Annotated in this window: 33 protein-coding genes, 1 tRNA gene and 1 riboswitch (1 of these 35 running past the window's edge); of the genes, 19 read left to right on the top strand and 15 right to left on the bottom strand. The window is 34.5% G+C overall.

Annotated elements, in window-relative coordinates:
* The first annotated feature begins 380 nt into the window (after positions 1-380).
* Complete coding sequence (locus FYJ58_RS08830; RefSeq protein ID WP_154519371.1) at positions 381-2,324, top strand: fructose-1,6-bisphosphatase; 1,944 nt, start codon at positions 381-383, stop codon at positions 2,322-2,324.
* A 64-nt stretch (positions 2,325-2,388) separates the two neighbouring features.
* Here FYJ58_RS08830 and FYJ58_RS08825 read toward each other — a convergent pair whose 3' ends face one another.
* The gene (locus tag FYJ58_RS08825) at positions 2,389-3,387 is read right to left on the bottom strand and encodes a P1 family peptidase (protein WP_154519370.1); all 999 of its coding nucleotides are present in this window, start codon (positions 3,385-3,387) and stop codon (positions 2,389-2,391) included.
* A 19-nt stretch (positions 3,388-3,406) separates the two neighbouring features.
* Positions 3,407-4,015 (bottom strand): ECF transporter S component, encoded by a 609-nt coding sequence (locus FYJ58_RS08820; RefSeq protein ID WP_154519369.1) that lies wholly within the window; start codon positions 4,013-4,015, stop codon positions 3,407-3,409.
* A 71-nt stretch (positions 4,016-4,086) separates the two neighbouring features.
* Here FYJ58_RS08820 and FYJ58_RS08815 point away from each other — a divergent pair, with 71 nt between their 5' ends.
* The 9 genes from FYJ58_RS08815 (at position 4,087) to mgtE (ending at position 13,821) form a co-directional block, all read left to right on the top strand.
* The gene (locus tag FYJ58_RS08815; RefSeq protein WP_154519368.1) at positions 4,087-4,239 is read left to right on the top strand and encodes a hypothetical protein; all 153 of its coding nucleotides are present in this window, start codon (positions 4,087-4,089) and stop codon (positions 4,237-4,239) included.
* A gap of 103 nt (positions 4,240-4,342) precedes the next feature.
* Entirely contained in the window at positions 4,343-6,361 is a 2,019-nt protein-coding gene (locus FYJ58_RS08810) for a methyl-accepting chemotaxis protein (protein ID WP_154519367.1), read from the top strand.
* Between the two features lie 76 nt (positions 6,362-6,437).
* Positions 6,438-6,508: transfer RNA gene (locus tag FYJ58_RS08805), tRNA-Cys, on the top strand.
* Between the two features lie 249 nt (positions 6,509-6,757).
* Positions 6,758-7,426 (top strand): response regulator transcription factor, encoded by a 669-nt coding sequence (locus FYJ58_RS08800; protein WP_154519366.1) that lies wholly within the window; start codon positions 6,758-6,760, stop codon positions 7,424-7,426.
* Positions 7,427-7,447: 21 nt separating this feature from the next.
* A complete protein-coding gene (locus tag FYJ58_RS08795) occupies positions 7,448-8,926 on the top strand; it encodes a sensor histidine kinase (protein ID WP_154519365.1) in 1,479 nt (492 codons plus the stop codon).
* Positions 8,927-9,011: 85 nt separating this feature from the next.
* The gene (locus FYJ58_RS08790; protein WP_154519364.1) at positions 9,012-10,403 is read left to right on the top strand and encodes a polysaccharide pyruvyl transferase family protein; all 1,392 of its coding nucleotides are present in this window, start codon (positions 9,012-9,014) and stop codon (positions 10,401-10,403) included.
* A gap of 192 nt (positions 10,404-10,595) precedes the next feature.
* Complete coding sequence (locus FYJ58_RS08785; protein ID WP_154519363.1) at positions 10,596-11,618, top strand: asparaginase; 1,023 nt, start codon at positions 10,596-10,598, stop codon at positions 11,616-11,618.
* A gap of 18 nt (positions 11,619-11,636) precedes the next feature.
* Positions 11,637-12,464 carry an HAD family hydrolase gene (locus FYJ58_RS08780; protein WP_205839210.1) on the top strand — a complete coding sequence of 276 codons (828 nt, stop codon included), beginning with the start codon at positions 11,637-11,639 and terminating at the stop codon, positions 12,462-12,464.
* A 25-nt stretch (positions 12,465-12,489) separates the two neighbouring features.
* Complete coding sequence (mgtE, locus tag FYJ58_RS08775) at positions 12,490-13,821, top strand: magnesium transporter (RefSeq protein ID WP_154519361.1); 1,332 nt, start codon at positions 12,490-12,492, stop codon at positions 13,819-13,821.
* 41 nt (positions 13,822-13,862) lie between these two features.
* On the opposite strand, the gene FYJ58_RS08770 is transcribed toward mgtE, so the two are convergent.
* Genes FYJ58_RS08770 through FYJ58_RS08760 form a run of 3 tightly spaced genes read right to left on the bottom strand, consistent with a single transcriptional unit; the run spans position 13,863 to position 15,798 of the window.
* Positions 13,863-14,519 carry an ABC-2 transporter permease gene (locus tag FYJ58_RS08770; protein WP_154519360.1) on the bottom strand — a complete coding sequence of 219 codons (657 nt, stop codon included), beginning with the start codon at positions 14,517-14,519 and terminating at the stop codon, positions 13,863-13,865.
* Positions 14,516-15,382 carry an ABC transporter ATP-binding protein gene (locus FYJ58_RS08765; protein ID WP_154519359.1) on the bottom strand — a complete coding sequence of 289 codons (867 nt, stop codon included), beginning with the start codon at positions 15,380-15,382 and terminating at the stop codon, positions 14,516-14,518. Before FYJ58_RS08765 ends, FYJ58_RS08770 begins: the two co-directional genes overlap by 4 nt.
* Before the next feature lie 38 nt (positions 15,383-15,420).
* The gene (locus FYJ58_RS08760) at positions 15,421-15,798 is read right to left on the bottom strand and encodes a GntR family transcriptional regulator (protein WP_154519358.1); all 378 of its coding nucleotides are present in this window, start codon (positions 15,796-15,798) and stop codon (positions 15,421-15,423) included.
* A 236-nt stretch (positions 15,799-16,034) separates the two neighbouring features.
* Between FYJ58_RS08760 and clpB the strand changes: the two genes are divergently transcribed.
* Positions 16,035-18,620, top strand: a complete 2,586-nt coding sequence (gene clpB, locus FYJ58_RS08755) for an ATP-dependent chaperone ClpB (protein WP_154519357.1) — start codon at positions 16,035-16,037, stop codon at positions 18,618-18,620.
* 87 nt (positions 18,621-18,707) lie between these two features.
* Here clpB and FYJ58_RS08750 read toward each other — a convergent pair whose 3' ends face one another.
* From FYJ58_RS08750 to murC, 8 genes are all read right to left on the bottom strand, one after another.
* Positions 18,708-19,697: a DHH family phosphoesterase gene (locus tag FYJ58_RS08750; RefSeq protein ID WP_205839209.1), complete on the bottom strand. Its 990-nt coding sequence runs from the start codon at positions 19,695-19,697 to the stop codon at positions 18,708-18,710.
* 655 nt (positions 19,698-20,352) lie between these two features.
* Complete coding sequence (locus FYJ58_RS08745) at positions 20,353-20,895, bottom strand: NADH peroxidase (protein WP_154519355.1); 543 nt, start codon at positions 20,893-20,895, stop codon at positions 20,353-20,355.
* Between the two features lie 132 nt (positions 20,896-21,027).
* On the bottom strand, positions 21,028-21,420 hold the full coding sequence (locus FYJ58_RS08740; protein ID WP_154519354.1) for a Fur family transcriptional regulator: 393 nt from the start codon (positions 21,418-21,420) through the stop codon (positions 21,028-21,030).
* Between the two features lie 160 nt (positions 21,421-21,580).
* The gene (locus FYJ58_RS08735) at positions 21,581-23,617 is read right to left on the bottom strand and encodes a methyl-accepting chemotaxis protein (protein WP_205839208.1); all 2,037 of its coding nucleotides are present in this window, start codon (positions 23,615-23,617) and stop codon (positions 21,581-21,583) included.
* A gap of 383 nt (positions 23,618-24,000) precedes the next feature.
* Positions 24,001-25,173 (bottom strand): ribose-phosphate pyrophosphokinase, encoded by a 1,173-nt coding sequence (locus tag FYJ58_RS08730; protein ID WP_154519352.1) that lies wholly within the window; start codon positions 25,171-25,173, stop codon positions 24,001-24,003.
* Between the two features lie 82 nt (positions 25,174-25,255).
* Positions 25,256-26,251, bottom strand: coding sequence for an ATP-binding protein (locus FYJ58_RS08725; RefSeq protein WP_154519351.1), 996 nt, complete (start codon positions 26,249-26,251; stop codon positions 25,256-25,258).
* 14 nt (positions 26,252-26,265) lie between these two features.
* Positions 26,266-27,378 carry a DnaD domain protein gene (locus FYJ58_RS08720; RefSeq protein ID WP_154519350.1) on the bottom strand — a complete coding sequence of 371 codons (1,113 nt, stop codon included), beginning with the start codon at positions 27,376-27,378 and terminating at the stop codon, positions 26,266-26,268.
* Positions 27,379-27,622: 244 nt separating this feature from the next.
* A complete protein-coding gene (gene murC / locus FYJ58_RS08715; protein ID WP_154519349.1) occupies positions 27,623-29,005 on the bottom strand; it encodes a UDP-N-acetylmuramate--L-alanine ligase in 1,383 nt (460 codons plus the stop codon).
* Positions 29,006-29,295: 290 nt separating this feature from the next.
* On the opposite strand from murC, the gene FYJ58_RS08710 reads away from it, so the two are divergent.
* The 3 genes from FYJ58_RS08710 to spoVG all read left to right on the top strand — a co-directional run bounded on the left by FYJ58_RS08710 (position 29,296) and on the right by spoVG (position 32,039).
* Positions 29,296-30,570: a glucose-1-phosphate adenylyltransferase gene (locus FYJ58_RS08710; protein WP_154519348.1), complete on the top strand. Its 1,275-nt coding sequence runs from the start codon at positions 29,296-29,298 to the stop codon at positions 30,568-30,570.
* Positions 30,567-31,688, top strand: coding sequence for a glucose-1-phosphate adenylyltransferase subunit GlgD (glgD, locus tag FYJ58_RS08705; protein WP_154519347.1), 1,122 nt, complete (start codon positions 30,567-30,569; stop codon positions 31,686-31,688). Before FYJ58_RS08710 ends, glgD begins: the two co-directional genes overlap by 4 nt.
* 72 nt (positions 31,689-31,760) lie before the next feature.
* On the top strand, positions 31,761-32,039 hold the full coding sequence (gene spoVG, locus FYJ58_RS08700) for a septation regulator SpoVG (RefSeq protein ID WP_154519346.1): 279 nt from the start codon (positions 31,761-31,763) through the stop codon (positions 32,037-32,039).
* A gap of 96 nt (positions 32,040-32,135) precedes the next feature.
* On the opposite strand, the gene FYJ58_RS08695 is transcribed toward spoVG, so the two are convergent.
* Positions 32,136-33,764, bottom strand: a complete 1,629-nt coding sequence (locus tag FYJ58_RS08695) for a putative polysaccharide biosynthesis protein (RefSeq protein WP_154519345.1) — start codon at positions 33,762-33,764, stop codon at positions 32,136-32,138.
* Positions 33,765-33,942: 178 nt separating this feature from the next.
* On the opposite strand from FYJ58_RS08695, the gene pth reads away from it, so the two are divergent.
* From pth to FYJ58_RS08680, 3 genes are all read left to right on the top strand, one after another.
* Positions 33,943-34,524, top strand: coding sequence for an aminoacyl-tRNA hydrolase (pth, locus tag FYJ58_RS08690; RefSeq protein ID WP_154519344.1), 582 nt, complete (start codon positions 33,943-33,945; stop codon positions 34,522-34,524).
* A gap of 15 nt (positions 34,525-34,539) precedes the next feature.
* The gene (gene mfd, locus FYJ58_RS08685) at positions 34,540-38,076 is read left to right on the top strand and encodes a transcription-repair coupling factor (RefSeq protein WP_154519343.1); all 3,537 of its coding nucleotides are present in this window, start codon (positions 34,540-34,542) and stop codon (positions 38,074-38,076) included.
* 147 nt (positions 38,077-38,223) lie between these two features.
* Positions 38,224-39,237: a peptidylprolyl isomerase gene (locus tag FYJ58_RS08680; protein WP_154519342.1), complete on the top strand. Its 1,014-nt coding sequence runs from the start codon at positions 38,224-38,226 to the stop codon at positions 39,235-39,237.
* Between the two features lie 80 nt (positions 39,238-39,317).
* Here the strand turns inward: FYJ58_RS08680 and asnS are convergent, their stop codons facing one another.
* The gene (gene asnS / locus FYJ58_RS08675; RefSeq protein ID WP_154519341.1) at positions 39,318-40,712 is read right to left on the bottom strand and encodes an asparagine--tRNA ligase; all 1,395 of its coding nucleotides are present in this window, start codon (positions 40,710-40,712) and stop codon (positions 39,318-39,320) included.
* Positions 40,713-41,098: 386 nt separating this feature from the next.
* Here asnS and fsa point away from each other — a divergent pair, with 386 nt between their 5' ends.
* The gene (gene fsa, locus FYJ58_RS08670; protein WP_154519340.1) at positions 41,099-41,752 is read left to right on the top strand and encodes a fructose-6-phosphate aldolase; all 654 of its coding nucleotides are present in this window, start codon (positions 41,099-41,101) and stop codon (positions 41,750-41,752) included.
* A gap of 119 nt (positions 41,753-41,871) precedes the next feature.
* Positions 41,872-41,947: riboswitch (Fluoride riboswitch) on the top strand.
* A 44-nt stretch (positions 41,948-41,991) separates the two neighbouring features.
* On the top strand, positions 41,992-42,970 hold the 5' portion of the coding sequence (locus FYJ58_RS08665) for a cation:proton antiporter (protein ID WP_154519339.1). Its footprint extends 206 nt past the window's final position; 979 of the gene's 1,185 nt are visible here — the first part of the coding sequence; the start codon lies at positions 41,992-41,994; the stop codon falls past the right edge of the window.

The raw sequence follows: 42,970 nt of genomic DNA, 5'->3' as shown, positions 1-42,970 counted from the left end.
TGGAATTTTGGTCGAGGACATTATATCAAAAATGGGAGGTAAATGCTCTTTTTATTTGCAAACCTCCAATAAATTAAGGTTTTAAAAGAATTTTTAAAATAAAATACGGGTAGTTTTTGACACTACCCAATGAATACTGGGAGCAAAAGATATGTGAAATTGAGCAAATTTTTCAAAATAGGAATAAACCTTATAAAAATTACTTTTTTCATGAACAAATAAAAAAATAATCAAAGAATAATTTGTCTAAAAAATGACATTTATTGCTCAAATCAGGTTATGATGGTATTCTTATTATTAGATGGTTAAACAATATTGAAAAAAAAATATGAAAAGCAAATCATCTAATATAATGAAAGAAGGTAAACCTGAGGGAAGTTATGGAAAAAAGATATCTTGAATTATTAGCGAAGGAATATCCCAATATTGAATCGGCAGCAACTGAAATTATAAATTTAAATGCAATACAGTGTCTGCCAAAGGGGACAGAATATTTTTTCAGTGACTTACATGGGGAATATGAAGCATTTATTCATTTATTGAAAAGTGCCTCTGGGGTAATACGAACAAAAATTGACGATTTGTTCGGTAAAACGATTTCAAAAAAAGATAGAATTCAATTGGCTGAGTTAATCTATTATCCGGAAAGACAGTTGAGAGAAATTACACTAGAAGGAGAAGCATTGGAGGACTGGCAGCGTATTACGATTTATCGTTTGGTTCAAGTGTGCAAAAAAGCTTCTTCCAAGTATACAAGGTCGAAAGTTCGAAAAAAAATGCCGGCGGAGTATGCTTATATTTTAGATGAACTGCTTCACGCAGATGAAAGTGTAGATAAAGAATATTATTATCAGTCAATTATTCAATCAATTGTTGATATGGGTAGTACCGATACTTTTATTACTGCGATTTGTACATTGATTCAGGAGTTATGCATTGACCGGCTTCATATTATTGGAGATATCTATGACAGAGGACCCAGACCGGATATTATCATGAATGAGTTGGAATCTTTTCATGACGTGGATATTCAGTGGGGAAACCATGACATATCGTGGATGGGTGCAGCCAGTGGCAATCGTGCGTTAATTGCAAATGTTGTCCGTATGGCAATTCATTATAACAATTTTGACTTAATAGAAGATGGGTATGGAATTAGTTTGAGGGCGCTTGCGACATTTGCTTCGGAGGTTTATCGAAAAGATGTGTGTGCGTTATTTGTGCCTTATGTCTGGGATGAGAATAAGTATGCCCCGGTCAGCTTAGAACTTGCTGCTAAAATGCACAAAGCGATTACAATTATCCAGTTTAAACTGGAAGGACAGTTGATAGAAAAGCATCCGGAGTATCAGATGGATGACAGAGCATTATTAGGGAAGATTGATTATAAAAAGGGTGTTCTTTGTTTAGACGGAAAAGAATATGAGCTAAAAGATACAAAATTTCCAACGGTTAATCCAAAAAAGCCATTTGAACTGACGAAAGAAGAAGAACAGCTAATTGAAGTATTAGAAGGAGCATTTAAACATAGTAAAATACTTCATAAACATATTCATTTCTTATATTCTCATGGTGCGATGTATAAATGTGTTAATAATAATCTTTTGTACCACGGATGTATCCCTATGACAAAAGATGGTACATTAGAAGAGGTTGAGTTTTATGGAGAAAAATATAAGGGAAAAGATTTGCTTGACTATTTGAATGATAAAGTAAATGAGGCTTATTTTGGAGAAGAAGGAAGCAGGGAAAAAGAAGATGCCAGTGATTTTATGTGGTATCTGTGGTGTGGAAGCAAGTCACCTGTATTTGGAAAGAGTAAGCTGGCTTGTTTTGAGCAGTATTTTTTGATGGAAGAAGAGGCAAAAAAAGAGCGTTATAATCCATATTATATGCTTAGCAGTAAAGAAGAAATTTGTAATTTGATTTTTGATGATTTTGGTATGGATAAGAAATCTGCACATATAATCAATGGGCATGTTCCAGTAAAAATGAAAGACGGGGAAAGTCCGATAAAAGCGAATGGAAAATTGTTTGTTATTGATGGAGGCATTTCAAAAGCATATCAGTCTAAAACAGGAATTGCGGGATATACATTAATCTACAATTCCAGAACATTAAATCTGGCAGAGCATAAGCCATTTGTGTCGAATCCTAAGGAAGAACTACATAAGCAAACACCAAAGGTAAGCATTATTGAACGGATGAGTCCTAGAGTTACAGTTGCAAACACGGATATTGGAAAGGAACTTAGTAAGCAGGTAGAAGACCTCCAGGAGTTGATTAAGGCATATAAAGAAGGTGCTATTAAAGAAGTGTTTTGATAGATATCTCTAAAGTAGATGTGGGAAATAACCAGAATCTACTTTAGAGGTATTTTTTCTTATTTTATTTTTTCTGCATCTGAGAAGCTGTTTTTAAACCATAAGCAGGTGTTGCAGTTAATACAGCACGTTTAACCGCTTCTGCCATGACGGTTGAAGATAGCGTACCAACTAAATTGAGATCAGCATTTATCTTACCGGTAGACATTGCATAGATGCTATCACCATCGGCGGTCGTGTGGATGGGGCGAATACTTCTCGCATATCCATTTTGTGCCATTTGAGCAATTTTTGTCATTTCTGTTTTGGTGAAAGAAGCATTTGTTATGATAGCACCAATTGTTGTGTTTCCAGTAAAAAGGTTTTTGGGATTCTGATAGGATTCGTAAAAAGCGGTTTCGCTGTCAAGAAATTCACCGGTTTCCGGATTACAAAGACCAGCTAATTTTTTATTTGTTTTATAATCAAATACATCCCCTAATGCATTGACAGCTACGATTGCACCTACTTTTAAATCGCCTAACTGAACGGCGAAAGTACCAAGCCCGGATTTCATCATACCTTTTTCACCCAAAAATTTTCCAACAGTTGCGCCTGTTCCTGCACCGTGATTTCCCTCTAAACCTAGAATTGCCTCTTTGGGAGAATGTTTGGAGCGATTCCATGCATCTTCACAAGCTTTGTATCCCATCGCCTTGTCGGGGCGAACTTTATGATTGGCAACGGTTAAATCGAATAGACAGGACGTAGATACAATGGGAACTTTTGTAATTCCAACAGGAAAGCCAATATCCTTTTCCTCTAAAAATTCCATAACACCACCAGCGGCATCTAGACCAAATGCACTTCCACCACTTAATAAAATTGCATGAATTCCATCGTTGGCAGCAGTTGGGTTTAACAGGGCGGTTTCTCTGGAAGCGGGTCCGCCACCACGAATATCAACACCGGTTGGAGAGCCGTGGTCTGCCAATATAACTGTACAGCCGGTTGCATTTTTCTCATCTTCTGCATTTCCAATTTTTATATGTTCTATTTCTGTAATGAATATTTCTTGTATCATGTGTTTTACCTCGTTAAAATTAATTTGTTTTTAAGCTTCTTGTATAAGTAAGTAAAGGAATACATACCGCACTGCAAATAATAACTGCGGAAAGCATTTCCAAAAGTCCGTTTACTCCTATTACAGTTAAGAAGATTCCTTTCAACACCTCTGTAAAATTCATGTCTGTAAAGAACATAAAGTAAAGGCATGATAACACAAGAATAGTGTGAATCATAGTTGAAAGGGCAGCACTAAGTGCCAGCCGTATATAAGGTTTTTTTATTACTTTCTGGAACTTTGAATAAAATACAGATGGTACGATTCCTAATATAACACGTGGAATGATACACATAATAAAAGATTGGGCGGGTAATCCGGATACGATTGGAGAAAACATCATATCGACAGGAGTTGCACCGCGCAGAGTTGCATTTGTCATACTGATGATTCCAAACGTTAAGCCTAGTAATCCGCCATAGAATGGTCCCATAAGGATAGAACCGATAATAACTGGGATATGTAATATGGTGATGGATACAACACCATAGTTGATAAATCCCAACTGAGTTGCTGTGAGTATTACCAAAATTGCAATAAGCATGGCTAATTGAACCATTTGTGTAACCTCAAAATTTTTTTTCTTCATATTAAAATCCTCCTGCTATTGTTCTTAAAAAGATACAATGCAAATATCATTACAGGTTGTATTATAAAAGAATGGCAAAGAATTGTCAATTTGGTGCAGAGGTGCTTATTTATGTAGCACAAGGTGCGAATCGGGTAGTTGTTGCAAAATATGAAGAAAATAAACAAAACTTCACGAAAAGAAATAATTTAGACTTAAAATTTAAAAAAATAAAAATTAAGTAAAAAAATCATGTATAACAATTGCATTTTTTTCTATTACAGTATAAAATGAATATAACTATAACAATCAGATAATACCTATGAAGTTAAAGCTAGGAGGATATGGATGAATAAGAAAAAAAGTAAGAAAAGAGCTGTTAAACGGGGCGGTATTAAAGGAAAAATGATAGCAGTTCTTTTGCCGTCTACAGTCATAGCACTGCTTGCCATTATTTTGGTTTCATATGGCATGTCCAGAAACAGTTTGCTTAATAAGACAAGCGAGCTTGTAGAAACCGGAGCAGATTCAGCGGTGAATAACATTTCAGGCTGGCTATCTGAATGTATTGCAGGAATGGATACTATAGCTTATACAATTGAAAGCCAGGACATGACTGAAAAAGAAGTAAGAAGCTATTTAGAAAAAATTTTAGGAAAAGATGAGAACTTTCCAGATGGTGTTTACATAGGAATTGAAGACAATAGGCTGATTGATGGAAGTGGATGGAAACCAGATGGAAATCTTACAGAAAGTACTTGGTATAAGAGTGGTCAGGGAAGAGATAAGTTTGGTTTTGATGTCCCTTATGTAGATGACCTTACTGGTGAATATGTTGTTACTGCGACGAAAAAAATTAATGTGCTCGGAAAAAACGCTACAATTGCATGTGATATTCAGCTCGGACGTATTACAGAGGTAATCCAGAATATTAAGATTGCCGAGACCGGCTCTGCATGTGTTATTGATGGTGTCAGTGGGACAATATTAGCAACTCAGAATACAGATGTGGTAGGAAAAACAGCTGAAGAAAGCGGAGAAACTTACTATAAAGAAGTATTTAATGCAATTCAGAATAATAAGCTTAATCCGGAAACTTATAATACAAGTAAAGGTACAAGGCAGATGACGGATATTAAGCAGATTGATGGTACTGATTGGTATGTTGTTGCAAATGTTGATGAACAAGATGCGATTAAGGATTTATTAAAACTTCAGAAAATTTTGTATATCATTGGAGCAATTGCAATTATTGTAATGTGTGTTATTATTGAACGTCTGGTTCATGCAATGTTAAAACCAGTTAAAAATATGACACACTCTATTGTAAATGTTACAAATGGTGATTTTACAGAGGATATTGTTGTAAAAGGAAATGATGAGATTGCTCTCATGGGTAGAAATATGCAGAATTTTATTGTTACAATGCGTGGAACAATAAATACACTAACGAATATTGCAAATGGACTTGATATAAAGGCAAACAACAGTACATCTTTAGCAAGTGAACTTAATGAATCTGCCGGAAGACAATCGGAAGCGATGCAACAGTTAAGCCGTACAGTTGAAGAACTTGTTAAGGCAATTACAGATATTGCAGAGAATGCAACCTCTCTTGCACAGATTGTATCAGATACCAATGATGACGGAGAGTCTGTTGTTGATAATATGACAGTAACAATGGATGCTGCAAATGAAGGACGAAAAGATATGAACCAGGTAAATGAAGCTATGGTTAAAATAGAAGGTTCTATGCAGACATTAGGCGAGTCGATTGGTGAAGTAGGTCAGGCAGCAGTTAAAATTGATGAGATTACAACAACAATCAGCAATATCGCTGAAGAAACAAACTTACTTGCATTGAATGCAAGCATTGAAGCTGCAAGAGCTGGCGATGCAGGAAAAGGATTTGCAGTTGTAGCGAGTGAGATTAAAAAATTGGCAGAAACAAGTGCTTCTGCAGCAGAAGAAATTTCTCAATTAATTAATTCAGTATCTTCTCTAATTAGTACTACGGTTGATCAGAGTCATGAAAATATGGAAGGTATTAAGAAAAGTGCAGGCTTAGTCGATGTTGCCTGCCAGACGTTTGACCGTATTTATGAAAGCCTGAATACGACAAATACAATTGTTGGAAACATGATTCAAAAAGTAAGAGAAGTAGACGATGTAGCTACATCAGTTGCAGCTATTACAGAAGAACAATCTGCAAGTGCAGAGGAAATTGAGGCAACATCGGAAGAGATTACAAATCTTGCAGGAATTGTTGCTGAAAATAGCCAGGCTGTTGAAAATGATGCTTCTGAATTAGCACAAAATGCAAAAGAATTAAAAGAAGAAATTAGTATGTTTAAGACAGAAAAATAAAAAAATAATTACTTGACGAATATTTTTCATATTGCTATACTATAATAGTAAAGAAGGTACGGAACGTACCTTCTATGGCGACTTAGCCAAGTGGTAAGGCAGAGGTCTGCAACACCTTCATCACCAGTTCAAATCTGGTAGTCGCCTTAAAGTGGATTTGCATTCGGTTTATAACGAATGTAAGTACGAACGTGGTTGTTAGAGATGTATTTCAAAAGAAGAATAGTAGTTTACAAAATCCCTTATAGCTAAAAAGCTATAAGGGATTTTTAAGGATTATAGAAAACTATTTGAAAAAATTTGTCGATTGACAAGAGAGTGCCATATTTTGTTTATATGTTGTAAGAAAAAGGAATAGCAAATAACTTTTATACAAATGGAAATGACGGTGAGAATTTGAGAAAGACGATTTTTGTAATAGAGGATGAAGAAAAACTGCGAAAAACGATAGTTGATTATTTAAAAATGAATGATTATGAAATTATTCAGGCAGAAGATGGAAAACAAGCATTGGATTTGTATTATGAAAATAATACTCGAATTGATTTGATTTTATTGGATGTTATGCTTCCCTACTATAATGGCTTTGAAGTACTAGAAGAGATTCGTACAATATCGGATACGCCTGTTATTTTTTTAACTGCAAAGGATGGAGAAAACGATCAGCTACGAGGATTTAACCAAGGGGCGGATGATTATATTACTAAGCCATTTTTGTTATCTGTATTAAAGGCAAGAATTGAAGTCATATTTAAACGGCTTATGAAAAATGAACTATGGAGGGAAAAAGGAAATCTAAGAATTGAAGAAGAGAGCCGGAAAGTTTTTTTAGATAAACAAGAAGTAAGTCTGACGCCAAAAGAATATGATTTGCTTTACTATTTTATAGAAAATGAAAATATTGTACTGACAAGAAGTCAGATATTAGATGCTGTTTGGGGGCTTGACTATGATGGTGGAGAACGAACAGTAGATACAGTAATTAAACAGCTTCGAATTAAACTGGGGAAAGAGAATCCTTACATTCAGTCAATTTATGGTGTTGGCTATCGCTTTGAGGTATAGAGAAAAAAAGAGGAATTTAATATGGGAAAAACAATTAAAAGCCGTCTTGTGCTTATGGAAGTATTTATATTAGTGTTTATCGTTGGCATTTTTAGTTTATTTTACTTCTTTTTTGCAGATAGTTATTATATTTATAAGAAATCTGAATTAATGGAGAAGGCATTTGAGCAGATACATTCTTTAAAATTTCCGGATTATTTTGAAAATATGGACTTAAATGAAAATTTTTTTATAAAATATGAAGAAGAAAATTTTAAGTTCTTAATTGCCGATGAAGAGTTTCAGGCATTGTATTATACACAAAGTGATATTAACCCGAACAGGGATAAAAGACGGGCGTTTGAATGGATGAAAGAGCGGAAGAATTCCTTTGAACCGGAAGGAAAGGTGAAAGCTGAGATAAGAGATGGAAGAGGGGAAGTTAAAAAATTAAGTCTTTCAGGAATTATTGAATCAAAAGGAAGGAATTATTATATCTATATTAGTGAGATGACCTATATTGCTGAAAAAAGTGTCACATATGCCAAAAATCTTACTATAATAGCTATGGTTTTTGCAGTTTTAACAGGAAGTCTTATTTTTTATTTTGCCGCAGATAAGATTACAAAACCAATTATTGAAATTGATAAAGTAGCAAATGCAGTTGCGGCAAAAGATTTTACAGTTAAAGTAGAGGGAAATATGAGATATGCAGAATTGGAGCGACTTGCAGAAAGTGTTAATTCGATGGCCTCGCAAATTCAGGAATATATTCAGGAGCTGGAAAAATATAATCGTTCCTTAGTAAAAGAAAATGAATATAAAACAGAATTAGAATTGATGAGAAAACAGTTTGTAAATAATGTGTCACATGAATTAAAAACACCGCTTGCGATTATTTCAGGTCAGGTTGAAATGCTTTCTTATGTAACGGAAGAGAATAAAAAGGAATATTACTATAATTCAATTATTGAAGAAGTAAATGAAATGAGTGAAATGCTTAACAGTATGCTTACTATTTTTTCAATGGAGCATGGAATGGAGGAGATGGAGCTGGCCCCTCTTAACCTTAGCCGGGTTATTTGCAAATTAATTGAGCGTTATGAAATTATGTTTCAACAAAAGGGAATTAAGTGCGAAAGAATAGTAGAAGAAAACTGTTTTGTTATGGCAAACGAAAAGTATATTACACAAGCAATTACAAATTTTGTAATGAATGCTTATAAACATACACAGAAAGGAAGACGTATAAAAATAGGAGTTCATTCCAATAATAAAAATGTTTATGTGTTTGTTTATAATGATGGAGAAACGATTCCGGAAGAAGAAAAAGATAAAATATGGAATAGTTTTTATAGGGGAACGGAAGAGAAGAAAAAAGGAATACAATATAGTGGAACTGGTTTAGGGCTTTATATTGTAAAAAATATTATAAAGTTTCACTATGGAGAGTGTGGGATTCATAATAAAGAAAATGGGGTAGAATTTTATTTCATTTTAGAACAATTAGTTGATAAATAAAAACATATTTCCATCACAATCCTTTTTTAGAGTATTTTATATGAGTAAAAATGATACATAAAAGAAAAAAGGAGAATGATGACTTTTGAAACGAATTTTAATGCGTGCTGGAATGTCACCATTGGATAATAGAAGCCAATTTGATGTGGTGACACAAAACTTAATTGGCAATAACATGGGAAATATGCTCTTTGTATATAGCATGTTTCGAACTTTAATGACAGAGGACACAGAGATTGACACAATTTTAACGAATAGGGCATATCAGTTAGAAGAAATTGAAAAAATGAATCAGGAGTATGATTATTTTGTAATTCCTCTTGCGAATGCGTTTCGAGATGGATTTATAAAAGAATTAGAATATCTTACGAAGATAGTAAAGAACCTTACGATTCCGTGCATTGTAACTGGGATTGGAATACAAAAAAAGATTGATAGCCCTTTAAATCAGGAGTTTTTATTTAATGAACCTGCAAAAGAATTTATGAAGGCTGTTTTAGAAAAATCTGCACTTGTCGGGGTAAGAGGAGAAATTACGGCAGAATATTTGAAAATCCTTGGTTTTCAGGAAGAAAAAGATTTTACAGTGATTGGATGTCCTTCGATGTATACGTATGGAAAACAGTTGCCTAAACCAAAAAAAAATAATTTGACCGAAGAGTCTGATGTGTGTATTAATTATAAAATTGACTTGCCAAAAATTTTACATCAGACGATAGAAAAAAGTAAAATTCAGCTTCCAAATTATACAATTATTCCGCAGTCAATCGAAGAACTAAGGTTAATGTATGCAGGAGTTCCATATCCGGTAGAAAAACATACATCGGTTCCGAAAAAATATCCGGTTCACATTGCAAGTAAAGATTATAGGAATGATAAAATCCGTGGATTTGTGAATGTACCACAATGGATTCAATATATAAAAGAGTCAGAATTTTCATTTGGAAGCAGAATTCATGGAAATATTGCAGGAGTTCTGGCGGGAACACCAAGTTATATTTTTGTCTATGATGGAAGAATATTGGAACTTGCGAGATATCATAATATTCCACATCAGACAGTAAAACAGATGACAAGCAAGACGGATATTTTTGAGATTTATGCAAAAACTGACTTTAATAGTGTTACTTTGGGGCATGAACAGAGATTCTTTCATTTCCTTCAGTTTTTGGATCAGAATGGTTTAGAAACAATTTATGATAAGAATGGAGAGGCAAAGAAAGTGCCATTTGAAGAAAAACTTGGAAAAATGGAATTAGAACCTCCAATTCGATCTATTTCTTGTGTTTCATGGAAAGAAAGAGAAGAGAGAATGAATCTTTATTATACGTTCTTAGAGAATAAAAAAGAGGACTATAGAAAAACTGTTTTAAACCTTAGAGCAGAAAATAAAGAGTTAAAGAATGAGATAAATACAGTCAAAAAAATGAAAAATCATAGTTTCTATAAACGTTTATTGCGAAAACTGTCATGTTGAGTGAAACAGGATAGATACTATGATTATAACAGAGGATAAAAACCGTTTCCTTTTTTATGAAAGGGCGGTTTTTTAATTTAAATTTTATGTTATCATCTGAGAAAATGATTAAAAAATGAAAAAAATGTGCTATACTAGTAACAGAGAAAATTGCTAGAAAAGTAAGACTAAAAATAAAGATAGAGGTAACATATGAAAAAAAGGCTTTTAATTATCACAACGGGAGGTACACTGGCTTCTTCAAAAGGGGAGGAAGGTTTGGCACCTGAACTAAATAGCACAGAGATTTTTTCCAGCATGGAAGGAATTATGAATTATTATGATGTAGAATTTATGGATTTAATGGCAATTGACAGTTCTAACATGCAGCCGGAGGAATGGAAGCTGATTGCACGGACGGTGTATGAAAAAAGAGAAGATTATCATGGAATGGTTATTATTCATGGTACAGATACAATGGCTTATACGGCTGCGGCGCTGTCTTTTATGTTGCCGAATATTACGATACCGGTTGTGTTGACTGGAAGCCAGCTGTCTATTTTAAATCCAATTGCTGATGCCGTGGAGAATTGCCGGTGTGCTGTTAATATGGCAGGAAGTGGAGTTCCAGGAATTTTTGTTGCATTTAACCGCAAAGTTATTCTTGGAACAAGGGCAAGTAAAGTAAGAACAATTAGCTTTGATGCCTTTGAAAGTATTAATTATCCCTATATAGGGGTTGTAAATTCAAATGGTCTTGATATTAATCGCTACGCATTGAAAAGGACGCATCGACGATTTGAATTAAAAGATAAGTTATCAACGAAGGTTTTTTTGCTAAAGCTGGTTCCGGGAACAAATCCGGATATTTTTGAGCATTTATATCAAATGGGATATGAAGGTGTTGTAGTTGAAGCATTTGGAATTGGTGGAATGCACTTTAAAAAGAGAAATCTTCCGGAAGCAATCAAAAATGTGATTGAAAAAGGGATGACAGTTGTAGTTGGAAGTCAGTGTCTTTATGAGGGAAGTAATTTGTCCGTTTATCAGGCAGGACAGAAAATATTAAAGCAAGGGGCTTTGCCATGTAATGATATGACAACAGAGGCAGCTGTTACAAAACTAATGTGGGTACTTGGGCAGACATCAGATAAAAAAGAGATTGAGTCATTGTTTTTGAAAAATCTTGCAGGTGAGATAACTGTTCCAAAGAGAAAGAAAAATGAATACCATTAAAAGTGAGGGATAATGGGCATGAGTCAAAAAACGAGAAACATAAAGTTAATTTGTTCTGATATTGATGGCACATTAGTGCCGGATGGTACAAGCGAAATCAACAAAGAGGTCTTTGATGTAATTCTTGCATTAAAAGAAAAAGGGATTATATTTGCAGCAGCTAGCGGAAGACAATATGAGAGTATTCGGAATCTGTTTGAAAGAATTGCAAATGATATTATTATTATATCAGAAAATGGAAATCTTGTGATGTGTCGTGGTGAAGTAATGGCAAGAACGGAAATTTTAAAGGAAGATGTGCAGGATATAAAGAAAAGAATTGACGCAATTGAGAACTGTCAGTTGTTGCTTTCCGGAGTAAAGACAACTTATATCAGACGAGCAGACAGGGAGTTATATAGATTGATGAAGGAAGGTTATCACTACGATATTACATTGGTGGATGATTTTGATGAGGTAGACGATACAATTATTAAAATGAGTTTGTTTCAAAAAGATGGAAGAGCAGAAGAGGTTGCAGGAGAAGAATTCATGGATTATTGGAGTGTACATCCAAGGATCTCAGCGGTATGCGCAGGAAAAGAGTGGATTGATTTATTTGATAAAGATGGAAATAAGGGAAATGCAGTAGAACAAATTCAAAAAATTATGGGGATAAAAGTTTCTGAAACAATGGTGTTTGGGGATAACTTGAATGATATCGAGATGTTACACCGTGCCGAATACAGCTATGCGGTTGGCAATGCAAGAGAAGAAGTACAACGGGAAGCGAACTATATTGCCGACACAAATGTGAATGATGGTGTGTTGAAGGAATTAAAGAAGCTTTTAGCTGAACTGGACTAGGGGAAAATGCAAAGGAGGCTGTCCAATGAAAGAACGGATTAATAAATTGCTGGAACAGAAAAAATATGCAGAACTGGGGAAACTGTTAAAAGATATGGAACCGGTTGACATAATACTTTTATTGGAGGATGCTTCGGATGAAGAATTACTTTGTCTTTATCGAATATTACCAAAAGAATTAGCGGCAGAAGTATTTGTTGAAATGGACGGAGATGTCCAAGAACATTTGATTCAGGCATTTAGCGATAGAGAGCTAAAGGATTTTATGGATGAAATTTTTTTAGATGATGCAGTTGATATTATTGAAGAGATGCCGGCAAATGTAGTAAAAAGAATCTTAAGGCATACGGCACCTGACATGAGAAAGGTGATCAACGAGGTGCTAAAATATCCAAAAGATTGTGCCGGAAGTATTATGACAATTGAATATGTGGATTTGAAAAAAACGATGACGGTAGATGAAGCATTTCAAAGGATTCGAAAAACGGGTGTAGATAAGGAAACAATTTATACCTGTTATGTAACTGCGGAAGACAGAAAATTAATTGGACTTGTGTCAGTTCGAACCTTGTTGTTATCAGATAAAGCAAGTAAAATTGAAGATATTATGGAAACAAGCTATATTTATGTGGAAACTTTAGAAGATAAAGAAGAGGTTGGAAAAAAATTTGATAAGTATGGTTTTCTTGCGATACCTGTTGTTGATAAAGAACATCGTTTAGTTGGGATTGTTACTTTTGACGATGCGATGGACGTCATCAAAGAAGAGGCAAAAGAAGATTTTGAAATTATGGCTGCAATGAGTCCGAGTGAAGATTCCTATTTTAAGACATCTGTCTGGAAACATGCGAAGAATCGTATTTTCTGGCTTTTGTTTTTAATGTTATCTGCAACGGTAACCGGTGCAATTATAACAAAGTATGAGGCAGCATTTGCAGCAATTCCATTACTTGTGTCTTTTGTGCCGATGATAATGGGAACTGGTGGAAACTGTGGTTCTCAAAGCTCTACCATGGTGATTCGTGGTCTGGCAGTGGATGAGATTCGGTTAAAGGATTTTCCAAAGGTTATATTTAAAGAGGCAAGAATTGCTCTTATTGTGGGTTCTTGTCTTGCGATTGTAAATGGAGTGAGAATCTGGCTATTTTATCATAATCTTACAATTGCTCTTGTTTTGGGACTTACTTTAATGGGAACTATTCTTTTGGCGAAGTGTCTTGGCTGTGTGTTGCCTATGATTGCAAAAAAAATTAATCTGGATCCTGCTATTATGGCCGCACCGCTGATTTCTACGTTAGTTGATAGTTGTTCATTAATTATTTATTTTAATATTGCGATGTGGATTATGGGATTATAAGAGAAAGACAGGAGGTAGTGTTTACCGCCTGTCTTTCTCTGCTAATATTCTTTTTTAGAAAAAATTTTGCAAGTAATGAAGCAGGATAAGGCGAGGAATAGCATAATAAGAATAGGAATAGTAATAAAAAGCAGCGAAGATATACGATCAAAAAATTCATTGAGCTGTTGCTCGGTTGGAAGTACAGAAACAGGAAGTAGTTTTGCTCCCATAAGTACTATAATTACGGGAACAAGAAATATAGCAACTGAAGTAAAACGGCTTTTTTCAACTCCAAGTTTAACGGTGATTGGAATGATAAGGCTGATGTAAAAAGCACTTAATACTAAAGAAACTACAAGGTTAGTTGTTATATCGGTAATTGGAATTGTCTGTTCTTTTATAATATAAAAGGAAAGCATAGAAAACAATGAAATCAGCGTACCGATTACCATAAATAGTAAAGAAAGAATATACTTGCTATAGATAAAATCATTTCTCTTAATAGGCAGAGTAAGGGCATATTCATTCCATTTGGCAGCTTCATCATAAGCAAAACTGCTAACGACAACCATGACAAATAAAAGGCTGGTAAAGCTTCCAAGGAAAAGCGGTTCATTTATGGTATAACCCCAAATTACGTATATTATAATAACTCCGAGCAGAGTCCGCAGATATTTTTTTAAATTTAGTAAGTCCTTTATAATTAATCCTGTCATAGCAATTGCTCCTTTCCATAGTAAAGCATGATATCCTCCAAAGAAACACGGTCAATTATATAATTTTTATATTGTTCTAGCATATTGGGTTCCAGTTCGATTAATACATCGCAGGCAAAACGGTTTTCATGAATACCTCGGATAATGGAAGAATCCAGTTCGGTAAGGGATTCTTTGGAACAATGGAAAATATGGAAGTTTTCCAGTAATTCATCTTTTGTTTTGGAAAGAATTATTTTTCCTTCATGGACAAATGTTATATAGTCACAGATTCTTTCCAAATCGGATGTGATATGAGAAGAAATTAAAATAGAATGTTCCTCATCTTGTATAAAATCAAGAAAAACATCTAAGATTTCATTTCTTACTACGGGGTCAAGTCCACTTGTGGCTTCGTCAAGAAGCAGTAACTTTGGTTCATGAGCTAAAGCAACAGAAATATTAAATTTCATCTTCATACCGCGTGAAAATTCTTTGATAAATTTGTTTTCAGGAATCTGGAACTTTTTTATGTATTGAAAAAATAACTCTTGATTCCAGTTAGGATAAATTTTGTTCATAAATCGGTTTACACCTTTGGCATTTAATAAATCATGAAAATGGTTTTCATCGAAAACAACGCCAACTTGCTGTTTTATTTGTATTTCATTTTCCGGGTCGGAGGCATTCATTCCGAGAATACGAATTTCTCCAGAATCTTTTTTTATAATATTTAATATTGCTTTTATGGTTGTACTTTTTCCGGCTCCATTTTCACCGATAAAGCCCATAATAGAACCTTTTGGAAGTTTTAAATTTACATTGTCTAATAAAAAATCAGAATAATTCTTTACCAAGTTGGATATTTCTAACGCATATTCCATAGTAAAGCCTCCTTTTAGAATCAGTTAATAAATGAGTATTATAAGGTTTCATTGTAAATACTAGTTAATAATTCAAGTATTTCATTTAGTGGAAGATTTCCAAGCTTCGCATGATTTACAGCTTCGCTTAAATGTAATTCTACTTCTTTTAAATGTTCCTCTTTGATTAATTCGAGATTTGTTTTTCCAACGAAGCTTCCTTTCCCAGTGATTGTCTGGATAAAACCGTCCCGTTCCAGCTCTTCGTAAGCTCTTTTGGTTGTAATTACGCTGATACGGAGTTCTTTTGCTAAAAGTCGCATAGAGGGAAGTAAATCACCTTCTTTTAATGTACCGTTTATTATCATTGTTTTTATTTGGGAATAGATTTGTTCGTAAATAGGAGTATTCCCGGTATTGCTTATTATAATATTCATTTGCATGCTCCTTTTTATGACAGAATAGAAGTTTAATATTTCTGGTCATATTGTATATATACTATATACACAATATATCAATTAAAAATGTTGTTGTCAAGTAAAAGTTAAAAAACTAATTGACAGCATTAGTTATATGTGTTATATTTGATATAGAACAGATAAGATGCAAAATTTAGCAACTGATGATAAATTTGAAAAAGATGAAAATAAAGAAGCAATAAGGAGGAGTGAACATGAATATCAATCGTTTTACACAGAAATCAATGGAAGCAGTCAATAACTGTGAGAAGATTGCATATGACAATGGACATCAGGAACTTGCACAGGAACATTTGTTATATAGTCTTTTGACCATAGAAGACAGCCTGATTTACAAATTGATTCAGAAGATGGAGATTGAGCCGGAAGTGTTTATCGCACAGATTCAAGGGTTGCTGAATAAACGACCAAAGGTTTCCGGTGGTCAGATTTATGTTGGAAATGATTTGAACAAGGTTCTTATTTATGCTGAAAATGAAGCAAAGCAGATGGGTGATGAGTATGTATCTGTAGAGCACTTATTTTTAAGTATGATAAAACAACCAAGCAGAGAAGTAAAGGAGCTGTTTAAGGATTTCCGAATTACAAGAGAACGGTTTTTACAAGCACTATCAACGGTAAGAGGCAATCAAAAAGTAACGAGTGATAATCCAGAAGCAACTTATGATACATTAGAAAAGTATGGATATGATTTAGTAGAGCGGGCCAGAAATCAAAAGTTGGACCCTGTAATTGGACGAGATGCTGAGATTCGTAATATTATTCGAATTTTATCAAGAAAGGCAAAAAATAATCCGGTATTAATTGGAGAACCCGGTGTTGGTAAAACGGCGGCAGTTGAAGGTTTGGCGCAACGTATTGTCAGAGGAGATGTTCCAGAAGGATTAAAGGATAAGAAATTATTTGCACTTGATATGGGTAATTTAGTTGCAGGAGCAAAATATAGAGGTGAATTTGAAGAACGTCTAAAAGCGGTACTAGAAGAAGTAAAGAAAAGTGAAGGTCAGATTATTCTGTTCATTGATGAACTTCATACCATTGTTGGAGCCGGTAAAACAGAAGGTTCTATGGATGCAGGAAATATGTTGAAACCAATGCTTGCCAGAGGTGAACTTCACTGTATCGGTGCAACTACACTAAATGAATATCGCATGTATATTGAAAAAGATGCTGCGTTGGAGAGAAGATTTCAGCCGGTTATGGTTGATGAACCAACAGTAGAGGATACGATTTCAATTCTTCGTGGATTGAAAGATAGATACGAAGTCTTTCATGGGGTAAAAATTACAGACTCTGCATTAGTATCAGCTGCAACGCTTTCAAATCGTTATATTTCTGACCGATTTTTACCGGATAAGGCAATTGACTTAGTTGATGAGGCTTGTGCCTTAATTAAGACAGAATTGGACTCAATGCCTACAGAATTAGATGAGGTTCAAAGAAAGATTATGCAGTTAGAAATCGAAGAAGCAGCCTTAAAGAAAGAAACAGATCGTCTTAGCCAGGAGAGACTAGAGGCATTACAAAAAGAATTGGCAGAATTAAGAGAAAACTTTGCCGATTCAAAGGCAAAATGGGATAATGAAAAAGCTTCGGTAGAAAAGGTGCAGCATTTAAAAGAAGAGTTAGAAGCATTGAATAACGAGATAGAAATGGCACAGAGAAATTATGATTTAAATAAAGCTGCTGAACTTCAATATGGAAAACTTCCTGCCCTAAAGAAACAATTAGAACAAGAAGAGGAAAAAGTTAAAAATCAAGAAAGAGAATTAGTTCATGAAAGTGTAACGGAAGAAGAAATTGCTAAAATTATTTCCAGATGGACAGGAATTCCGGTTGCAAAATTAACGGAAAGTGAAAGAAATAAAACACTTCATTTGGAAGAAGAATTGCACAAGAGAGTTGTTGGTCAAAACGAAGGTGTTACAAAAGTAACCGAAGCTATCTTACGTTCGAAAGCAGGTATTAAAGATCCTACGAAACCAATTGGTTCGTTTTTATTCTTAGGACCTACTGGTGTAGGAAAAACAGAATTGGCTAAAACATTGGCGGCGTCTTTATTTGATAATGAACAAAATATGGTTCGAATTGATATGAGTGAATATATGGAGAAATATTCAGTATCCAGATTAATTGGAGCACCTCCGGGATATGTAGGTTATGAGGAAGGCGGACAATTGACCGAGGCAGTTCGAAGAAAACCTTATTCTGTTGTTTTATTCGATGAAATTGAGAAAGCTCATCCGGATGTATTTAATGTATTATTGCAAGTATTAGATGATGGACGTATTACAGATTCACAGGGACGGACAGTTGACTTTAAAAATACAATTTTGATTATGACTTCCAATATTGGTTCTTCTTATTTATTAGATGGAATTAATGAAAATGGAGAAATTAAGAAAGAAGCAGAAGAACTGGTAATGAATGATTTACGAGGACATTTTAGACCGGAATTTTTAAACCGTTTAGATGAAATTATTCTCTTTAAACCATTGACAAAAGACAATATTAGTGGAATTGTAAATCTGCTGATGGAAGAGTTAAACAAACGTCTTGCAGACAGAGAATTAAAAGTAGAGTTGAGCAATGATGCAATGCAGCTAATAATTGATGAAGCTTATGATCCAGTATATGGTGCAAGACCATTAAAACGTTATTTACAAAAATATGTGGAAACATTGACTGCGAAATTAATCCTTGAGGATAAGGTAAAAGAGGGAGATATAATAGAAATTATTGCAGAGAATGGTGTATTGAAGGCAATCATAAAGGAATAGCGGTAATAAAAGAAGTAAAGCAGGTTCTTCAGAACCTGCTTTTCATTCAGAGAAATGGAAACAGCCTGAATGGAAAATAAAAAAATTCTATTTTTGATCATTTAAGATAGAATGTATCATTGCTACACATTTTTTTTCCAGTTTGGATGCGAGTAAAAATGCCTCCGCTTCTGATGAAATATTTGGAACAAACCCGGCTGCCATAATAGCATGTCCGCCTCCGTTTCCAAAACCATCTAATAATTCTTTAATAATTCTGGCAGAATCTAAGCAATCAATTTCACTTCGAACAGAAAATTTTAAACCACCCGCTCGATAAGAGTAAACCAGAACAAAGTGGACTTCGTTTAATGTAAGAAAGAAATCAGACAAAGTACCAATAATTGCTTCGGAACAGTTATTTCCCACATTTGCAAAACCAATCGAATCAACAATATGAAGATTTTCGATTGCTCTCACGTAGGAAGTTAAATCTGAGAGGGTAAGACTATTTGAATGTAATTTTCGCAAAATGGAAGGACTTGATACTTTATGTAGCTCACAAAAAATATTAGCATCCAAATTAGAAACTCCCCGCGTGAGATTAGCAGTATCCATTTTTAGTCCGTATAATAGTGTAGTAGCAACTTCTTGATTTATAGGAATTTTATTTTCTAAAAAATAATTAGCAATAATCGTGGAACAAGAACCGACATCACTTCGTATATCAAAAAAACGATAATTATTAGTAGTTTGTAACTTATGGTGGTCAATACAGGCAATTACAGTACCGACAAAATCATTTACATTCGTGTTGCCCTTTTGACAATCAACAAGGATAATTTCGTCCCCTGGTTTTAAATTTACATTACATTCGGAATGGACATCAATGTTAAGAAGTTCTATCATTTGTAAAGTATTGCATTTATCAATACATCCATTATAACAAATGACAGATTCAATCTGAAAATGCTTCAAAAGTACTTGCAATCCTTTGGCACTTGCAAGCGCATCAGGATCCGGGTAATTATGAGGTTGTATATACACAGGATTTGTGCGGATTTGTGCGATTAATTGCTGTAATTTTGTACTGCTCATAATAAATTGTAATTCCTTTCTCAGACTATCATAGTATTTTATAATATAAGTTCGTATCATCATCGTGTGTAGTATATCACATTTATTAAAAAAAATGTGACCAATCGAGAAAAATAGAAAATATTTCCCATGATTTTAACAGTAAGTATTTCACCATGCAGGATTTCTGACTATTTCAAAGCAAGTCTTTGAGATTCTGTTGGCGGAATTGCCCCAATTGTATGACTGGAAGCCGTTAAGTTACAGTTAAATGTATGAGCTAATCTATGTCGTAACACATTTTACGATTATGGCAGAAACAAATGATATATTACGGTAAGCGATAGGGGGGAGCAATTGTAGCCACATTGGGCATTGCTTTAGTAACGCTCATGAGAGGTGAAAGAGAAGAAAGAGGCTGTTAGACAGAAAATATCTAACAACCTCTTGTTTTATATTTTATGATATTGGGGTCAAAATATCTTTTGACCCCTGATACCTACGGATGACTGCGCACTTTGTGCTCCCGTCATCCTAAAAACATTCGAAATCTGCCCTATTCGGGCTACTTTCTCATGTTTTTGCGGGTCTCAAAGTCATGCTTTTCCATGTCAGCATGAAAAAGCATGACCTTTTGACCCTGGTATCATTTTATAGGATTATAATAGAGTTCTTTTTAACCAAAATATCTTTTTAACAGACCTTCAAATGCTTTTCCGTGTCTAGCTTCATCCCTAGCCATTTCATGTACTGTATCATGGATTGCGTCTAATCCTAATTCTTTTGCACGTTTAGCAAGGTCGAATTTACCAGCAGTAGCGCCATTTTCGGCTTCTACTCTCATTTCTAAATTTTTCTTTGTAGAGTCAGTTACAACTTCACCTAATAACTCAGCAAATTTAGCAGCATGTTCAGCTTCTTCATAAGCAGCTTTTTCCCAGTAAAGACCGATTTCAGGATAACCTTCTCTATGAGCAACTCTTGCCATAGCAAGATACATACCAACTTCAGAACATTCCCCGTTGAAGTTTGCTCTTAAATCTTCAATAATATCTTCTCTAACACCTTGAGCTACGCCTACTACATGCTCAGCTGCCCATGACTTTTCTCCGGATTGTTCTGTAAACTTGGAAGCTGGAGCATTACATTGTGGACATTTTTCTGGTGCAGATTCTCCCTCATAAACATAACCACATACTTGACATACAAACTTTTTCATATTTTTGTTCTCCTTTTCTTTTAATGATTTTATAGTAATAAATATTTCCTTTTAAAACAGTAATGATTACTGATATTGTTATTATAGTACTTAAACTTTAAAATGTCAACTGTGCTTTTAAAAAATAATAAATTATTTGGAACTATTTTTACAATTTGGGCATTTACCATAAAAATAAGTAGAACTTCCCTCAATAATACCATCAAAATTGGCACCGGCAATTATGTTAATATGAGAAATGGATTCCATTTCAAGGTCTAAAACTCTTCTACATTCAGTACAGATAAAATGATAGTGTTCATCCGTGTTATAATCAAAATGATCGGTACCATCTCCGCAGGAAAGTTTTTGAATTTCACCCTGTTCAACTAAAAGATTCAAATTACGATAAACAGTGCCAAGACTAATATTAGGATATTCTTTTCTAATATTATGATATATGACATCAGCAGTAGGATGTTCCTTTGTACCAGATAAATAATTGCGAATGGATTCCCGTTGACGACTAAATTTTATAACAGGCATATAAAATCCTCCTTATATAATAGTAATCATTCTTGTTATTATATTCTATCAATTTTTTGAAATAAAATCAATATAAAATTAATAAAGCAAACTATCATGAAGACGATGAGGAAGGTATGTTTATATGCCTGTTATTGTTTCAACAGAATGGAGCAGATACTTACAGTTTAAAATATTGCATATGCTTTTCCAGTTGATGGGCAGTGTCGGCTAATTGCTTTGAGTCAGTGGCAACTTGTTCACTGTGTTTTGTAAGCAACTTGGACTGTTCTGTTAAGTCTTCGCTTGTGTTTACAATTACTTCTGCACTTGCCGACTGTTCTTCTGTTACTGCAGCCATATTGGTAGCTACATCATCTACACGTGCAATTTCTTTAAAGATATCGCTCATTAATGCCTCTGTTTGATTGATGTTTTCATAAATTTCATGGAATGTAGTGCATGCATCTTCAATCTTAATAGAACTGGAGGTAATTTCATCTACACTTAAAGCAGTTTGCTGGATTGTTTGTTCCATTTTCTGATTGATTGTGTGAATCAAGGCGGAAATATTACCTACAGCTTCTGCACTGGTTTGTGCAAGTTGTCCAATTTCTTCTGCAACAACGGCAAATCCTCTTCCCGATTCTCCTGCTCTTGCAGCCTCAATTGCGGCATTTAGGGACAGCAAGTTAGTTTGAGATGCAATATCACCAATTAAATCTACAATCTTGTTGATTTCTTTTGTTGAGTTACCAACTTCATTCACTGTTTCATTTAATGAAGTAATGCTATTTTGAATATGTTCCATAGACTGTTGTGCTTTATTCATGTCTTCATACCCTTTACTTGCAATTTCAACAGTAGTTTGTATTTTATTATTTGCAATGTTGCCATGTTCCTTTGTAGAAGAGGCAACTGTAGCAAGCGAAGTAGCACTTTCTGCAATGTCATTAATTGAACCGGTTAGTTCATTTACTGTAGTATGCAGGTGTTCCATGGAATTAAATTGAGTTTCGGATAAGTTTAATAGTTCTTCTGACAAAGTATCGCTGTTTTGTGCCTGTTTTAACATGCTGGAGGAACTTTCTATAATTTCCTTTATCAGCCTTTGCATAACTTGGATAAAATGATTCATATGCGAACTGATTACAGATACTTCATCATGTCCTTTCACTTGTAACTGGCTGGAAAAATCACCATTTGTTGTATTTTGTATTACACCTGTAATGATATGGATTGGGTTGATAATCATTTGTATAATACGTTCAATTAGGATAATTACAACTAAAAGAATAATAATACAAACAATAATATAAGTTTTTGTAAGGTTTGATATGTTTTCAAGTAAAATGGATTTATCAATACAAGTTACAAGAATCCAAGGTGTATGTTCAACTTTTACGGAATTTACCATAATATCCGATTTACCATCTCTTAATGTTATAACATTAGAATTATTTGAAGATATATACGTTTCAATTTCTTGATAAAAGGTACCGTTATCATTAAGGGCAGTTGCAAGTTTATCTGTATCTTTATGGGCGATAATCTGATTTAAAGAAGTATCAACTAGAAAAGCATAGCCTTTTCCCATAATCTGAGCAGAAGAAATAGCATCCGTGATATCTTTTAAAAAGATATCTGCTGACATAACTGCTTTTTTGGAACCATTGTTTTTTAATAGTGCAGATGCACTGATGACATATTCCCCGGTATCTGAATCAATATATGTTTTTCCGAGTGTTGGTTCTTCGTGGGTTAAGCCTTCTTTGTACCAGTCACGTTCTGTAACCACATAGTCTGAATCAGGAACCCATCCGCTTCCATCAATGTAGTGACCATTATTATCTCCAACATAGACACCATTTGGTGCAAATGGATGAAGGGCAGGAGTCGTTTTTAAATATTCGAGAGCTTCTTTTTCTGAGGAAAAAGAAACATTATTTAAAGTATTTTGAACTGATTTTAGAGATGCTAAAAGTTCATTTATATCAGATTCAATTTGTTTTTCATAACGTTCAGTTTCAGAAACAAGAAGATTAGTGTCAGCTTCAAGAATTACTTTCTTTGATGTATTGGATATGACAAGTAAGATTGTAATAATGATAATTGTAACGATAGGTAGTATCGTACCAATTAACTTAGTTTTAATGCCAAATTTTTTCTTTATAATCTCTTGGGTTAGGACATCTTGGTTGTTTTTTTGGATTGACATATGTATCATTTCCTTTCTTACTAGTATAATATAATAAAATGTTGGGGTCAAAATATCTTTTGACCCCTGATACCTACGGATGACTACGCACTTTATGCTCCCGTCATCCTAAAAACATTCGAAATTCGCCCTGTTCGGGCTACTTTCTCATGTTTTTGCGGGTCTCAAAGTCATGCTTTTTCATGCCAGCATGAAAAGCATGTCCTTTTGACCATGGTATCATAATAATTTACTATGACATAGTTAGAAGAGATTGTCAATTGATAAAAGTACAGAAATTAGTAAGAAAATATAATAATAATTAACAAAAAGACCTTCAAATTAGAAAATTCTGTCAATCTTCTAATTTGAAGGCCCAAAAATTATTTATTGCTTATTATCTATTAACGTTGACCATATTTTTTCAAAATTGTTTGAATTCGTTCTGTTGGGCTTAAGAAGCTACTTATAGACTGGTCGTGATTTAAAGTGTCAATTAAAAGTGCAATGTATTTACTCATATCCGCACTAATATAATATTCTTTTGTTAACAATTCTTTTGGCTGGTATACAAGATTTGTAGTAATAACCCGATAAATTGTTCCATCTTCGTAGGCTTTATCAAACTTTTCCAATCCATTTGTAAATAAACCAAAAGTAGAAGCAATAAAAATTCTTCCTGCTTTGCGTTTCTTTAGTTCTCTTGCGACGTCAAGCATGCTTTCACCGGAGGAAATCATATCGTCGATAATTAACATATCTTTTCCCTCTACATTGCTTCCTAAAAATTCGTGTGCCACAATTGGATTGCGACCGTCAATAATTTGTGTATAGTCACGACGTTTGTAGAACATACCCATATCTACACCTAAGATATTTGCATAATATACAACCCGGTTCATTGCTCCTTCATCAGGACTGATAACCATTAGATGGTCTGCATCGAATTTAATATCAGGTATATTTTTTAATAATGCTTTGATAAACTGATAAGTTGGCTGAATTGTTTCAAAACTTTTTAGTGGAATTGCATTTTGAACTCGAGGATCGTGGGCATCAAATGTAATAATGCTTTCTACACCCATATTTGTTAATTCCTGAAGGGCTAAGGCACAGTCTAGCGACTCTCTGGCGCTGCGTTTGTGCTGTCTGCTTTCGTATAAGAATGGCATAATAACCGTAATGCGACGGGCTTTACCTCCCACTGCTGCGATAACTCTTTTTAAATCCTGATAGTGATCATCTGGGGACATGTGATTCGTTTGTCCACATACAGAATAAGTAAGACTGTGGTTACATACATCTAATAGTAAATACAAATCAGAACCACGAACAGATTCTTTTATGATACCTTTTGCTTCACCGGAACCGAATCTGGGACAGGAAGCTTCTACAAGGTAAGAATCTCTTTGATATCCTGCGAATGCTATCGTAGATTTGTGTTCATTTTCACGTTCTTTTCTCCATTCAACGATATAGTCATTCACCTTTTGTCCTAAGGACTTACTGCTTTCTAAAGCGATAATTCCTAATGTTCCTACTGGAATTGTGTTTCCTAAATTGTCTTGTGCTGGCATTCATTATTCCTCCGTATATAGGTTTGGTTATTATTGTTCAATATTTGTCCATTCTTTGTTATATCATTTCTATATTGGTTCGTCAAGGTGTAAACGCTTTTTTTAGTCGAATATCGTCACCTATTATCTTTAATAGACGATAATTACTAATAATTCTGGAGAAAACCCGTTCGCTGTACAGACGGCTTAAATCATCAAGTGACAGATTAGTAGAAATAATAGTTGATTTGTGACTTAGATGACGTTCATTAATACAATGATAGAGTTGGGAAGCAATGAAACTATTTACTGTTTCTGTTCCAAGATCGTCGATAATTAAAAGGTCACAATCAAAAATATATTGAAATTGATAATCGGCCTCTGTTTTTTCTTCAATCTGTCTACTGAATTTATGTTTTTCTAAAATGTCGAAGAGTTGGAATGAAGTTAAGTAAACGACGGTATGTGCAGAATCCAATAATTCCTTTGCGATGCAATTGGCAAGAAAGGTTTTTCCAACACCTGTATTTCCATATAATAAAATATTAGAGTATTCTTTATCAAAGTCTGTAATAAAATCTTGACATTCATGGACAATTTTAGTTATATTTGCTAAAGGAGTAAGTTTTGTCGTCGGTTCTACATAGTCATCAGAGTAGAAATCATAGCGAAACGTATGAAAATTTTCTTTGGATAATATTGTATCCAGATTCGCCTGCTGGTAGAGCAAGTCAACAATTGCCTGTTTAAAACAGTGGCATTTCTCACCCTCAATAAAACCGGTATCCTTACAATCCGGACAATTGTAGACTGGTGCAAGATAATTTCTTGGAAAACCATGCTGTTCTAATAAGGCGGTCTTTTTTTCTATTAATACTTTGTTTTTCATCGAAAGCTCATCTGTATGGGAGGTGCCTTCGATTAATGCTTGTTTCGCATATGTAATCCCATTTTTTACAATTTCCCGGTCGAGTTCTGCAAATTCAGGAATTTGTTTTATAACTTCTTCATAGCGCATAGTAAGCAAATGTTTATTTTGAAAACGCCGTTCATCATATTGTTGAAGAATTCGATTGTATTGAAAATTTTTTAGTGCCATAGTTAGTTCTCCCTTTATGAACGATGAAGTAATCTTTGTTCAATGTCTGCATAATCTTCTTTTGAATAATTTCTCTGTGGAAAGGCATTAAAGCCATTTGGACGAATGGATGGTGCAGGATTTGGATGAATGGAAGCTTTTGAATTTTTATTAATATTAAATTCTGTATCAAGCTTTGTAATATCATTCTTTTCTTTGACACCTTTATTGTACCAATTTTCAAGAATTTTATCCGTATATTTAAAATCAGCTTTTTGTGTGTTCAATATAGTGCGGTTACAGGCCTCAATAATGATTTCAATAGAAAATTTATACTTTGTTATCCATTTGTCAATGTATTGCTTTTCAATTGCACCGGGAGTACGGCTTAGCCCAAAGGCTTTGCTTACAGCACTATAATTAGCATTGTATAAGGCATTTGCCTCTTCTGCCTGCTCTACAGTGCATATATTTTGTTCTGCCCATGCAAGAGCAACTGCTTCTATATAAGAAGGATTCTTTTTTCCCTTTGAAATGCAATATTCGTAAAGATACATAATCAGTTCTCCACTAAACCCTACCGTGTCGTAAAGGTATAAGATTAATTGAATATCTTTTGGTTTTAATGTACGTTCTAAGTAAACTTCTATGATATTCATAAGCCATGTTACCTGCTCGTCATTTGCCAGCTTTTTAATCTGTTCATCCGTGTAAACAGGATGCTCAGGAGCTTTAAATGTATTTTGAGCGGTTGGTGAATCTGCAAACGGTTCCAAAGAGGATTGGGAAAGTACATTCTCTGATTGGATAGGTTCTAGTGGTTTTAATTCATTTAATGTAATAGAAATAATTGAGCCAGCTTCATTTTCTGTTAATTCAATAAGATGAACCTTTTCCCAATATTTTAATGCTCTTATAATATCTGCTTCTGTATTTTCAAGGCGGTCTGCCAGAAAAGAAATTGAAAATTCTTCTGGTTGTCCAGAAAGGCACCGAAGAAGATAAAGATATACTTTTACATAACTTCCATTGGCTGTTGGCATATAAGAATCAATAAAAATATTTGAAATTGTTGTGGAATTTGCATCTGCAATTGAATATAAATTAATTTTTCCCATAATAACCTCACTCATTTCTAATCCGTTCATTGTTACATTCTACTAGATTCCTAGTATAACACAGAAAAATTTTTCTGCAAATAGAAGATTTAGTAAGTGAGAGTTATCAACAAAAAATTGAAAAAATGTGGATAATGTGGATAACTAAGCGGATAGGAATGGAAAACCTTGATATTGTAGGGACAAGCAAAGTTATATTAAGAGGGAAAAAATAGAAAAAATCCACATTCTTATCAAAATAAAAAGTGGATAAGAATGTGGATAGTGTGGATAATTAGTTCCCAAGCAGGGATTCTCCTACAGCTACAATATCTCCTGCACCCATAGTTATCAACAAATCACCGTTAATACAATTTTCTAATAAAAAGTTTTCAATTTCGTCAAAAGAAGGAAAATAGTATACTTCTTTTCCTAATGTTTCTAATTCACGTTTTAGGTCTAAAGAGGAAATCTCTCCAGTGTCTGTTTCCCTTGCAGCATAGATATCTGCTAAAACAATTTTATCGGCTAGAGATAAAGCTTTTGCGAAATCTTTTAAAAATGCTTTTGTTCTTGAATAAGTATGTGGCTGAAATACACACCAGGTAGTTTTGCAGGAGATGTTCTTTACAGAAGACAACGTTGCTGCAATTTCAGTTGGATGGTGTGCATAGTCATCGATGATAGTTACTCCGCCGATTGTTCCTTTATATTGAAAACGACGGTCGGTTCCAAAAAAGCCGGAAAGCCCATTTTGGATTGTTTCGATTGAAATATGGAAATTAAGCCCAACCGCAATGGCTGCTAATGCGTTGGAGATATTATGAATTCCTACGACATTTAGCTCGATACGACCTTTATTTTCTTTATTTACAATAAGGTCAAAACTGCCGAATCCTTTTTCATTAAAGGAAATATTATCAGCATAGATGTTACAGCTTGGATTATCAATGCTATAAGTAACAACCTGACAAGAAAGTCCGTCTGTAATTTCTGAATAATTCGAAATGGAACCATTAATCACTAATAGACCAGATTCTGGTAGCCGTTCTGCAAACTTGTGGAATGAATTGCGGATATCGTTTAAATCTTTGAAAAAGTCTAAATGCTCTGCTTCAATATTAAGAATAATACCAATTGTTGGATTGAATTTTAAAAAGCTATTTGTATATTCGCAGGCTTCAGTAATGAAATTATCGGATTTACCAATTCTTATATTACCATCAATTGCCTTTAAAATTCCTCCGACAGAAATCGTTGGATCTAGGTTGGCAGCAAGCATGATATGGGAAATCATAGATGTTGTTGTGGTTTTTCCATGTGTACCCGACACAGCAATTGCGGATTTATAGTTTTTCATTACCTGACCAACCATTTCGGCACGATCCATCATAGGAATACCCATACTTACACATGCGGCATATTCTTCGTTGTCCGGATGAATTGCGGCTGTATATACAACAAGATCAATATCTTTTGTAATATTTGATGCTGCTTGTTCGTATATTATAGAAATACCAAGACTTTCTAAATGTTTTGTAATTTTGGTTTCTTTGGAATCAGAGCCGGTAATTGTAAAACCCATTGTATGTAACAGTTCAGCAAAACCGCTCATGCTAATTCCGCCAATACCCATAAAATGTACGTGAATTGGTTTATTAAAATCGATTTTATACATATTAAAAGACACATCCTATCATTGTTTTATATTGTTATTATAACCATTTCTATGAAAAAAACAAATAATAAATTTAAAAACTCCTTTTATTTATGATAGTGAATATTCAATGGAAGAGATAGACGAGTTGTCATAATTTTGCGGAAAATGTTGGGTTCTTTGAAAAAATATCGATTTTGAATGAATTGTCAAAAAAAGAAAAGAAATTTGAAAAAAAATCAGCAAAAACAATTCCATTTTACTAGAAAGGATGGTATAATTAAGTTATTAAATTGACAGGAGGAGATTGCATGATAAAAAAAGAGATGATTGCGATGCTTCTTGCTGGAGGTCAGGGTTCCAGACTGGGGGTTTTAACTTCTCAGATTGCAAAACCAGCAGTAGCATTTGGTGGAAAGTATAGAATTATTGATTTTGCATTGAGTAATTGTATTAACTCTGGTGTTGATACAGTAGGGGTATTAACACAATACCAGCCACTTCGACTGAATACACATATTGGAATAGGAATTCCTTGGGATTTGGATCGTAATATTGGTGGTGTTTCGATTCTTCCTCCATATGAGCGAAGTACAGACAGCCAATGGTATACAGGAACAGCGAATGCTATCTATCAGAATATGGAGTATATGGAATATTATAATCCGGACTATGTGTTGATATTAGGCGGTGACCATATTTATAAGATGGATTATGAAGTCATGCTGAAATTCCATAAGGCAAATAAAGCAGATGTAACATTGGCTACAATTCCAGTTCCTATGGAAGAGGCAAGTCGTTTTGGTGTAGTGATTACGGATGAAAATCGAAGAATTTTAGAATTTGAAGAAAAACCTGCCAACCCTAGAAGTAATTTAGCTTCGATGGGGATTTATATTTTCTCTTGGCCAGTATTAAAGGAAGCGTTGATTACATTAAAAGATCAACCATCTTGTGATTTTGGCAAGCATATTATTCCTTATTGTCATGAAAGAGGGGATCGTGTATTTGCCTATGAATATAATGGTTATTGGAAAGATGTTGGAACTTTAGGTTCCTATTGGGAGTCTAATATGGAACTAATTGATATTGTTCCGGAATTTAATTTATATGAAGAATTCTGGAAAATATATACAAAAAGTGACAAAATTCCACCACAATATATTTCCTCAAGTTCAGTGATAGATCGTGCAATTATCGGAGAGGAATCCGAAATTTATGGAGAAGTACATAATTCAGTGATTGGATCAGGGGTTACAATCGGAGAAGGTGCTGTTATCCGAAACTCAATTATAATGAATAATGCCACAATTGGGGACAGAACGGTTGTGGACAAGTCAATTGTTGCTGAAAATGTAGTAATCGGTAAAGATTGTGTATTAGGCATAGGAGAGGAAGTTCCGAATAAATTAAAGCCGGATATCTATGAGTTTGGCTTAGTGACAATTGGAGAACGGTCCATGATTCCGGACGGAGTAAAGATAGGCAAGAATACAGCAATCTCGGGAGTAACAGAACTATCGGATTATCCAAATGGTATATTAGAAAGCGGTGAAACTATAAGTAAGGCGGGTGACAGATTATGAGAGCAATAGGAATTGTGTTGGCAGGCGGAAACAGTAATCGGATGGGAGATTTAGCAAAAAAGAGAGCAACTGCGGCTATGCCGGTTGCAGGTGGTTTTCGTGGAATTGACTTTGTACTTAGCAGTATGTCAAACTCTCATATTCAAAAAGTTGCGGTATTTACACAATATAATGCGAAATCATTAAATGAACACTTGAATTCTTCAAAATGGTGGGATTTTGGAAGAAAGCAGGGCGGTTTATTTGTGTTTACACCGACGATTACAGCCGACAATGGTTTTTGGTATCGTGGAACAGCAGATGCGCTTGCACAGAATCTTGACTTTTTGAAAAATAGTCATGAACCTTATGTTGTAATTGCATCTGGTGATTGCGTTTATAAAATGGACTTTAATGATATATTAAGTTACCATATTGCAAAAAGAGCAGATATTACAGTTGTTACAACAAAACTGCCACAGGGAGAAGATCCAAGCAGGTTTGGAACGGTAGTGACAAATAGTGATGGAAGAATTATCGAATTTGAAGAGAAGCCAATTGTGACGAATAACGAGGTAATATCGACTGGTATCTATGTTATTCGAAGAAGACAGTTGATTGAACTGATAGAAAAAAGTATGCAGGAGGAGCGATTTGATTTTGTAAGGGATATTTTAATTCGTTATCGTTCTTTGAAAAAAATTTATGCATATGAATTGAAAACTTACTGGAGTAATATTGCATCTGTTGATTCGTATTATAGAACCAATATGGATTTCTTGAAGAAAGAAGTAAGGGATTATTTCTTCAATCAGTATCCGGATGTATATTCGAAAGTACTTGATTTGCCTCCTGCAAAGTATAATGCCGGAGCGAGTGTGAAAAACAGTTTAGTTTCCAGTGGATGTATTATTAATGGTCAGGTAGAAAATTCTGTATTGTTCCGTGAAGTCTATATTGGAAATAACTGTGTGATTAAGAATTCAATTATATTGAATGATGTTTACATAGGTGACAATACGCATATTGAAAACTGTATCGTAGAAAGTAGAGATACGATACGTGCGAATACAACTTATATCGGGGAACCGAATAATATTAAAGTTGTTGTTGAAAAAAATGAAAGATATGTGTTGTAATTGTGACCAGAATGAAAAAACATGATGTAATAGGCAGACAATGTAGAAGACAGACAAGGGGGTTTATGCGAAATGCAGATCACAGATGTGAGAGTCAGAAAAGTAACCAAAGAAGGAAAAATGAAGGCAGTCGTTTCAATTACATTTGATGATGTATTTGTAGTTCATGATATTAAGGTAATTGAAGGTGACAAGGGATTGTTCATAGCAATGCCTAGCAGACGTGCTGGTGATGGTGAGTATCGTGATATTGCTCATCCAATTAATTCTGAAACAAGAGAACAAATTCAAAAGACTATTTTGGAATATTATGAGAAGGCATTGGAGGAGAAGCAGGAACAGGAAGAATAGGAATTTGATTTGCTAAATAGAAGCAATTGAAAAAAGGGCTACTGCAAAGTATAAGTAATATAATATTTTGCGGTAGCTCTTTTTGGATTACGAAAATTACATTAAATGTGCTTTTTTTGCGATACGAATTAGAAGAGTGCCTTTTGGGAAGGTTTTTAATTCTTCCTCGGTTACGCCCTTTAAAAGCAGAACAATACAGAAGTATAAAACTGCCGATAATGGAATCGAAACGCATAAGCTTAGTATATTGCTTTTTAAGAGCAAATGAGTTACATAGTAAGAAGCCCAAGTACCAATTCCCATAATAACAGAAGCAACGCCCGGTATCAGAAAAGTTTTTTGAATATCCTGTACGTAACCAAGACATTTCTTAACGGAGAGCCCATTTAAAATGCACATAATTAAAGAATAAAGTATTGTTCCTAATAATAAAGCATATAAATCTAAATCTGTATAATTTAGAAGGGGTATTAGTACTGCTAAATGGATGATTAAAGCAACAATTGCGTTTTTCACCGGAATATTTACTTTTCCAATTCCTTGAAGTACGGCATTTGTTAATGTTGAAAGGGAATAAAAAATAACGCTGATTCCACCATATCTTAATAAAGAGCTTGCCATATCAATGGATTCTTTTTGTGGAAATAGTAAAGAAACAATTGGGTAAGCTAATACAGACATTCCAACGGCACATGGAAATGCAATAATCATTGTAGAGCGTATGGATTGTGAAATTTTTGCTTTTGTTTCTTCGATGTCATCTTTTGCGAAACTTGCTGAGATACTTGGAATCATGGCAGAAGACATAGCAGAAGCAAATGCGATTGGAATATTCATAATAACAGTATATTTTCCGGCAAAAATACCATAATTGGAAGTTGTTACAGACTGGGTTAAATGTTTTACATCCATGGATATTTTATAATAAAACTTCATGTCCAAGGTAGGAGTTATATTATAAATAAATGTACTGAATATTACAGGTGTAACAAGTAATATGGTTGTCTTAAATATTTTCGAATAAGATTCAGGGACGGATTTTATGTCCTTATCTATTCTATGTTTAAAAAAATTATGGTTTAAATGGTATACAAATAATATAAAAAGCAATGCGACAAGAACACCGGATATTGTTCCTAAGGCACTTCCGGAAGCACCATATAATGGAATCAGTGATTCTTTTGAAGTATTCGCAAGTGGTCTTGTAAAGTAATAAGCGGCAGTAATGCTGACAATTGCATTGATTAGCTGTTCAAGTATCTGAGAGATAGATGTCTGGACCATTGAATTGTAAGCTTGAAAGTATCCCCGGAAGGCACCTAGCAATCCGGAGAAAAAGATTGTTGGTGCAAGAATTCTTAAAGGAATAACAGCATTTGAGCTTACTAAAAATGGTGCACATACAAATGTAAATAAACTTGCTAAGCTGCCGACGACAACGACATAAATAAGTGAACATTGAAAAACACGGTGAGCATTTTTATATTGATGAAGTGCTAATCGTGATGAAATTACCTTTGAAATTGCGGATGGAATACTATAAGATGAAATAAGCAGTATCATTGTGTAAATGTTGTAAGCAGAACTGTAGATTCCATTACCCTCATCACTGATGATACTAGTTAGAGGACTTCTATATAATATTCCAATAATTCGGACTAAGATACCCGCAACTGTAAGGACAGTAGCCTGTATTAAAATATTGTTTTTACTTTTATTCTTCATTGGATAACCGCCTTTTACCATCAATTAACTTAACTAATATAGTTTACATTATAACATATTTTAAGGCAAGTAGTATTTATAGATTTGATATTTTATGATTTTTTAGTTATTGCACAAGATTTCGGAAAAAAGTATAATAAAACAGGAAAAATTAATTTGAAATGGAAGGAAAATTAATATGTATATCATTGTAGGTTTAGGAAATCCGACAGAACAGTATGCCGGGACAAGACATAATATTGGATTTGATGTCATAACGAGAATTTCGGATGATTATAATATACCATTAGACTTAAAAAAACATAAAGCCATTTGTGGAAAAGGATATATAGAAGGACAAAAAGTTATTTTGGCACAGCCTCAGACTTATATGAATCTGAGCGGTGAAAGTGTTCGGGAACTGGTTGATTATTATAAAATCGGGCTGGATGAATTAATTATTGTTTACGATGACATTAGCCTGGATGTAGGGCAGTTGAGGGTTCGACCAAAAGGAAGCGCAGGTGGTCATAATGGAATTAAAAGTATAATTTCTCATTTGGGAACACAGGAATTTCAAAGGGTTCGTGTTGGTGTAGGGGACAAACCGAAGGGCTGGGATTTGGCTGACTATGTGTTAGGACGTTTTCCAAGAGAAGAAGAACCACTTGTAAGAGAGGGACTAAAGCGTGCCTCCCAGGCTTGTAAGACAATTATGTCTGATGGAATCGAAGCAGCAATGAATGAATTTAACAAGAAAATAAATTTTGACAAAGAATAGTGAGGAGTGGAGAATTTGAACACTTTTTTAGCCCCATTAAGAGAATTAAATGAATTTAATGAAGCACAAAAGAATGTGGATATTGGGAACACTCCTGTACACATTACGGGGTGTATTGACTCACAAAAATGTCATTTGATTTATGGTATGAGTAATTCGTATCCTTATCGGATTATTATCACCCATAATGATTTAAAAGCGAAAGAAATATACGAAGATTATAAGCTTTATGATAAAAATGTTTACTTGTATCCTTCGAAAGATGTTATTTTTTATAGTGCTGATATTCATGGAAATGCGATAATAAGAGAACGGCTTCGAATTTTAAAACGTTTAATGGAAGGTGAACCTGCAACCATAATTATGACAATTGCGGGTGGAATGGATCGTGTCCTTCCGCTAAACTTTATGAAGGAAAAAAGAATTCATATAAAAGAAGCGGATATTTTAGATTTAGATAAATTAAAAGGTCAAATGGTTCGATTAGGTTATGAACGGACAGGACAAGTCGAAGGACCGGGAGAATTTGCAGTACGTGGAGGTATTATAGACATTTTTCCTTTGACAGAGGAATGTCCTTATCGAATTGAATTATGGGACGATGAGGTTGATACGATACGTTCCTTTGACGTTGAAAGCCAGCGTTCCATTGAACAGGTTTCGGAGTTAATGATTTATCCTGCTTCTGAAATTATTATGGATGAAGATACTGTAATAGAAGGGTTAAAACGGATTGAAAAGGATAAAGAGACTTATATTGTCCAGTTAAGAGAACAGAAAAAGCTTGATGAGATACGGCGTATTAAAGGGATTATAGAGGAGTTTAAGGAAACAATGGATATTTATAGCGGCTCAATGGGAATGGAGAGCTATATCCGTTACTTTTATGATAAAACAGTAAGCTTTTTCGATTATTTTACAAAGGATAATGCGGTCTTTTTTCTTGATGAACCGAGCAGAGTAAAAGAGCATGCGGAGGCTGTTGAATTAGAGTTTAGAGAGAGCATGGCAGGACGTATTGAAAAGGGATATATTTTGCCGGGACAGGTTGAAGTTATTCATGAGCATAAGGAATTATTTGCAAAATTAAACAGCAAACGTCTTGTTTTGATGAGTATGATGGATTATAAGTTAAAGGACTTTGTGGCAAAGACAAAGTGTGATTTCATGGTAAAATCCGTAAATCCATATAACAATAATTTTGAGATTCTTGTAAAAGACATTGAAGAATGGAAAAAAAGAGGATACCGGATTCTTTTAATTTCAGGTTCCAGAACAAGGGCAAGACGTCTAAGTGAAAATTTAAGAGAGTATGACTTAAACTCTTATTATAGTGAAGACTTGGAAAAAGAATTGCAAAGTGGTGAGATAATGGTCACTTATGGACAACTTCACCGTGGTTTTGACTATCCGCTCATTAAGTTTGTTTTTATTTCAGAAAGTGATATTTTTGGAGCAGAAAAAAAGAAAAAACGAAAGAAGAAGACAACTTATGAGGGGACAAAGGTTCAGAGCTTTACCGATTTGAATGTAGGAGATTATGTTGTGCATGAAAATCATGGTCTTGGAATCTATCGCGGAATTGAGAAAATTGAAGTTGATCAGGTTACAAAAGATTATGTAAAGATTGAGTATGCAAAAGGAGGCGTGTTGTATGTACTTGCAACAGGTCTTGAAGTGCTACAAAAATATGCAAGTGCGGAAGCAAAAAAACCAAAATTGAATAAGTTAAATTCAATCGAATGGAAAAATACGAAGAAAAAAGTTCGTGGTGCTGTGGAAGAAGTTGCGAAAGATTTGGTTGAATTATATGCAAAACGACAGCAGCAGGAAGGCTATCAGTTTAGTGAGGATACAGTTTGGCAAAGAGAGTTTGAGGAAATGTTTCCGTATCAGGAAACGGATGACCAGCTTACAGCAATTGAAGCTACCAAAAAAGACATGGAAAGCAGAAAGATTATGGATCGTCTTATTTGTGGAGATGTTGGTTACGGTAAGACAGAGATTGCAATTCGAGCTGCTTTTAAAGCGGTGTCGGACGGGAAGCAGGTTGTATTTTTAGTACCTACAACGATTTTAGCCCAGCAGCATTACAATACATTTTCCCAGAGAATGAAAGATTTTCCGATTAGCGTTGATATGCTTTCAAGATTTCGGACTCCTGCGCAACAAAAAAAAGCAATTGAGCGTCTGAAAAAAGGGCAGTTAGATATTATTATCGGAACACACAGAGTTTTGTCAAAGGACGTTGTCTTTAAAGATTTAGGATTATTGATTGTAGATGAAGAGCAACGTTTTGGCGTAAAACACAAGGAAAAAATTAAGCAGTTAAAAGGCGATGTGGACGTTTTAACTTTGTCAGCCACTCCGATTCCAAGAACACTTCATATGAGTCTTGTCGGAATACGTGATATGAGTGTTTTGGAAGAGCCTCCGGTTGACAGGATTCCGATACAGACTTATGTTTTAGAACACAATGAAGAGATAATAAGAGAGGCAATTAATCGTGAACTGGCAAGGGGCGGTCAGGTTTATTATGTCTATAACAGAGTAAACAATATCGATGAAGTTGCATTAATGATTTCTAATTTAGTGCCAGATGCCAATGTTTCTTTTGCACATGGGCAGATGAGTGAACGTGAATTGGAAAAGATTATGTTTGAATTTATCAATGGAGAGATTGATGTATTAGTATCTACTACGATTATAGAAACCGGGCTTGATATATCAAATGTAAATACAATGATTATTGAAGATGCAGACCGTCTTGGCTTATCACAGCTTTATCAGCTTAGAGGAAGAGTTGGACGTTCAAACCGTACGGCTTATGCGTTTCTTATGTATAAAAGGGATAAGATGTTAAAAGAGGCTGCTGAAAAACGTCTGCAGGCAATTAAAGAATTTACAGAGCTTGGAAGTGGCTTTAAGATTGCGATGCGGGATTTAGAGATTCGAGGAGCCGGGAACCTGCTGGGTGCAAAGCAACATGGTCATATGGAGGCAGTGGGATATGATTTATATTGTAAAATGTTAAATGAGGCAGTAAAGGCGTTAAAGGGAGAAACTGTCATTACAGAGGAATTTGAAACAACAGTTGATATTGATATGAGTGCGTATATTCCGCCAACTTATATTAAAAGTGAATTTCAGAAACTGGATATGTATAAGCGGATTGCAGGAATTGAAACAGAAGAGGAACTCTTAGATATGCAGGAAGAGCTTATGGACCGTTTTGGAGAGCTGCCATCTTCGGTGAACAATTTATTGAATATCGCATTTATAAAGGCATTAGCCCATAAGGCATATATTGTTCAGGTAATCCATAGGGGTTATGAGGTTAAGTTTTTTATGTATAACAAAGCAAATGTCGATATTAACCGGATTCCGGCACTTCTTGAGAAATATGATGGAGCATTAAAGTTTTTGCCGGAGACAGTTCCATATTTTATTTATAACTTGGCAGGGAAAAATAAAAAATACAAGTTAGAGCCATATGATTTTTTTGAGCGAATGAAGAAATTGATTGAGGATATAAAGCAGTTGCTTGTATAAATGAAATCTATTATACTAAAGAAAATGAGTCGTCTGTTATGTTAGAGCAGCGAAATTAGAAACTAAATGAGATATATGAGGATAAATAGATTTTGAGTGAGCCTAATTTGGCAGCTTGAAATAGAAAGACATGGATGGGTATAAAAAATGAAAAATTGGAAGAAAAAGCTTGTTTTATTTGGTTGTACGTTAGGGCTTATGGCAATGGTAGTCAGTGGCTGTGAGAGTGAGAGTAATACGAAAAAGATTGATAAAAAAGAGTTAGAAGAGGAATCAAAAGAAGTTTTAATGTCTGTTGGCGAAGAAAGTGTATCCTATGAGGAGACCTTTGCTTATATTTATATGTTAAAAAAGCAATATGAGCCAAGTATGAGCGGAAATATATGGGATTTTCAAATAGAGGAAGGACAAACATTTGGTGATTATGCGAAAGAGCAGGTAATCAAAGAGATTACACAATTAAAAGTGATTGCACAGGAAGCTAACAAACAGCAGATTGCGTTGGATGATGACGAAAAGGAAGAAGCAAAGCTAAATGCAATCGAGTTTATGAAAAATGTAACAGATAAAGAGAAAGAAGTGTATCTGTTAAGTGAAAAAACAATGACTTCCATCATGGAGGAGCATCTTCTTGCCCAGAAGATGTATGACATTGCAACAAATGAAGTGGATACTACAATTTCAGATGAAGAGGCAAAACAGATTACAATTCAATATCTTATGGTTATGACAAAAGGCACTGACAAGAATGGAAATAAGGTAGAAATGAACCAAGAAGAAAGAAATGCTGCAAAAAAGAAAGCAAAAAGTCTTTATAAACAGGCGAAAGATGCTTCTAGTTTTTATGCCTTGGCGGAATCAAATACAGACGCTGATTCGGTGGATCTAACGTTCGGAAAAAATAATATGCCAGCTGATTTTGGAGAACAGGCATTTCAATTAAAGAAAGGTCAATTGAGTAACTTGATACAGGGAGAGAATGGATTTTATATCTTATATTGTGTCGATGATAATGACGAAGATGCCACAACTGCTAAAAAAGAAGAAATAATCCAAAAAAATCAGGATAAGTTGTTTCGGAAAAAATATAAGAAATGGTCAAAACAATATGAGGTGACAATTGGAACGAAGTTGTGGGATAAGATTCAGCTGGGGAATTGATAAAAAAGGCAGGATATGTTCCTATAATGAGGAAGGTATCCTGCCTTTTGTTTGTTTTGAACTTATTTTAACAACGATTTTTATAGGTCACAATTATTTACTGTTCTAGGGAATGGGATTACATCGCGGATATTGCCCATTCCGGTTAAATACATAACACAGCGTTCGAATCCAAGACCGAATCCGGCATGTCTTGTAGAACCATATTTTCTAAGGTCTAAATAGAAATCATAATCCTCTGGTTTTAATCCCAATTCATTCATACGGGATAATAATTTATCATAATCATCTTCTCTTTGGCTTCCACCAATGATTTCACCGATACCTGGTACAAGAAGGTCCATAGCAGCAACCGTTTTATTATCGTCATTCATTTTCATATAGAATGCCTTGATTTCCTTTGGATAGTCAGTAACAAAAACAGGTTTTTTGAAGATCTGTTCTGTCAAATAACGTTCATGTTCGGTTTGTAAGTCACAACCCCATGAAACTTTGTAATCAAAATTATCGTTGTTCTTTTCTAAGAGCTCAACTGCTTCTGTATAAGTTACATGACCAAAATCAGAATTAGCAACATGTTGAAGACGTTCAATCAATCCTTTGTCGATAAATTGATTTAAGAAGTTCATTTCTTCCGGAGCATGTTCCAAAACATAATTAATTACAAATTTTAACATATTCTCTGCTAAAATCATATCATCTTGCAGGTCAGCAAAAGCAATTTCCGGCTCAATCATCCAGAATTCTGCAGCATGTCTTGTTGTGTTTGAATTTTCCGCACGGAATGTAGGACCAAATGTATAGATATTTCGAAATGCCTGAGCATAAGTTTCACCATTTAGCTGACCACTTACCGTCAGATTTGTTTCTTTTCCAAAGAAATCTTTTGAAAAGTCTACAGTACCATCTTCTTTTGTAGGAAGATTATCCATATCGAGTGTTGTTACACGGAACATTTCACCTGCACCTTCACAGTCACTTCCGGTAATTAATGGTGTGTGTACATATACAAAGTTTCGTTCCTGGAAAAATGTGTGAATTGCGTATGCAATTAAAGAACGAATCCGGAATACTGCCTGGTAAGTATTTGTTCTTGGACGTAAATGAGAGATTGTTCTAAGGTATTCCAATGTATGGCGTTTTTTCTGTAAAGGATAGTCTGCACTGGAAGCACCTTCAATTGTTATTTCAGTTGCCTGAATTTCAAAAGGCTGTTTTGCCTGTGGAGTTTCAACCAGTTCACCTTCTACAATAATGGCAGAACCAACATTTAATTTTGTAAGTTCAGCAAAGTTAGAAAGTTTCTGTTCTCCGTACACAATCTGCAATGTTTCAAAAAATGTTCCATCGTTGATTACGATGAAGCCAAATGTTTTAGAGTCACGGTTGCTTCTTACCCAGCCACCGACTTTTATTGTTTTACCGATATAGTTTTCTTTATTCCTATAAAGGTCTCTAATAGTAACTAATTCCATATTAATACCCATGCATACCAAATTTGTTTTATTGGTACTGCCCATATAGGAGGCTGAAAGAAAGGGCAATGCATATATCCTTTCTTTTATTTTCTTTCAGTTTATCTTTCAACCTTTGAAATATGCCGTCTGGGTGACAGCTTAAGACCTATAATTTCTTTTACTATAATAGTCTAAAAAGCAGAAAAATACAAGGAATTTCTTGGATTTACAAAAAAAGTAACTTGATTCGGACGAATGACCTTTACATAAATGGAAAAATGGTTTTTAATAAACTCTAGGAAAAAGGAAATTTCCGTAGTATAATAAAACTACGTTGATAACTTAAAAATAGAAAAACAAGCAGTAAGTTTACAATCAGAAAAGGAAAGCAGGAGGATTCGATTATGAAATTTTTCGTTGACACAGCAAAAGTAGAGGATATTAAAAAAGCAAATGATATGGGTGTTATATGTGGAGTTACTACAAATCCATCTTTGATTGCAAAAGAAGGAAGAGATTTTAAAGAAGTTATTACAGAAATTGCGTCTATCGTAGATGGTCCAATTAGTGGTGAAGTAAAGGCAACTACAGTAGATGCCGAGGGAATGATTCAAGAGGGAAGAGAAATTGCTAAGATTCATCCTAATATGGTAGTTAAAATTCCTATGACAGTAGAAGGATTAAAAGCAACAAAAGTTTTAGCAAGCGAAGGAATCAAAACAAATGTTACATTGGTATTTTCTGCAAATCAGGCATTATTGGCTGCAAGAGCAGGTGCAACTTATGTATCTCCATTCTTAGGACGTTTAGATGATATCAGTACACCAGGTATTGATTTAATTCGTACAATTGCAGAAATTTTCGAGGTTCATGGTATTGAAACAGAGATTATTGCAGCAAGCGTCCGTAATCCAATTCATGTAACAGATTGTGCATTAGCAGGTGCAGACATTGCTACAGTTCCATATTCTGTAATTGAGCAGATGACAAAGCACCCACTTACTGATCAGGGTATTGCGAAGTTCCAGGCAGATTATAAAGCTGTTTTTGGTGAATAAATAATAGAAATCGTTATAAATTGTATAAGCATAAGAACAGTCATTGTCCGGTAACAGACAGTGGCTGTTTTGGTTTACACAAAAATAGATTGACATTAAAAAGTAAATTTGTTATAGTTGAATCCGTTGGGAATGAAGTACTCCCGTGGTGGTAATCACCAAAACCGCAATTATGCTGATGACTTCTGTGGATAACCACAGGGGGAGTCAGCTTTTTTTATTTTAAGGAGGAAAATAAAATGTTAACAAGTCTTGCATTTATTTTTTTATTAGGACTTTTGCTTGGAAGTATATTTGAGAGACTAAAGCTTCCAAGTCTTTTAGGGATGATATTTACAGGAATTATTTTAGGACCACATGTGCTTAATCTGCTTGATGAATCTATTTTGTCAATTTCAGCTGATTTAAGACAGCTTGCACTTGTAATTATATTAACAAGGGCAGGACTTTCGTTGGATTTGGATGATTTAAAGAAGGTTGGGAGACCGGCTGTTTTGATGTGTTTTATTCCAGCGTGTTTTGAAATTGCAGGCGTTACGTTGCTTGCTCCGCATTTATTGGGTGTGACAAGACTTGAGGCGGCAATTATGGGAAGTGTGCTGGCAGCAGTTTCACCTGCGGTTATTGTGCCAAGAATGATTAAAATAATGGAAGAGGGCTATGGGAAAAACCATAGTATTCCACAGCTAATTTTAGCAGGAGCTTCCGTTGATGATGTATTTGTGATTGTACTGTTTACTTCTTTTACCGGTTTGGCTAAGGGGAATGGGATTGAATTAATTAATTTTGCATCAATACCGGTTTCGATTATAATGGGAATTTTACTTGGAGGAATTTTTGGTCTTTTGATTACAAAATTTTTTAAAATGTTACATATGCGGGATTCGGTGAAGATTATTATTATTCTTAGTATTTCCTTCCTGTTTATAGAATGTGAGAACCAGTTAAAAGGTATCATTCCAATTTCGGGTCTGCTTGCTATTATGAGTATGGGAATTGCAATTAATCAGTGGTACCCAATTCTTTCAAAGCGTCTTTCTCAAAAATATAACCGTTTATGGGTTGGGGCGGAAATTCTTTTATTCGTTCTTGTTGGAGCTACTGTTGACGTTGGATATGTAAAAAAGGCAGGAGTTTTATTTTTAGTGCTTATTTGTTTGGCACTTCTTATGCGAATGATTGGTGTGCTTTTTTGTATGTTCAAAACTTCATTTACCA

Origin of the sequence: Velocimicrobium porci, from assembly GCF_009696045.1 — a bacterium.
Taxonomy (GTDB): Bacteria; Bacillota; Clostridia; order Lachnospirales; family Lachnospiraceae; genus Velocimicrobium; species Velocimicrobium porci.
Note: the sequence above shows the minus strand (reverse complement) of the source record. Positions and strands in the feature narration are given on the sequence as shown.

Excerpts from the sequence above, each read along its gene's own strand:
- FYJ58_RS08830 (WP_154519371.1), top strand. The coding sequence starts at position 381 with ATGGAAAAAAGATATCTTGAATTATTAGCGAAGGAATATCCCAATATT.
- FYJ58_RS08825 (WP_154519370.1), bottom strand. The coding sequence starts at position 3,387 with ATGATACAAGAAATATTCATTACAGAAATAGAACATATAAAAATTGGA.
- FYJ58_RS08820 (WP_154519369.1), bottom strand. The coding sequence starts at position 4,015 with ATGAAGAAAAAAAATTTTGAGGTTACACAAATGGTTCAATTAGCCATG.
- FYJ58_RS08815 (WP_154519368.1), top strand. The coding sequence starts at position 4,087 with ATGGCAAAGAATTGTCAATTTGGTGCAGAGGTGCTTATTTATGTAGCA.
- FYJ58_RS08810 (WP_154519367.1), top strand. The coding sequence starts at position 4,343 with ATGAATAAGAAAAAAAGTAAGAAAAGAGCTGTTAAACGGGGCGGTATT.
- FYJ58_RS08795 (WP_154519365.1), top strand. The coding sequence starts at position 7,448 with ATGGGAAAAACAATTAAAAGCCGTCTTGTGCTTATGGAAGTATTTATA.
- FYJ58_RS08785 (WP_154519363.1), top strand. The coding sequence starts at position 10,596 with ATGAAAAAAAGGCTTTTAATTATCACAACGGGAGGTACACTGGCTTCT.
- FYJ58_RS08780 (WP_205839210.1), top strand. The coding sequence starts at position 11,637 with ATGAGTCAAAAAACGAGAAACATAAAGTTAATTTGTTCTGATATTGAT.
- mgtE (WP_154519361.1), top strand. The coding sequence starts at position 12,490 with ATGAAAGAACGGATTAATAAATTGCTGGAACAGAAAAAATATGCAGAA.
- FYJ58_RS08770 (WP_154519360.1), bottom strand. The coding sequence starts at position 14,519 with ATGACAGGATTAATTATAAAGGACTTACTAAATTTAAAAAAATATCTG.
- FYJ58_RS08765 (WP_154519359.1), bottom strand. The coding sequence starts at position 15,382 with ATGGAATATGCGTTAGAAATATCCAACTTGGTAAAGAATTATTCTGAT.
- FYJ58_RS08760 (WP_154519358.1), bottom strand. The coding sequence starts at position 15,798 with ATGAATATTATAATAAGCAATACCGGGAATACTCCTATTTACGAACAA.
- clpB (WP_154519357.1), top strand. The coding sequence starts at position 16,035 with ATGAATATCAATCGTTTTACACAGAAATCAATGGAAGCAGTCAATAAC.
- FYJ58_RS08750 (WP_205839209.1), bottom strand. The coding sequence starts at position 19,697 with ATGAGCAGTACAAAATTACAGCAATTAATCGCACAAATCCGCACAAAT.
- FYJ58_RS08745 (WP_154519355.1), bottom strand. The coding sequence starts at position 20,895 with ATGAAAAAGTTTGTATGTCAAGTATGTGGTTATGTTTATGAGGGAGAA.
- FYJ58_RS08740 (WP_154519354.1), bottom strand. The coding sequence starts at position 21,420 with ATGCCTGTTATAAAATTTAGTCGTCAACGGGAATCCATTCGCAATTAT.
- FYJ58_RS08735 (WP_205839208.1), bottom strand. The coding sequence starts at position 23,617 with ATGTCAATCCAAAAAAACAACCAAGATGTCCTAACCCAAGAGATTATA.
- FYJ58_RS08730 (WP_154519352.1), bottom strand. The coding sequence starts at position 25,173 with ATGCCAGCACAAGACAATTTAGGAAACACAATTCCAGTAGGAACATTA.
- FYJ58_RS08725 (WP_154519351.1), bottom strand. The coding sequence starts at position 26,251 with ATGGCACTAAAAAATTTTCAATACAATCGAATTCTTCAACAATATGAT.
- FYJ58_RS08720 (WP_154519350.1), bottom strand. The coding sequence starts at position 27,378 with ATGAACGGATTAGAAATGAGTGAGGTTATTATGGGAAAAATTAATTTA.
- murC (WP_154519349.1), bottom strand. The coding sequence starts at position 29,005 with ATGTATAAAATCGATTTTAATAAACCAATTCACGTACATTTTATGGGT.
- FYJ58_RS08710 (WP_154519348.1), top strand. The coding sequence starts at position 29,296 with ATGATAAAAAAAGAGATGATTGCGATGCTTCTTGCTGGAGGTCAGGGT.
- glgD (WP_154519347.1), top strand. The coding sequence starts at position 30,567 with ATGAGAGCAATAGGAATTGTGTTGGCAGGCGGAAACAGTAATCGGATG.
- spoVG (WP_154519346.1), top strand. The coding sequence starts at position 31,761 with ATGCAGATCACAGATGTGAGAGTCAGAAAAGTAACCAAAGAAGGAAAA.
- FYJ58_RS08695 (WP_154519345.1), bottom strand. The coding sequence starts at position 33,764 with ATGAAGAATAAAAGTAAAAACAATATTTTAATACAGGCTACTGTCCTT.
- pth (WP_154519344.1), top strand. The coding sequence starts at position 33,943 with ATGTATATCATTGTAGGTTTAGGAAATCCGACAGAACAGTATGCCGGG.
- FYJ58_RS08680 (WP_154519342.1), top strand. The coding sequence starts at position 38,224 with ATGAAAAATTGGAAGAAAAAGCTTGTTTTATTTGGTTGTACGTTAGGG.
- asnS (WP_154519341.1), bottom strand. The coding sequence starts at position 40,712 with ATGGAATTAGTTACTATTAGAGACCTTTATAGGAATAAAGAAAACTAT.
- fsa (WP_154519340.1), top strand. The coding sequence starts at position 41,099 with ATGAAATTTTTCGTTGACACAGCAAAAGTAGAGGATATTAAAAAAGCA.